Below are 55,419 nucleotides of genomic sequence, written 5' to 3'. Positions count from 1 at the left end.
TTTGACGTTGGCGGTCTCGACAAACACGTTTTTCATGCTATTTTCCTTCCTCTTCTTGTGGGTGTCAGGCAGCGGTCGCACGGAGGAGGTTTCGAAGCGCCTCCAGATCGATGCCTGACATTCTCAGAACTTCACGTGCCGCCGGGCGTTCAAGGCACCTGCGCAGGACGCGAAGCTGATTTTCTGATAGTTTTTCCGGGTTTTCGATTGCCCAGGCAGCCAGTTCCTCATCCGTGCGAATGAGGTTGCGTTTTGGTTTTGCAGCCGCTGGCTTTTCCTTGTTGTCGACAACAAGATGCGGTGCGGCTTCCGGTGCGCTGAGCGGCTCCATGGGAATGGCGTTGGACTGATCGAGCAATGCTGCCGGAACGAATTCTTCCTCGATTTCCTGACGCTTTTTGTCGACCCTGTTGAGACGTCCCTTGAAGCGTTTCTCTTCCGCCGCACGCTGGGCCGTTAAAGGCACATAATCGCGGCGATTGCCGTGGAAGTCCGCAACACAGATCAGACGACCAGGCTGGCCTTCTTCACGGTCGATTTCACGCACCCACACCTTGGATGCATCAGCAAAGTCATAGCCGACCATGACCTCTTCGTCGTGGTAAGCCTCAAGGGCTTGGTGGAAGTACTCGTTGTTGTTCCAGAAGACCTGAGACCGGCGGGCAACGCGGATTTCATAAGGACGGAACAGGTCGTCGACCTCGTCCTCACTGACCGCGACCGGTTCAAAGCCGTCGCGAACGTGCAGCTGCCAGAATTCATCTGGTGAGTAATGCCGATACTTTCCGGTTGTTTCATCGCGGTAGCGTGGCAGGCCGTCATGGGGCGTGGCGTTGTATTCAGCTATCGCTTCTTCGCACAGGGCGCGAAACTCATCCCATGACGGCAGTAACCGAGATGTGCCGAGTTCCTTAATGTCGGATCTGGTCTGTTTGTGAACAAATTGGGCAGCTTCCTTGTCCATCTCCTTGCCGAGATAGGTCGGTAGCTTACGCGCCAGACGGTTCCAGGCCGTCCGGTTGAAGCGCTCGATGATACCCTTCGCCTGCGAATTATAAGGTAGCGCGTGCATCTTCGTGATCGAGAGCCGCCCCATCAGACCGTTAACATCGGCATCAAAGGTTTTATTTTTGTAGCCAGGGCCTCGGTCAACGTAGAAGATTGCGGGAATGCCGTGACCACAACAAGAATTGCGCAGTGCCTCGGTAACAGCAATCACGTTTTCCTTGAAGGAAACCGCGTAGCCAACACAACGACGTGTTGCGATGTCCAGAATGGACGTGATTTCCGGTTTGACAGCTCTGTGGCTGACTGGATGCTCGATCTCTGCGTCGAAGGTTTTGCCATCGGCTGTGTAGATCGTTGTCGGAAGCAAGTTTTCGGTCGAACGCGTGATGTAGGCCATACGTGACCGCAGTGTCAGAAGCCCTTCGCGACCGACATTACGCTCGATATCGTTGAGCTTGCGTTTCAGCGTATAACGTACCTGATCGATCGTCAGAGAGGTTTCAGGATTGGCTTTTTTGAAAGCCGAGAGCGCTTCTGTCGCCGTTGGTTTCGAGGGCTTGGCGTAGAAGGTGAGGAAGGCCCTGAATTCTTCAGAGACCGGCTCGTCTTCCTTCGTCAGAGCAGGAGCAAGAGCCGTAATGCCGCCTTTGTCCCTCATTTTGAACCACTCATAGACAGTCGCACGCGAAATTTTGGTGCGCGCGCCACACCGATCATTGGCAATAGCCAGTGTTTCCGGAACCAGGTCGAAGCCGTTGGGGTCGGAAAGCAAAGACGGACGCTCAATAAGCAGGCGCTCACGATCGTTTAACGGTTCTCCGGCATTAGCCTTTGCGAGCGCTTCTGTGCGCTCGACATGTTCGTCCTGAGCACGCACAAACATCAGAATAGCTTCTCTGCGCGCGGCCATGCCATTCATGGCAACATAGCGGTCGATCGCGACCAGGATTTCCCCGCGTGCTTCCATCGCGTTGCGTTGACGGAATCTCAGAGAGGTGACCGGGATCAGAGAGGCACGCTTCTGGGCGATTTGATTATGCTGGTTCTGAACGGCAAGCTGCGTTTCCTTCGTTTCGATCCCGTGAAGCGTCGCTGACATAACGTCGGGCAGAAGCGAGCGGTGATAGATCTTCCCACCACCAACACCCTTCCTTTTGCGGCACAGATTGTCGGGCAGGTCATTCCAGCCGTTTTCCGCAGCGTGACGCCGGACATGGCGTTCTGAATTAGGGAAACTTTTCAGTCCGCGTTCTTTCGCGATGTCGGCCAGCTCTCGGGCCGTGAACCATTCCTTGATCATGACTGCGCCTCCGCATCACGGCGGCAGCGCTCTCGCTCTCTGCGGGCAATCCCGTAGAATTCGTTCCAGGCGATATTGGCACACTGGCGTAGCTCATCACTGACAGGCTTTCCGGCACGGCGATTGCGGTCATACGTATTCAATGATCTTCTTAAGTTGCAATGACGTGAGCGCTCATCGCAATCAGGTAAAGTGCAGGAAAAGCAGGGGTGTTTGAAAGTCATCTCAACGGCGTCCTTTCCTTCTGGCAGCCAGCACTTGGCGGCGCGCTTGCATTTCTTCAATGTGATCCTCGAGGAGCCGCTCCTCGATCAGGTCGGCATATTCCGCCTCGATCACGGTCAGCCCGAACTCACCGGGGACGAATCCGAGCAGGTCTTTTGCATCGGTGGCCCGGACAAGAGCGATAAAGGCATCAAGCGGAATGCGATGACCTTCCGAACTTTCTGATGTCCATTTGTAGAGCGTGGTTGCGCTGATATCCCGTCCGAGAAAGGTGCTCATCTCAGCCGCGATTTCTTCACGCCCCATGCCGTCCTCGCGCGCATCGCGCAGAGCCTGCCCGACAAGCCGTGCGATCTTGCCGTCCAGCCGTCCGCGACCGATCACGTCTTCGCTGTAACCAACCGAGATCTTCGGTGGCTCCCACGAAAACAGGTCTTTGGTGAGCGGGTCGCGGCGGCGGGCCATGATCAGATGCGCCCCCGGCGCTTCAGTGAGGCCAGTACGCGGTCCTCATTCGCCAGCACCAGCCGGTCGAACGTTTCGTCTGGCAACGCAGAGATCGTCCTTGATATGGTGAGGAACTTCTTCTCGATCGGCGCGACGGCCACACCGTTATTGAGATAGTCAAGAGCCTCCTGGACGCTCTTCGCTCCATTATCTTCCGAGAGAATATGGTCGAGAATCTTCTTCTGCAGCGGTCCTGCCTGCGCCGACAAAAGCTTCAGTTCTGACTGCTTTTCCGCGATTGCCGTTCCGGCCAGCCTGATCCGACTGGCCTGTGTCAGATCCTTCCAGATTTTGACAGCGATCTGGATGGCACGGGTCGATAGGCCTATTTTTTCTGCAACATCGGTAGCAAACGAAAAGATTTCGTTTGCTGATCCGTGCCGGGCGAGCGCACCAGCCGTTCCGGCTTTGGTTTCCGGATACAGTCTCTCATAGGCCTGTTTCAGTTCATAAAGATGATGGCAGCGGTCGAGCGCGTTCAGCTCGTTGCGGCCGAGGTTCTCCATGACTTCTTCAAGTCTGGCCTCGTCATCGTTGGTAGCGTCAGAAAGGCGCGCCCGGATATTGGCAAGTCCGATCAGCCTATGCGCGTCAACGCGATGCAGGCCGGTGACAAGACGGTAGCCGTCATCCGTTTTGCGTACTGTGATGGCATTGGTCAGGCCGGAGGTGGCGATCAACTGACCGAGCGCTCTGGACCAGTCTTCATCGAGATTGCGAGCGCGGTCATCAGGGATTTCAATTTGATCGATTGGAAGTTCAAATTCACCGATTTGCATTGTCATACGTCTTCTCCGGCGTCGCGGTAGTAAGGGTTATCTTCTTCATTTTTGGATATGCGACGTTTCTGCTCAGCATGAGCTTTCCGCCAGGCTGCAGTCGTCACCCACCAGATCAGCAGGAGAGCTGTCAGGATCATCCAAAAAGCGATACCTGGTGCGACGGGTGCAGAAAGGGCGGAAAGCAACGATCTGATCACTTTCAACTCTCAGGTTTTTTGTCGATGTATTTGGTGCCGCAAAATGGACAGTAGCTCGCAAGCATGGAAACTGCCTTGGCCTTGCCACGCCCGGTCTCAATCTGACGGGTTTGAATATGCGGGCGGACGCCATCGACATAATGGAAGATGATGTCTGTCTGAATTTCGGTATTGCGCTCCGCAAGCTTGGCTTCGATGTCTTCCAGGCAATTGCATGTCATGCTGCACCGCCTTCCGGAGCCATAAGCGCTCGCAATTGCGTGTCGACAATCTGCTCCGCGGTTTTCTGGATATCCCGGCTAAGCGCGTTTGCGGTATCCCGGATCAGCTGTTCACGCACATTTTTGAGAGAGGCAGCCACATCGGTTTCGACATTGGAATACAAAGGCGTCAGCGGAGGCAGGCGTCCTTCTTCAGTGACAAACGGGTCGGCTGATGGTGTGGGAATAGGATGCGGAGCTTCGCCCCGTTCTTTCTCTGCCTGCCGGGGTCTATTGTTCTTTCCGGACCTGACGGCTGCGGCGGCTTCATCTGCTCCGCCTGGTCGTTTAACGTCACCGGCTGCGATACCCTTCACCCACGCGTAAAACACCTCACGCGTCGGGGGCTTTTCGCCAATGCCTTCAAATTCTTTGGTAAGGCTGCGGAAGACAGCAGCGTCAGAGAAATGACCACTGGCGATATTATCATAAGCCGCTTGCAGGCCCGGAATGCACCATTTTGGCAGCTTGTCGAAGTAAGAGAGGGATGTCTTGGTCATGATACTGACCTCCAAAACTCGATGATCGTGGATGCAGCGCTTGCCCACTTGCAAACTGCAATGACAAAAGCGGTGATGGCGACAAAAGCGAGCAGCTCACGTGCAAGGTCGCCGATGGTTACAGCGCATTCGCTCATGCTGCCGCCCTCACGCCGCGAAAACGCAAAGCGATGGAGCGCATCAGTTCAAATTCAAACTGATTGATAAGCGCTACAATGACGGCCTGATCGGCATTCAACTTCGCGAAACTTTCCTCAATATCGAAACTTGGAACGACAGCATCGGGACCGAAACCAAAGACACCGGGGCCGTATTCCGCCCCTGCATTCAGGATTGTATGAACCGCACGGCGTTGAAGAGCGCTTGGCTCAAATGTTTCCGGATTGGTGTCGACGTGTGATCCGAGGATGATTGCCTTCGCCTGATCAAGCGTCATCAGTGGCGCAGGCGTGTCAGAAAAAGACACCGGTTCTGACATAAAGGCGGTCATGCTGCCCTCCTGCTGTCAGAAACGTCATCTGATTTTTGACTTTCTAACGGTCCCCATTTTCGGCTATCGTAGATGCGGGACTTCGTTTGGGGGTACCGGTCGGGCCACAGCTCTTTGGCATCCGTGCCGATAAAATCGGCAATGATCTGCTGATCGATGCTGTTCTTCTGGCGTGAGACTTTGCGGAATGAATTCGGATTGCGGCCATTGCGAAGGGCGAGCTGTTCGAGCGTCATGCCGCGCTCATGGATTTGCCAGAGGATACGTTTCCAGGTCCAGTTGGTCGGTTTACTCATACGGAACTCCTGCCTGAAAGCGGGCGGTGCAACGCCCGCTTTCTTTAGGTTGGTTTGGAACAACAGCACCCCGCAGCTATGGGGTGCTATAGATAAGGAATAGACTATTATTGCACTTTAGTAAAGTGCATAGCTGGTCTTTTAGTGTTTGGTATTGGCAAAGCCAGAGAGTGATCCAAAAACGCCGCTTGGCGCTAGAATTAGGAGTATTCGGAAGCACTTAGGCGATCCGGATAGGGAGAGCTTTGCAAAAATGATAGGGATTAGTAAAAACACAATTGCATTTTATGAGCGCGGAGAGCGCACGCCAGATGCCACGGTGCTGGCAGCTTATCGTGAGCGATTCGGTGTCGACACAAACTGGCTGATCACTGGAGAAGGCGACCCTTTCGGAGACACAAGTAAAAACACCGAGGCAGGGCCATCCGAAGGTGCAGACATTGTCAATGTAAGATTTCAGGATTTGCGGGTATCAGCTGGTCCAGGACTCACTGTCCTTGATGAGCGAAATGCAGAAATGATTGGCTTAAGCCGCCGCATACTACATGAACTTGGGCTATCACCACTACAGACATTGATTATGATGGTTGATGGAGACTCTATGTCGCCCACCATAACTGACGGTGCCGTTATATTCGTAAATAGGAATGAGCGACAATTGCGGGAAGGGAAGGTCTACGTTTTGTCGTTGGCTGGGGATTTGGTGGTCAAACGCATCCAACTCAATTTCGATGGAGGAATAACGTTGCTTTCTGACGCGGATGGACCGGCTTTCCCTCCAAGGAAAATCGATCCGGTTGATATCGAACACGTAAACGTGGTGGGGCGCGTCGTATGCGCCATGTCACCGGTATAGACGAAGGGCAAACAATGAAACGGATATCTTTTTTGGTTGCGGCTCTACTGCTCCTGCCAAACGCGGGGTTGGCAGATTATCGCCCTACTGCAGAAGAAACCGTCGCCTTTATCATTTACGGTGTTGAAGATGGCAGTTTACTTCAATCGGGTAGCTATATAGACAATACCTACAGAAGCGGAACTGTTGTTCAGTCGCGGGATATTCCTGCCCGGTTCGAGTTCCCGGAGGGATTGAGCGATATCCGCAATGTGACGGTCGAACAGTCGAAGCCGTGCGTCTTTGCTGTTAGAGAGACCAGCGGCGAAGGTCAGACTTCGACAATCGAATACGATTTCAATCTTTTCTCGACCTTAGACATTAGTGGCGACTACCGAATTCTTCGCTTTGCCGGAAGCTGCCCTGTGGACGCTGGTCAAGATTGTTTGAAAAGTAAGCTTCTGAGTATGGATCATCATGCTACGATTGACCGACTAAAGATGGCCGCCGATTTCATGAAGCGCGAGTATTGTGACGGTGCGCCGTTTTGAGCTGCGCGGGGTATCTCGCCATGTCCGACTTCATTTTTCTGGTCAATTTTTGATATCTTGTGTGTTTATCTTTAATTTCAGTATCTTGGTATAAGTCGGACAGACAGGCGTGAACTCGGACGGAATGTCCGAGTTCTGTAACGAAAGTTGAAAATGCCTTCTGGACATATGCGCCTGTTTTGGCCGCGATCACCACTTCTAGGAAGCGGGCCGCATTAGGCGCTCCCTTTGATTTTCGGCTGTGCAGCGTTTTTGATGGTCTATTTCGCAAAATGAGCGGCTTCCGGCGCTTTCTGATAGTGTTCTGATCGAGAATGCGATGATTTTCGTCGTTTTCGAACCGCCTTTTGCATTTTGCTTTCCGCTGAAATCCTGTCCGTTAGCGTATATTCTCCTTTAATTTCAGCACCATCCAAGCATCAACCCGTCACTATCCCTGTGTCCAGAAGGTACTACCCCCCTACAGGATGATAAATTTCCATAAGGAATCTGGGAGGAAACCAATGGCAAGTGCATCGAACCGCGGCGTTATATTTCAGGGCGCCGGCAAGGTTACGGTCGAGACGATCGATTTTCCGAAACTGGCTCTTGGTGATCGCAAATGTGATCACGGCGTTATTCTGAAGATACTCACCACAAATATATGTGGTTCGGATCAGCATATGGTGCGCGGACGCACGACGGCCCCGAAAGGGCTTGTTCTTGGTCATGAAATCACAGGGCAGGTGATCGAGTGCGGGCGCGACGTTGAGTTCATCTGCGAAGGTGATGTCGTATCTGTGCCTTTCAATATAGCTTGTGGCCGGTGCCGCAACTGCAAGGAAGGCAAGACCGGTATCTGCCTGAACGTCAATCCCGCGCGACCAGGGGCAGCATATGGCTATGTTGATATGGGCGGCTGGGTCGGCGGGCAGGCCGAATATGTCATGGTGCCCTATGCCGATTTCAATCTGCTGAAATTTCCGGACCGGGAACAGGCGGTGGAGAAGATTACGGATCTGACGCTTCTCTCGGATATTTTTCCCACCGGTTATCATGGTTGTGTGACGGCGGGTGTCGGGCCGGGCTCGATTGTCTATATTGCCGGAGCCGGACCTGTCGGCTTGGCGGCTGCCGCCTCAGCGCGGCTTTTAGGCGCGGCCTGCGTTATCGTCGGTGATATGATCCCGGAACGGCTCAGGCAAGCCAGAAGCTTCGGCTGTGAAGTTGTGGACCTGAGAATGGATGTAAAACTCAGCGATATGGTGGCGGAGATTACCGGTTCGCCGGAGGTGGATGCCTTTGTGGATTGTGTCGGCTTCGAAGCGCATGGCTGCGGCCATGATCATGGCCACGAACAACCTGCCACGGTGTTGAATTCGGCGATGGACCTGACCCGTGCGGGTGGCGAAATCGGTATTCCCGGGCTCTATGTGACCGAAGACCCCGGCGCACAGGACAACGCGGCCAAAATGGGCTCGCTCAGTCTGCGCTTTGGTCTTGGATGGGCCAAGTCCCATTCCTTCCACACCGGTCAGTGCCCGGTCATGCGATATAACCGGGCGTTAATGCAGGCGATCCTTTTCAATCGGGTCGAGATTGCAAAGGCCGTCAATGTGCAGGTGATCAGCCTTGATGATGCACCGAAGGGCTATGCCGACTTCGATGGTGGTGCCGCGAAGAAATTTGTGATCGATCCGCATGGCCTGGTTGCAGCGTAATTTGAAAAAAATGAGCCTTGCGGGCTATTCACCGCAAGGCTTTTGCTGTTCCGGCAGAAGAACGGCATCTTTGTTGCCTGGTCAGGTATTGGTACGCGATCAGACTTTGCGAACGAATTCTGACTTCAGTTTCATGGCACCGATGCCATCGACCTTGCAGTCAATGTCGTGGTCTCCCTCAACAAGGTGAATATTTTTGACCTTGGTGCCAACTTTGATGACCTGCGATGAACCCTTGATTTTCAGGTCTTTGATCAGGGTGACAGTATCACCATCATTCAGGGTATTCCCGTTGGCATCGACATAGGCAGGTGCGCCCTCCTCAGCCATTTCTGCCGACCACTCATGGCCGCATTCGGGACAGATCAGAAGCGCGCCATCTTCGTAGGTATAGGGTGACTGGCATTGAGGGCAGGGTGGTAATTCGCTCATCATGGTTCCTTTGCGAAAGGAGGATTGTTCATTCAGACACTTGTGAGCGGAATGAAACTGCCTGTCTGTTCCGGTGTTTTGGGTCAAGCCGGCGCTGCTGTTTTCACTGTAGCGTTTAAGCTTTGCAACTTAGAGCACCGTGCATCCATTCGTCTGCACGATGCTGTAGTAGTGACCCCGCGTTTTGGTGTCGAGAGAAAACACGGTTTTCAGGAAGTGAGAAAAAGCTGGTATTTCTCCCACTGCCCGCTGTGTCGGTCTCTCTATTCGTTCTGATCTGGAGCATTTCGCAGTCAGGTGGAAACATCTGATGTCCGCGAAAATGCGTCAAAACAAAGAGATAGAGCGGTTGCGCGTTTCCATGAAAGGCGGAACCGCTCTAAATAAGTCCGCGGCCCTTCAGCATAGCCTCCGGTCCCGGCATTTTACCACGGAAAGCGCGATAAGCCTCTTCCGCATCAACCGAGCCACCCTTGGTCAGTATGTGGGTTTTGAGCTTTTCAGCGATTTCAGAATTGAAAGCATCGCCGGTTTCCTCAAAAGCCTCAAACGCATCGGCATCAAGGACTTCCGACCACATATAGGAATAGTATCCTGCCGCATAACCATCCCCTGAAAAGATATGCAGGAAGTGCGGAATGGCGTGACGCATAACGATCGCGTTTGGCATGTTCAGCGCTTCGAGCGTTTTGCCCTGGAAGGCAACGGGGTCTTCCGGCGGCGCTGCTTCCGTGTGCAGCCGCATATCGACGATAGCCGAAGCAGTATATTCAATCGTCGCGAACGCCTGATTGAAGGTTGCCGCATCCAGCACCTTGTTCATCAGGGCTTCCGGCATTGCCTCGCCGGTTTTGTAGTGCAGAGCGTATTTTTGCAGAACAGACGGCACGGTCAGCCAGTGTTCATTAAGCTGCGAGGGCAGCTCCACGAAATCGCGGTCGACGCCGGTTCCAGAAACCGAAGGATAGGTCACATCGGACAGCATGCCGTGCAGCGCATGACCGAACTCGTGAAACAGGGTGCGGGCATCGTCCAGTGACAGAAGTGCCGGCTTTCCCTCTGCCGGTTTGGCGAAGTTGCACACGTTATAGATGATCGGCAATTCGCCTTTACGGCCATTCTTAAGCGTTAGCTTGTGCTGGCTTTGGAACGCACTCATCCATGCGCCGGAACGCTTCGATGCGCGGTTGAAATAATCGCCGAGAAAAATCGCTTTCAGCATGTCGTTTTCATCGCGGATTTCAAAAACACGCACATCGGGATGATAGGCCTTTTCATCCGGCCGGGCGACGGCGCGAATGCCGTATAGCTTTTCAGCAACGGCAAAGCAGGCATCCAGTATGTTTTCCAGCTGGAGATAAGGTTTTACCTCGCTTTCGGAAAAGTCAAATTTCTTGCCTTTCAGCTTTTCTGCATAATAGCGCCAGTCCCACGCCTCGATATCGTGATTGGCGCCCTCTTCCTGCACCAGTGCCTGCAGCTCAGCCTGATCCGATTGGGCTGCTTTGACAGCCTTTTCCCAGACATTGAGCAGGAGGTCATCGACACGTTCGGCTTTCTTGGCCATGGTGTTGTCCAGCTTCAAAGCGGCGAAGTTTTCATAACCGAGCAACTTTGCCTTCTCATCACGCAGTGCCAGCGTTTCACGCATGATACCGGTATTGTCGTGCTCACCACCGGAAATTCCGCGTGCCGTCCAGGCTTTGAAGGCTTTCTCCCTGAGATCGCGTCTCGCCGAAAAGGTTAAAAAGGGTTCAATGATAGAGCGTGAAAGCGTGACGGCGTAAGCGCCTTCCCGGTCGCGCTCGCTGGCAGCCGCGGCCATCGCATCGATCAGAAAATCCGGAAGACCTTCAAGGTCGGCCTCATCGCTCAGAAACATCGCCCAGCCGCTTTCATCGGCTAGAACGTTCTGGCCGAAACTGGTTCCCAGCTCCGCTAGCCGCTGATTGATTGCGGCCAGCCGATCCTGCTCTTTTGCCTGGAGTCTGGCACCGGATTTGACGAGGCCTTTCCAGTGGCGTTCCAGAACGCGTGTCTGCTCACCTGTCAGATTGAGTTCGGTGCGGGCCTGCCACAAGGTGTCAATGCGCTGGAATAGCGACTTGTTGGCCGCGATTTTTGAATAGTGAGCCGAAAGTCTGGGTGCGATTTCACGCTCCAGATTCTGGATCACAGGATTGGTATCTGCGCCTGCTTTGTTGAAGAAGACCGAGGTCACACGTGAGAGCGGATCACCGGAGATTTCCAGCGCATCGATGGTGTTTTCAAAGGTCGGTGCATCAGGATTTTCCGCGATCTCGGAAATTTCCCTGTTGTGATCTTCAAGAGCCCATTCAAAGGCAGGTGCGAAGTCGTCATCCCGGATCGCGTCAAAGCGCGGCAGGCCGCAAAAGCCATCCCACGCAACCAGTGCTTGATTGAAATTTTCGGTCATAGGCGCGTGATCCTTCCTGTGCCTGGTTTGGTTTCTTGTCGCATGTGTTTGACGCATAGCAGGTCTTCGCACAAGACCGCTTGAAGATTGTCAGATGTGATAATAAGTTTTGCTTATTATAAGGGAAGTTAATACAATGACGAATAAAACAGATATCAATCGCCTGGGCTTCCTGTTGACTGATGTGACCCGCCTTTTCCGACAGTCCTTTGAGCGCGAAATTACGCGGGCGGGTCTGGAAATCACCCCCGGTGAAGCCCGCACACTGGCTCGTGTTTCAGCTCTTCAGGGCGCAAGGCAAAGCGAGATTGCCGAGCAGCTCGGCATTGAGCCTATGACACTGTGCCGCTACCTCGACAAGCTTGAGACAGCGGGATTGGTTGTGCGCGAAGGTGACCCTGCTGACAGGCGGGCAAAGCGTGTGATTACGACAGATGAAGCCGGACCGGTTCTCAGAGCCATTCGTGAATGCTCGGACCGTGTGACCCGAAAAATGCAAACCGGCCTTAACGCGCAGCAATGCGATACGATGCGCGCCGCGTTAAAGATCATGCGGGAAAATGTTTCCCGGCGTGAAGCTGATGCAGATATGCTTGAAGCCGTCTGAAGGCACATTTCAGAGCGCCGTGCATCCATTCGGATACAAAAAGCACGATGCTGTAGAGTTGGACGATTATGGCTTGTCGCGGTTTGGTCGCCGCGGCAGGTCTTCATTGTATTTCAGGAACTGAATTTATGGATACTCAAACGCCGATCACCAAGACCCCGATGAGCGAGGGGCTGACCAGTCTGATCGGTGCTTTGCTGACGATGCTGGGACCAGTATCGCTGGCGCTTTATACCCCGGCAATGCCCGCACTGGCTGAAGCCTTTGAGACATCGGATGCGGCGATCAAGATGTCACTATCCTTGTTCTTCGGTGGTTTTGCCTTCGCAATGCTGGTTTCCGGCCCGCTTTCAGATGCAATTGGCCGCAAGCGTGCGGTCCTGATTTTCATGGTGATTTATCTGATCGGTTCTCTGGCCTGCGCGCTGGCGCCGAATGTCAATTTCCTGCTGGCCGGCCGGCTTGTGCAGGGCATTGGCGCTTCTGTCGGGCTGACCGTCGGACGCGCGATTGTGCGTGATCAGTTTACGGGAGAACCAGCTGCAAGGATCATGAATATGATCGGCATTATGCTGACTGTCGGACCGGCGATCGCACCGACCATCGGTGGGCTCATTCTCGCTGTTTCGGGTTGGTATGCGATTTTTCTGGCGATGGTTGCCTTCGGTGTTTTCATGATGTCGCTGGTTTTGATGCTGATGTCGGAAACGATAACGCCGGACCCTGGAAAGGCTGAACCGCGTGCGCTGGCGGTTGCCTATGCCTCGATCATCTCCAGCCCCCGCTTCATGGCTGCGTCCATGGTAATCGCGTCCTCGGTGGGCACGCTTTACGCACTGGCCTCGATCCTGCCTTTCGTGCTGATCAAGGTGGCTGGAATGACGCCCTCAGAATATGGCATCGGCATGCTGATGCAGACCGGGCTTTATTTTTCCGGCTCTGTTGTCTTTCGCCTGTCGTTGCGCTGGTTTTCTTCCGAGCGCCTTGTGCTTGTCGGTTTGTTTTTCATTGGCTGCGCAGCAACGGCGATGGCTGTTTCAACCGAAGTTCTTCCGGTCTCCTATCTTTCCGTCATGCTGCCTGTGGGCTGTTTCGCCTTCGGGATCGCTTTCGTTATGCCTTATATGACCAATGCGGCACTGCTGCCATTTCCGGATATTGCCGGTTCGGCTTCTGCGATGATGGGGTTCATGCAAATGGGTTCCGGCCTTCTGACCGGCGCCATAGCTGCCGCACTCGGTTCACCCGTTCTTGCGCTTCAGATCGTTGTACCGTCGATGGGGCTGATTGCTATTCTGTCTTATGTCTGGCTCGCTTTTGCACAACGCCACGTTCCTCAGGCCGCCATTCTGAATAGCGGGGAAGAAACAGTACCCCTGAATATTCGCGAGTGATGCCAATTGTCTTTCGTGGCGCATAAAAAAGCCGGAGCAGCGATGCCCCGGCTTCATTCAACGCGCTATAAGGCAGTGTTTCTTAGCTGTTATCGCGCTTGGCGAGTGTTCTCAGGCGCAGCGCATTCAGCTTGATAAAGCCTGCGGCATCTTTCTGATCGTAAGCGCCATGGTCGTCTTCAAAGGTCACGAGCGATTCCGAATAAAGCGACTTGTCGCTCTCGCGGCCAGTGACGATGACATTGCCCTTGTAGAGCTTCAGGGTCACTTCGCCTTCGACATTTTCCTGGCTCTTGTCGATGGCCGCCTGAAGCATGTAGCGCTCTGGCGAGAACCAGAAGCCATAATAGATCAGCTCTGCATATTTCGGCATCAGCTCGTCTTTAAGGTGAGCTGCGCCGCGGTCAAGCGTGATCGATTCCATTGCACGGTGAGCGGAAAGCAGGATCGTGCCGCCGGGCGTTTCGTAAATACCGCGCGACTTCATGCCTACGAAGCGGTTTTCCACGAGATCAAGGCGACCAATGCCATTGTCGCGCCCCAGATCGTTCAGCTTGGCCAGAAGCGTTGCCGGGCTCATGCGCTCACCGTTGATGGAAACGGCATCGCCCTTTTCAAAACCAATCTTGATAGTCGTAGGTTTGTCCGGTGCTGCCTCCGGAGAAACCGTGCGCATGTGTACATATTCCGGTGCTTCAATCGCCGGATCTTCAAGAACACGGCCTTCCGATGAAGAATGCAGCAGGTTGGCGTCAACCGAGAAAGGGGCTTCGCCGCGCTTGTTCTTGGAAATCTGGATCTGGTGGCTTTCAGCGAATTCGAGAAGGTCGGTACGGCTCTTGAACGACCAGTCGCGCCATGGCGCAATGATCTTGATATCGGGGTTCAGCGCATAGGCCGAAAGCTCAAAGCGGACCTGATCATTGCCCTTGCCTGTTGCGCCATGAGCGATGGCATCAGCCCCGGTTTCCCTGGCAATTTCAATCAGACGCTTGGAAATCAGCGGACGTGCAATGGATGTGCCGAGCAGATAGACGCCTTCATAGACGGCATTGGCGCGGAACATCGGAAAGACGAAGTCACGAACGAATTCTTCGCGCACATCCTCGATGTAGATTTCCTTCACACCAGCCTGTTCGGCTTTCAGACGGGCTGGTTCCAGCTCTTCGCCCTGTCCGAGGTCAGCTGTGAAAGTCACGACTTCCGCACCAAGTTCGGTCTGCAGCCATTTCAGAATAATCGAGGTATCGAGACCGCCGGAATAGGCGAGCACGACTTTTTTGACGTCTTTATGCGTTGCCATTTGTCATCCAAGTTCAGTTTATTGTTGCCCCCTCGGGGCCTTCCTGTGGCCTCGTTTTAGCGCCTTTGCCATAACACGCAAGCAAAACTGCGCAGCAAAGCACAATCAAAGACTTGACTTATGTGCGTGCGCGTCAAAATCTCATGAACTGAACAAAACGTTCGCTGTGGTCCGGGCCGTTTGTGGCGGGAGCTGCGGGAGGAGAACGCGTGGCTGGGCGCCGGCTTGCACTTTTGCATTTCCGTTCCCACATGATGCTACAACTAAAAATGGAGGTTTTCCATGAACATCAATCATCCAGCGATAAAGCCCGGAAAGACCGCAGTGATAACCGGCGGGGCTTCCGGCATCGGTTATGCGGCAGCAAAGCGCTTTGCAGAGCTTGGAATGAATGTGGTGATTGCCGATCTTAAAGGCGAGAAGCTCAACCGCGCCGAGCAGTCGCTCCAGTCTGTCGCCAACGAGAAAGACGGATTGATTGTTGCCTGCCCAACCGATGTTTCAGACCTTTCCTCTCTTGAGGAACTGGAGCGCATGGCATCGCAGACATTTGGAAACGTTCATGTTCTGATGAACAATGCCGGTGTTCAGCCCGGCAGTTCCGTGTTTGGCAAGCAATTCAACTGGCAGCGCATCATTGATGTAAACCTTTGGGGGATTATCAATGGAACGCGTCTGTTCGGTCCGGAAATGATTGCCCACGGCGAACCGGCGGTGATCATCAATACCGGCTCAAAACAGGGGATTACCACCCCGCCCGGCGATCCGGCTTACAATGTTTCCAAGGCTGGAGTGAAGGCGTTCACCGAAGCGTTGCAGCACGATTTGCGGAACCGTGAAAAATGCCAGGTCAGCGCTCATCTTTTCGTTCCGGGTTTTGTGTTCACGCCGCTGACGTCCGGTGACCGGACGGAAAAACCGGACGGCGCCTGGACGCCGGAACAGACTGTCGACTTCATGCTTGAGCGGCTTGATGCAGGCGATTTTTATATTCTTTGCCCGGATGGAGAGGTTGACCGCGCAACCGATGAAAAGCGCATCGCATGGGCCGCCGGTGATATCGTGGAAAACCGGCCACCGCTTTCGCGCTGGCATCCGGATTATTATCATGCTTTCACACGTTTTCTGGCAGGCACACCGGAATTTCCTGAAAAGGAAGCGGAGAAGGCAGACGAGAAGAAAGCGAAAAAGAGTTGACGAGGCGACTGCGTTTTCATGGCCATTGATGAAGAGCTTGCCCATCGTCTTCGGATACGCCTTGAAGGGCTGGAAGGCCTTAGCGAAAAGAAGATGTTTGGTGGCATATGTTTCATGGTGAATGGCCATATGGTGGGTGCTGCCAGTCGTACGAAAACCGGTATCCGCCACTACCTTTTCCGCGTTGGCAAGGGACGTGAAGACGCTGCCGCCCGGCTTGGTGCCCTGCAACCAATGGAGCAGGGCGGGCGAAAAATGACTGGGTTCTATCATGTCGATGCCGATGACTGCACGGATGAGCAGTTGAGCGGCTGGCTGTCGTTGGCGCTTGAGAACGCCTTCTCTCTGCCGCTCAAGAGGTCGGCATAGCGCAATCCGCGTTGCCCTTGAAACTGATCCGCTCTATGCCTTCTTAAAAGAGGTTTCAGGAGTTATTTCGAATGTATACAGGAATTGTGCAGGCTGTCCGGCCTCTGGTTGCCGTCGAGGTATATCCCGGTGGCAGGACCTTTACGATTGAATTTACGCCTGAGCTTCTCACCGACCTGAAGATTGGTGCCAGCGTCAATGTGGAGGGCGTGTGTCTCAGCGTTACCGGCATGGAGGGCCAGAAAGTAACTTTTGATGCCATGAACGCCACGCTGGAGCGCACCAACCTTCGTCGCTTTTCTGAAGGCGATGGCGTCAATGTCGAACGTTCAGCGAAAATGACTGACGAAAACGGTGGTCATGTCATTGCCGGTCACATCGCCACGACGGCGGTGCTTGAGGAGGTTCATATTGCTGACGATGGTGCGCTGATCCGCTTTCGTGTTCCCGAAGACTGGGCAAAGTACATTTTTCCGCGTGGGTATCTGGCGGTAAACGGCTGCAGCCTCACCGTGGCCGAGGTCGAAGACAACCTCTTCACCATCAATCTTATCCCCGAGACCCTGCGTCAGACAACCTTTTCGCACTACGCAGCCGGGGACCCGATCAATATCGAAGTCGATCACCAGACCATGGTGCTGGTCGATGTGATTGAGCGGACGGTAAGCCGGGTTCTTCCCGGGCTTGTTCACGCGCGCGACTGAATGCGAACGTCTGGGCCATCCGTTTCAGATGTGTGCAAGCCAATGGCGAACTGCGAAGGTGAGGTCGCATGCGTGCGAAACTGCGTGAAAAGATTATAGCCGTTTGCGAAGAGAAGATCGCCAGAAAAGGCGAGGCGGTCGGTCTTTCTTTTTATGCCTTCTTTGCCAACAAAAATGACGATCCTGAGCTTCTGATGGAAGCGGCAGAATGGTGGATTAAAACCCATAAACTTGATCATTTCGAAAAGGCTGTGAAGATCCGCGATATGATCAGGTCTGGTGTTTGAAACGCGGTGCTCTGATCGCATGGCCGCAGGATCAAACAAAAAAGCCCGGCGCTGTGGCCGGGCTTTTTCTGAAAATCGAGAACGAAGACTTACTTCGTTGCAGCTTCGTAAAGCTCTGCGACATAGTCCCAGTTGATAAGGTTGTCGACAAAAGCTTCAAGATATTTCGGGCGCGCATTGCGGTAGTCGATGTAATAGGAGTGTTCCCAGACGTCGACGCCGAGGATCGGCTTGGCGCCGTGAACAACCGGGTTTTCGCCGTTTGGTGTCTTCATGATTTCAAGCTTGCCATCCTTGACAGCAACCCATGCCCAGCCCGAACCGAACTGGCCGACGCCGGCCGCGGTAAAGTCAGCCTTGAACTTGTCGAACCCGCCGAGGTCAGAAGCAAATGCGCTTTCCAGAGCACCCGGAAGCTTGTTGCCGCCGCCGTCTTTCTTCATCCACTTCCAGAAGTGCATGTGATTGAAGTGCTGGGCAGCATTGTTGAAGAGTGCCTGATTGGAACCGTATGCCTTGACCATGACATCTTCGACGGGAAGGTCTCCCAGACCAGCTTCTTCAGCCAGCTTGTTTCCGGTCGTCACATAGGTGTTGTGATGCTTGTCGTGGTGAAACTCCAGGGTCTCAGCCGACATGTATGGTGCGAGTGCATCATATGCATAGGGCAGTTCAGGAAGTTCAAAAGCCATCTTCAATACTCCTTTTGGCAGCCTAACTTTGTGATTTGGCGCTTGCCAAATACATAGGTGCCAAGGCCATTTTCGGCAACCTGAAAAATGTCAAAATACCTTTGCGCCGGGCGGGAACAAAAGCCGCGTCCGGCGCGTTACGGGCTTTATTGGTGTTCCGGGTGTGCCATTGGGTGCACTTTTTCGCGCCCGAAGCTGGTCAGTGCCACCAGTGCAGCCATGATCGCGAAGCCTGACATGATTGCGAAAAGTGGAACTGCCGTGCCGTTTGCAAATGCGCTCACAAGGCCCGTGCCGATTGCGCCGAAACCAAAGCCAAGCGCACCGGCAAGCGCCGCTGCGACACCGGCAATCTGTCCGTGCGCTTCCATCGCCAGCATGTTGCAGTTCGTCAGGATTGCGCCCATGGCGATCATGGCAACGAAGAACAAAGTCATCATCATCCAGAGCTCAGTGCCAACCGTCAGTTCAAGCGCCAGAAGCGACGTCAGAGAAATCGCGTAGGTGCAGGTGGCAATGCGTGCCACAGTGCGCGCACCGAGCGGACCGATCAGCCGTGCGCCGCCCTGAGCGCCAACGGCCATGCCGATGGCATTAAATCCGAAAGCAAGCGAGAACATCTGGGGTGACAGACCTTTCATGTTGATGAAGACAGCTGATGAGCCGCCGATATAGGCGAAGAATGCACCCTGCGCCAAAGCCAGTGTTCCGGCAAAGGGGATGAAATGCGAACTGGTCAGAAGGCGCGCATAGTGGATAACAGCATGGCCGGGCCGAGAATTCTGCCTCAGTTCTTCCATGCGCGTTTCCGGCAGAATAAAGCGGATATAAAGCAGAGAGAAAATACCGAAAGCGACGAAAAATGCGAAGATCGAGCGCCACCCTGCGACAAGCAGGATCAGGCTGCCGACCATAGGCGCGACAATAGGAGCAAGACCGGTGATCATCATAATGATCGCAAGCAGTTTGGCGGCTGTCTGGCCCGTATAGAGATCGCGCACCATGGCCATGGATGTCACCATGCCAACAGAACCTCCAAGGCCCTGAATAAAACGCCAGATGAGCATCGTTTCGATGGACTGCGACAGCATCGTACCGAGTGAGCCGAGGATGAACAGGCCGAGCGCAAAATAGACTACAGGCTTGCGTCCAACGCGGTCCGAGATCGGGCCGTAGAAGAGCTGTCCGACCGTAAATCCTGCAAAAAAGGTCATGGCCGAGTAGGAGACAGCGCCATCTGTTGTGTTGAGGGCATCTGCAATCAGCGGAAGGGCTGGCAAATACATATCGGTCGCGAGAGGAGCAAGCGCCGTGATGCAGGCCAGCCCAATCGCCATAGTCAGCGTATTAACGTATTTCATAGAATAGACTTTTGATGAACTACGGGACCAGTCGTCCGCTTGATATGTAAAGCGCGGGCGCATTGCGGGCTGGCGGGTTCTAAGTGCCTTAAATACTCTATTGTGATGATAGTCAACAATCATCACTTTCTGGGCGCACCGGAAACCAGTGAACACTCCGTTCGATATCTGCACGAAAAAAGCGCCGCTCGAAGGCGACGCCTGTATTGTTGACGAGGAAAGATCAGCTTTCCGGCAGTTTATAGGCCATGATGTAATCACCGCTTTCAGTGCCGACGGAGCCATGCCCGCCAGCCACGATAACCACATATTGTGTGCCGTCACTGGTTTCATAGGTCATCGGCGTTGCCTGCCCCCCAGCAGGAAGGCGCGCTTCCCAGAGTTGCTCACCGGTCGTGACACTGTAACCGCGCAGATAGTTGTCCATGGCTGCGCCGAGGAAGGCGACGCCGCCCTTGGTGACAATCGGACCACCAATGCCGGGAACGCCCATTTTGATCTTGAGACCCAGCGGGTTCATGTCCTGAATGGTCCCGTTCTTATGTTTCCACACGATGTCACCCGTGGTCAGATCTGCGCCTGCGACATAGCCCCATGGTGGCGCCTGGCAAGGAACACCCAGAGGGCCGAGCAGTGTGGAGAAGGCAACGGCATAGGGTGCGCCATTATTGGAGTTGATACCTTCAGTTGGAGCGCTCGGATCGCTCTTCGGGATCAGGGTTGATGTATAGGCCATGTAGACCGGCATACCGAACATGATCTGGCGCTCCGGATCTATTGCGACAGATCCCCAGTTAAACGTACCGAAATTGCCCGGATAGACGATTGTTCCGCTGGTGGACGGCGGCGTATATCGGCCTTCATAGTTGTACTGCTTCAGTTTGATACGGCATGCGAGCTGATCGAGCGGTGTCGCGCCCCACATGTCCTTGCCCGTCAGCTTCGGCGGCTTGAAGGACAGCGCAGAAACCGGTTGCGTCGGGGAAAGCGCCTTTTCCTCCGGAATTGCGCCTTCCTGTGGCGCCGGAACCTCTTCCACCGGCAGTACAGGTTCGCCGGTCTGACGATTCAACACGAAAATCTCGCCCTGTTTCGTCGCCGCGACCAGGGCAGGAATGTTCTCGCCATCAATGGTCAGGTTAAGAAGAGCAGGCTGGGCAGGGGCATCCATATCCCAAAGGTCATGGTGAACACCCTGGAAGAACCAGGTGGGCTCTCCGGTTTCTGCATCAAGTGCCAGAATGCCGGATGAATACTTCTCCTCAGAGGGAGAACGGTTCATGCCAAGCTGATCCGGTGTGCGATTGCCCATCGGTGCGTAGATGAGACCAAGATCGCTGTCGCCCGACATCACCGACCAGCTGTTCGGCGAATTCTTGGTGTAGGTTTCGTCAGGGCCGATCGGCTCTGTCTGGGTCGGGTTGCCGCTATCGAAGTTCCACAGCAGTTCGCCGGTATCAATGTCGTAGGCCCTGATCACGCCCGAGGGACTATCGGTTGAATAATTGTCATTCACTGATCCGCCGACGACGATCTTGCCGTTGATCGCCAGAGGCGCCGAAGTTGAATAATAATACCCTTGCGTTTTGTAGGGCATGTTCTGCTCAAGGTGCAGAGTTCCGTTATCCGCGAAACTTTCGCAGACAGTGCCATCGGCGGCATTGAGCGCAATCAGCCTTGCATCCGAAGTCGGCAGATAAATGCGCTGCTTGCAGCGTTGGCCTTCGGCAATGTCGGGGTCGTCGTAATAGGTGACACCGCGGCAGGTCTGATGCTGGCGGTTGCCGTCGACCGGTATCTTCGGATCAAATTTCCACTTCTGCTCGCCGGTTTTGGCGTCAAACGCCATCGCCCAGCTATGCGGCGTGCACACATAGAGCGTATCATTCACCATCAGTGGGGTGTTTTCATAGGTGGTCTCGACCACATCATTGGGCACTTTCATGTCGCCGGTGCGGGCCTGCCAGGCAAGCTCGAGATTGGCAACGTTATCGGTGTTGATCTGGTCTAGTGGCGAATAGCGCTGGCCTTTTTCCGAGCGGCCATAAGCATGCCATTCGCCAGCGGGAACTGTCTCCGCAGGAGCGGCACCGGAATTGCGTGCGCCCGGAAGCTCTCCGGAAATGGCGTGAGGGTCTGTCGTCAGGGAAACCCCGGCAACAACGATTGCAACGGCTGCTGCGATGGCCGTCGGCCAGGCTGCTCCTTTGGCGACTGTTTCATCTCTCGCGTTTGCAACAAGCGGTTTACGCACCCATGGCAGTAACATCCAGAGGCCAAGAAGCACGATCAGCCCGCCACGTGTGCCAAGCTGCCACCAGTCGAAGCCGACTTCCCAGAGCGCCCATACGAGCGAAGCGAGGATCGTCAGGCCGTAGACCCAGAACGCAAGCGGATTTCGGAGAAAGATTAAAATGGCGGTCGCAAGAAATGCGATGCCTGCAAGAAGGTAATACCAGCTGCCACCCAATGTGATCAGCCAGACGCCGCCACCGCCGAGAAACAGGCCGATGAGCGCAAAAACAAAACTTGTGAAAATGATCATGGTTCACCATCTCCTGACGCAGGATCAAGGCGAGCGGAACGACATCACCTTAATGGATGCGCTGTTTGAATGTACCGGAACGCAGGGTTACATCCGCAGACGCAAAGCGTTCCGAACGCGGAGTGTGCAATCCGGGAGCGTATCGAAGATATCGTCAGGAAATCGACTGCGTGATCTCGACTTTTCGCTCGCCGGAAAGAAAGTCTGGACGCGACAAATCGCGCCCGCGACCCTCATTCATTTAACGAGAATATGGATTATTTGTTCCGCTGAAGAATATGACGGGCTGTGTTGTGTCCCTGAACAAGGCTGTCCAGCCTCTCGATATCGCTCCGGAAGGCAAGTGTCTCACGGGCGCGCTCAAGCGCAACAGACGAAAATGCATCCGCAGCCTCTTCGTAGCCCTCCAGCGGAACAACCTTCAGCGCATGAAAAGCATGCTGCAGATGAATGCCAACCTCTGCCATTCCTGCACCATCCCGGGAAATCGCAGTGAAGGCGGCATCGAAGAAATCAACAGCTTCAATCTCCCGGACATGAATGCGCGGGTGGCTGGGCTCGTCTTGCGGCTCCAGCTTTTTGCCTTCCACCATAACTCTGATGAGGTGTCCCAGAACATCAATGGCGGTGCCGGGGTCATTGACGGCAGGCGACAGAGCCCTGACGGCGACCTGCGAAAGGACTGTCAGCCCGTAAAGCGGGTCTTGTGTATAGGAGCGCTCATTGCCGACGGTGAATGCATGATGGAGGGTTTCAAGCGTTTCCTCGTCGGGAAGTGACTGGCCTTCTTTCAGCAGCAGGCCGGCCACATATCGTCCCGGGGCCACCATTGCGCCTGCACGCTCCAGAATATAAATGTCGGCATCGAGCTGTTCTGCGACAGTGTCAAGCGTCGAGATATCGACAAACCGTAAGTAGCCGATCTTATCCAGCTCGATCATATGTAAACCGGCTGGCAGCTTCCCATCAAAGGGCTTACCACCAAGATAGGGATTCCTGCGGTAGTTGTGCATCGATGTGGAAGCAGAGCCTTCGACCTGTTCAATGGTGCGACTGATCTTACCGAGCCTGCCCAGATAATTAATCCAGCGCAGCAGGATGATCACAATCAGCACGATCACTGCCAGCGTTGCGATGAACAGGACGAGACGTCCACCATCGCCGTAAAGATTGGTATTCAGAGCAACAAGGCCAACGAGGCTGAAAATGAAAGACCCCAGGAAGGTTGAAAGCGCCGACTGGGCTGTACGGTCTTCCAGAAGCGTGCCAACGGCGCGTGGCGTGGCGCTGCTGGCGGCAGCAGATGTTGCCTGAACCACGGTATTGAGCGAGAAAATCAGCACAGTCAGCATACTGCTGGCAATGATCGTCAGCAATGAACTGACTGAATTGGCGCCAATGGTTCTGCCTATGCCCGGAGGAATATATGGATTCAGCATAATGCCGATGAGGGCAGTCACGATACCCGCAACACAGTAAATCGCCGCAACGAACCAGATCTGCCGCATGGTTTGCGAAATCACCCACAGACGGCGGGACATCTCAAGTTTCATGCGGCAGGCACTCCTTCGTGTTCAACGGCGTCAGACTGCCTGTTTTTGATCAGACGTCCATCTTTTCCGCAACCTTGATAGCAAATGCATATTCCAGCGCAATTTCATTCAGGCGCTCAAACCGGCCGGAAGCGCCACCATGTCCGGCGTCCATATTGGTTTTCAGCAATATAGGCTCTTTTCCGGTGGTATGCTCTCGCAATTTTGCGACCCATTTTGCCGGTTCCCAATATGTAACCCGCGGATCTGTCAGTCCGGCAAGCGCAAGAATGGCCGGGTAGGACTTGTCTGCAACATTATCATATGGGCTGTAGCTGGCCATATAATCGTATGATGCTTCCGATTTGATCGGGTTGCCCCATTCCGGCCATTCCGGCGGGGTCAGTGGCAAAGTGTCATCCAGCATCGTTGTCAGAACGTCAACGAACGGTACTGCTGCGATAATGCCTGAGAACTTTTCCGGTGCCATATTGGCGATTGCGCCCATCAGCATACCGCCAGCCGAGCCACCTTCTGCCACAATATTTCCGTGGGCGGTGAAACCTTCTGCCACCAGTGCATCTGCTGCCGCGATGAAATCGGAAAACGTATTCTTCTTGTGAAACATCTTGCCGTTTTCATACCAGGCAAAACCCTTGTCCTTGCCGCCGCGTATATGGGCGATGGCATAAACAAAGCCGCGATCTGCCAGTGACAGGCAGTTGGTTGAAAATGAAGCGGGAACCGCGATGCCATAAGCGCCGTAGCCATAGAGCAGGCAGGGGGCTGATCCATCAAGCGGTGTATCTTTGCGATAAACCAAGCTGACCGGGACCAGTGCGCCGTCTTCGGCTTTCGCGAAAATCCGGCGGGTGATGTAATCATCCGGATTATGGCCTGAGGGCACTTCCTGCGTTTTCAGCAAAGTGCGTTCCCGCGTCACCATATTGTAGTCGAAGAGCTGGCTTGGTGTCGTCATGGAGGAGTAGGAGAAGCGAATGACATCCGTGTCATATTCGGCCCAGCCCTGAAGGCCGAGTGAATAGGCTTCCTCATCGAAAGCAATCGCGTGTTCTTCGCCGGTGGCCCGTTCGCGGATCATGATCCGCGGCAGGCCGTTATAGCGCTCAAGCCAGATCAGGTGGCGTTTATACGCGACATGGCTGAGGATCAGGCGGCCCGGCTGATGCGGCACGACTTCTTTCCAGTTTACCTTGCCCGGCGCATTCACAGGTGCTTCCATGATTTTGAAGTCTTTGGCGCCATCAGCATTGGTCAGGATGTAAAAAACATCCCCGCCTTCGGTAATGTCATATTCAACCATGGTTTCGCGCTCGGCCACAGCCTCAGGCGTGCGCGTCAGATCACTGGTCGGGATCAGCCTGACTTCCGATGTCTGATGATCGTGAATATCGATATAGATGAAATCATCAATCAGCGATCCGTCAATGCCAACGAAGAAGCCGGGATCCTGTTCTTCATAAACAAGACGGTCTTCGCTCTGCTCTGTTCCGATGATATGGTGAAACACCTTCGACGGGCGGTGGTTTTCATCGACTTCAGTGTAAAAAAGGCTTTTGCCATCCGGAGCCCAGACGGCATCGCCGCCGGTGTTCTCAAGCTTGTCCTCAAGGTCTTCACCTGAGGTGAGGTCACGAATGCGGATCGTGTAAAATTCAGACCCTTTGTCGTCATAGCTCCAGCTGGCGCGGCTGTGATCTGTGGTGCAATCAAAGTCGCCGATATCGAAATAGGCCTTGCCCGATGCTTCCTTGTCGCCGTCGAGCAGGATTTCTCGCGCTGAAGTGTCCGCGATATCGCCATCACGCGGGATGCGGAAGAAGTATGGTTGTTCCCCGCCTGTGCGAAACGCTGTGCCGTATGCAAATGGCCCATCCTTCATCGGCACGGAACTGTCATCCTCTTTGATCCTGCCGCGCATTTCTGCGAACAAGGTCTTCTGCAAGGCTTCCGTATCGGCCATTGCCGCTTTCATATAGTCGTTTTCCGCTTCAAGATGCTGACGGATTGCCGGATCAAGAATGGCCGGATCCTTGAACATCGCCTGCCAGTTCTCAGCCCGTAACCATGCGTAATCGTCAACGCGCGTTTTGCCGTGATGCGTATCCGATGTGGGGTGCTTTGCGGCTTTAGGTGGCTGTGGAAGATTGGAAAAGCGTGTCACGATATGAACCGACCTCTGGTTTGAATGGAGGCTGGAAGATAGGCGTTGGGGCGGGCTTCATCAAGGCGAAAGCGCCTTGCCATGTTCCTGACATGATGCGGGGGCAAAGGATGATTTTGTTAGAATGTTATTATATTACGATAGATGTCAGTCAGAGGAATTCGGAATGAAGGTATGGCTTGCAGTTGGGCTGGTTCTGATCGCGGGATGTGGTTCGCAGGCATTTGCGCTGAATAAGCGTGTGACCAATGAGCTGGAGCGTCTTTCGCCTGAGGAAGAGCTGGAGCAGCGTTGCGACATTGAAGCCCTGAACCGGATTGACGATGCACGCTCTGATCTCTCACCGAACAAGGTGATCGCTTACACATTCGGCCCGCCAAAGATTGTTGGAACGACGATCGACGCAAAAGGGGCGGTCTTTCGCTCCCGCGAAACCTGGTACCACCTATCTTATCATTGCGAAGCCGACTCGACCGAGCTGAAGGTGAAGAATTTCAGTTTCAAGATCGGCAAGGTCATCCCGCGATCCGACTGGGAACGGCTGTATCTTTACCCGTGATCCGGTTTTGAGCGCAAAGGCGCGATATTCACCGCCACCGTAAGATTCCGCAAGCCTGAGCCTGGCACGGGATCCCGGCAAATCTTGATCTTAGTCAATGCGGGTTGCTGCGCCAGGTATCAGGGTTCATTCATTCCGGGCGTGTCGGTATTCACCTTGTATGCCAGCGCATAACGGTTTTAACTGACGGGTGTCGGAGATGCGTTTTAAGCGCATGAATTTCGGCCTGGGAGGAAGACATGTTCAAGAAGATCGTTGTTCCTGTCGATGTGGCAGTGCTCGACAAAGGAATGGACATACTGAAAAAAGCTGCTGAGTTGTGCGATCCTGATGGTGAGATCATTCTCATGCATATCGTGGAGGAGGTGCCGTCTTATCTCTCCATCGATGTCCCGGTAGACCTTGTCGACAAGGCCGTGACAGATGCCAAAGACAAGTTGCATGAGCTTAAAGCCCGCACGAAAATCGATGCCGCTATCGAAATTCGGATTGGCCCTCCGGCGCGCGAGATTCTTGCCTGTGCCAAAGAGAAGAAGGCAGATCTGATCATCGTCGCTTCGCACCGGCCGGACATTTCCAATTATCTCATTGGCTCAACGGCTGATCGCGTGGTCCGTCATGCCCCTTGCTCTGTTCTGGTTCGTCGCTGAGGCGGAGACGTTCTGGCTGATGAGAGAAAGGGAGGAAATGATGGTTGATCAGGCCCACTTCAGAGCCGTTCTGCTTGACCGGAAAAACGAGATACTGGCGCGGCTTCAAAAGGTTGATAAGGACCTTGGGCGCACAAAGCTTGCCGACAGTGCCGAAAGGGCTGCAGAAGCTGAAAACGATGAAGTTCTTGAGGAATTCGGCCATGTTGGTGCTGATGAAATCAAGGCGATTGATGCTGCACTGAAGCGGATTGACGAAGATCGCTTCGGCCTGTGTGTCAAATGCGGCGATGAAATTTCACCGGAGAGGTTGGAAGCCGTGCCTTACACACCGTTTTGCAAAAAATGCGCGTCAGCTATGAATTAGCAAACGCGCGGTTGTCGTGAGGCCGTTATTGATTATCCTGTTGTCAGCGCTCGGAACCGGATTTTGAACGCATGTGTTTGTGATCGCACCAAAAGTGCCTGAATGATATTTTACGGTCAGACACGATATGGTGGTGGTGCTGCGTTGCTGGTTCCAGGGTGAGCAGACAACAGGTTTGGTGCATGAAGATAATGGCACGGCGCGGAACGCCGTATGAACTTGGCGAGCTTGTGGCTGATGGTGTTGTGCACGGCATCGGCATTGTGATGGCGCTCATCGGGGCGACTGTGCTGATTTTCTATGCGACCGTCTGGGCTGATGGTGGCGAGATCGCTGCCGCCTGGATCTACTCTGCGGGGCTCGTTCTGGCGCTGGCGATTTCCTGTTCTTACAATCTCTGGCCCGCATCTTCGGCGCGTGCCAAGGGCTTTTTGAAGCGACTGGATCACAGTGCGATTTTTGTGCTGATCGCCGCAACCTACACGCCCTTTCTGCAGCGCGGTACAGCTGACCCCGTAATTTTCGGGTTGCTGATCGCAATATGGGCGATTGCTCTTTTGGGTATTGCCCTTAAAGTCATCTGGTCCGGCCGGTTCGAGCGCGTTGCCATTCTGCTTTATCTGGCGATGGGTTGGAGTGGTGTTCTCGTGGCCAGACCGCTTTTTCCGCTCCTGCCCATGGCAACGAGTATTCTGATCGTGATCGGTGGCGTTATCTACACCGCCGGTGTGATCTTTCACGTCTGGGAAAAACTGAAATACCAGAATGCGATCTGGCATGCATTTGTGGTTGCTGCCGCAGCGGTACACTACGCTGCGGTGCTCACATGTTTCAGCCTCGCGGTTCCCGCCGGCTGAAAGCGAAAAAGAAAGAGGGAGGGTGACATGCGTTTCTTTATCGGAGTGCTTTTGCTGCTGGCGGGCTTGCCCCTTGCAGGAGCGGCTGCAGCGGACGAGCAGGTGATATACTCTGACAAGCTGACGGCTGACTGTGTAAAGGCTGCGACCACCGCCAGTGACGAGCGGGCCTGCGTCGGTCTTTCTGCCAATGCCTGTCAGGAAGCTTCAGATTATGGCTCGACGACAATCGGTATGATCTCATGCCTCAGCAAGGAGGCGGATTTCTGGGATGCGCGATTGAATGCGACTTACAAGCAGCTGATGGAGCGTGCGAAGGAAGCTGACAAGGCCGCGGCAGACGATCCGCACGCAATTGAAAAGGTTGCTGAAAAACTGCGTGATATGCAGCGTTCATGGATTGCCTATCGCGATAACCGTTGTGCCTACGAATACAGCCAGTGGCAAGGTGGAACAATTGCCGGGCCGGTGAGTGCATCCTGCGCGCTGGAGGTGACGGCCGAGCAGGCAATCTATCTTGAGGGGTCCTGGCCGACAAATTAGTGCACATCAGGCAATGTGGCTTGCGTTGCAATATCGCACTTGCCTAAAATCCTGATTGTAAACACGTAGCAATCAGGACCTAAAATGCTCATTCGCGATGCCGTAGAGGCCGATCTTCCGGCCATTCTTGATATCTATAATCATGCAGTCGTCAACTCGACCGCGATCTGGAACGAAATCATTGTCGATCTTGAGAACCGCAAGGGGTGGCTAGCGGCGCGACATGACAAAGGCTTCCCGGTTCTGGTTGCGGAAAACGACGAAGGTGTCGTGATCGGCTATGCCAGCTATGGCGACTGGCGGGCTTTTGATGGCTATCGCCATTCGGTTGAGCATTCGGTTTATGTCCATGCTGAAAAGCGCGGCGGCGGAGCTGGCAAAAAGCTGATGCAGGCTCTTCTGGAGCGCGCCCGCGAGAATGGCGTGCATGTGATGATTGCCGCGATTGAGGCAGAGAACGCCGTGTCTATCAAACTGCATGAACGTTTGGGATTTGAGCACACCGGACGGTACTCAGAGGTTGGCACCAAGTTCGGGCGCTGGCTGGATCTGGTGACGATGCAGTACCTTTTAAAAAACTGATGCGCAGAGGAGCGGCATGAGTAAAGCGCTGATCGTCTGGGGCGGGTGGCCGGGACACGAGCCGGAAACCTGCGCCTGCGAAACCGCCGCCATCCTTCGAGAGGCCGGTGTGACCAGCGATGTCAGCGATGACCTGAATATCTTTGCTGATGCGCAGTTTGATGATTATGACCTGCTGGTGCCTATCGTCACGGGGGAACACATCAGTGATCATGCTGCAAACCGGATACAAGCGGCGGTGCGCAACGGGCTTGGGCTCGGCGGCTTTCACTGCGCGCTGGCAACGAGTTTCAAGGAAAGCGCTCCGTTTCGCTTTCTGGTGGGCGTTACCTGGGTCGCACATCCCGGCGATATCATAGATTTTACAGTGAAGATTGAAGATGCAGGCGATCCTTTGATGGAAGGACTTGCAAACTTTTCCTACCGGTCAGAGCAGTATTATCTGCATTATGATCCATCGGTGCATATCCTGGCATCAACGACGTTCGGCGGCGCATACGATCCGGTTGTTGAGAATGTCACCATGCCCGTTGCGTTTAAACGCGCGTTTGGCAGTGGCCGGATTTTTTATTCTGCACTTGGCCACGCGGCCAGAGAACTAAAGCATCCGGAAGGCCGCACAATCCTGAAGCGCGGCCTGTTATGGGCCATGCGGGAGCGCTAGCGGTTTCAGCCAATCGCACCGAGTGTGCGGGAAACGGCATCCTTCCAGCCGCCATAAAGCTTTTCACGCACCTCCGCCTCCATGTTTGGCTTGAACTGCATATCGACTGCCCAGGCCTCGGAAAACTCCGTCAGGCCGGGATAAAGGCCGGCACGGCTTCCGGCCAGCCAGGCGACACCGAGAGCGGTGGTTTCAACCACTTTGGGGCGATCGACGGGAAGGCCCAGGATGTCGGCCAGGAACTGCATCGTCCAGTCATTGGCGCTCATGCCGCCATCGACGCGCAGAATATTGGCGCTGTCCTGACTGCCCCAGTCGGCATGCATCGCATCAAGAAGATCACGGGTCTGATAGCCGACACTTTGAAGAGCAGCGCGTGCAAATTCCGCCGGGCCGGAATTGCGCGTAAGGCCATAGATTGCGCCGCGGCTTTCCGCGTCCCAGTAAGGTGCGCCAAGGCCGGTGAAGGCGGGAACGAGGTAAAGGGTCTGCTCCTTGTCGGCAGTATTGGCCAGCGCATTGGTTTCACTGGCATGGCGGATGACTTTCAATCCGTCCCGAAGCCATTGCACGACCGCGCCTGCAATGAAAATAGAGCCTTCCAGAGCATAGGTGGGCGTGCCGTTCAACTGATAGGCGATGGTCGAAAGCATTCTGTGCTGGCTCTGTACCAGCTTGTCGCCCGTGTTCAAAAGAGCAAAGCAACCGGTGCCATATGTCGATTTGATCATGCCAGGCTCGAAACAGGCCTGTCCCACCGTCGCGGCCTGCTGATCTCCGGCGACGCCGAAAATCGGAATTTCACGACTGAAAAGATCGGCACGGGTCATGCCGAAATCGTCCGCGCAGTCCTTCACCTCAGGTAAGAGTGAAACCGGGATATCAAGAAGCGCACAAATGTCTTCGTCCCACTCACCCTTCCGGATGTTGTAGAGCATTGTTCTGGCCGCATTTGTGGCGTCTGTGACATGCGCGCGTCCGCCGGTCAGCCGCCAGATCAGATAGGTGTCGACTGTGCCGAAAGCGAGATGACCGGCGTTTGCCTTTTCGCGCGCGCCTTCCACATGGTCCAGAAGCCAGGCGATTTTGGTCGCCGAAAAATAAGGATCGAGGATCAGGCCGGTGTTGGATGATATGAAGCCCTCATGGCCTTCATCGCGCAGTCTCGCACAGGTGTCTGCTGTGCGCCGGTCCTGCCAGACAATGGCATTGTGGATCGGCCGACCGGTGCGGCGATCCCAGATGATGGCGGTTTCGCGCTGATTTGCAATGCCAATCGCTGCCACTTCAGACGCAGATATTTCAGCGCGCTCAATCGCCTCACGGCAGGTACCGGCGACAGTTGACCAGATGTCAGCCGGATCGTGCTCAACAAGACCGGAAGCCGGATAGATTTGCCTGAACTCTTCCTGCGCTGTGGAAATAATCCTCATCTTTTCGTTGAACAGAATGGCCCGGCTCGAAGTCGTGCCCTGATCAATCGCCAGAATATATCCCATTTTTCCTCCTCCTCGCCCGGTTATCAGGCCTGGGACGAAGCTTGTCCGTCCAGCCACTGATCAAGCCGTTCGATTTCCTCACGCTGCATTTTCAGGCCGAGCTTTGTGCGACGCCATACAATATCCTCAGCCGTCTTAGCGAATTCCTTGTCAGTCAGCCAGCGCACTTCTGCTTCATAAAGGTTGGCGCCGAAGTGTTGTCCGAGATCTGATGTTGATCTTGCAGCACCCAGCAACTCCCAGCAATCCGCGCCGTAGCAGCGGAAAAGGCGGGTTGCCCATGCCGCATCAAGAAACGCAAAATCTCTTTGCAGGCGGCTGATGAGTTTATCCACAGCGTCAACCTTGAACGCGCCTCCGGGCAGTGTAGAGCGGGCGGTCCAGTCACCGCCAGCCTGTGGAAAAAATGGGGAAAGTTTGTGTAGTGCTGCTTCTGCCAGCTTTCGGTGCGTGGTGATCTTGCCGCCAAAAACGCTCAGAAGCGGAGCGCCTTCTTCACGCAGAGACAGGACATAATCGCGCGTTGCTGCGGTCGCAGATGAAGCACCATCGTCATACAGGGGGCGAACGCCGGAATAGGTCCAGACAATGTCGTCCTGTGTGAGTGGTTTTTCGAAATATTCGGACGCAAAACGGCAGAGGTATTCGGCTTCTTCCGGGGTGCACTCGGCTTTTGCTGCTGCGTCTTTATGGTCCTTGTCCGTGGTTCCGATCAGCGTGTAATCCTGCTCATAAGGGATCGCAAAGATAATCCGCCCATCATTGCCCTGAAAGAAATAGCTGCGGTCATGGTCGAACAGCTTTTTCGTGACGATATGGCTGCCACGCACGAGACGCACGCTTTCGGAACTGTTGAGGCGCAAAGTGCCGGTGATGACGTCCGCAGCCCATGGGCCTCCTGCGTTGACCAGCGCGCGTGCGAAGACCGGGGCAAGCGGACCGTCGGCGTTTCCCAGCGAAATCTTCCAGATCATCTTGCCGTCTGAACCGGAAATCTGTTCTGCACCCGTGACCTTCGTGCGGGTCATGATCCTTACACCCCGCTCGGCAGAATCGCGGGCCATCAGGGTGACAAGCCTTGCGTCCTGCACCCAGCAGTCGGAATACTCGAATGCCTTGCGATACTGGCTCTTCAGTGCCTTTCCTGCAGGGTCTTTCGTCAGATCCAGCGTGCGTGTTGCCGGCAGGATTTTACGGCCGCCGAGGTGGTCGTAAAGAAACAGGCCAATCCGGATCAGCCACCATGGCCTCAACCCCTTGTGGTGCGGCAGCACAAAGCGCATCGGCCATGAAATGTGCGGCATTGCGTTCAGCAGAACTTCGCGTTCGATCAAAGCCTCGCGGACCAGCCGGAACTCGTAATATTCCAGATAGCGCAACCCACCATGGAAAAGCTTGGTCGAGGCTGACGAGGTGGCCCAGGCCAGATCGTTCATTTCTGCGAGCGCCACAGACAAGCCACGGCCAACCGCATCCCGTGCGATCCCGACACCGTTTACGCCACCGCCAATGACAAAGATATCAACCGGTTTTTTGCTGGAAGCCGCACCTGGCATCACGGTCCCTCCCTTGTGCCATTGTTTGCGAATGCCGGACGTTTGATCACCGCGCAAAGCGTGTGAAAAGCCGGCATTCTGATAATTATCAAGGAATAAATGCGCGTTTATTTTCGAAATGTCAAATTTTATGATCGCAAATTTTCGTTTCGAGCTTGCTTCTCTGGCGACACAACGATGATCGGTCGCGGTGGCGGTCGGAGATAAGCCGATAATGGTCTTGAAAATCTTCGAAGACAGGACGACAACAAAAGCACCGTCGGTTTTATCCGGTCATCTGAACGTGTCATGGGGAAGGGAGCGAGTGCATGTCTGGGGCAGGGCTTCGTGATGAACAGGTTATTCCGCTCTGGCATGGAACGCCGGAGGGCACGCCCGATCATCTGCAAATGGTCGTAACCGAGCGCAGCCCTTCGCTGTTTCGCACTGACCGCGTGATCACAGGCATCAGCGCGCCATCCTTAACTGCGATTGTTCCTCAGTACCCCAATGGTGTTTCGCTGATTGCTGCCCCCGGTGGCGGCTATCAGCGTATAGCTGCCGATGCGGAAGGCTACCGGCTTGGCCAGCATCTTGCTTCCCTCGGGGTGACAACCTTCATCATGACCTATCGTTTGCCGGGGGAGGGGCACGAAAATGCAAGCGACGTTCCACTGGCCGATGCGCAGCGGGCGATGCGGCAGGTGCGCGGCAATGCACTGAGCTGGGGGCTCGATCCGCACAAAATCCTGTTTATGGGCTATTCGGCGGCGGGGCACATGGCTGCTTCGCTTGCAACAGCTTTTGATCGGGAAGTCTATCGTCAGGTTGACCACCTTGATGAGATCTCCGCCAGACCCGATTTCCTGGCGCTGGTCTATCCGGTGATCACGATGTTTGATCCCTTCGTCCACGAAGGTTCGCGGCAGGCGCTTTTGGGCAATACGCCGGATGATGAAACGAAAGCGGCTTACACGCCGGATCGCCATGTCGGGCCGGATACGCCACAGACCTTTATGGTTCTGGCCGATGACGACACTTCGGTTCCGGCAGAAAACGCTCTCGGTTTTTACGCGGCTTTGCGTCGCCATCGGGTTCCGGCGGAGCTGCACATCTATCGCGATGGTGGTCACGGGTTCAAAGCTGCCGGAAAGGATGCCCCGGCGCTGGAGTGGCACCGGCTGCTTATCGGCTGGATGCGTATGACGGGATTGCTGAAAGCGTGAGCAAACCTGCGATAACATCCAGCTCTTTAAGCCCTCTTGTCTCGGCGGGCTGATCTGTGTGCGTTGCAGCTTCTTATCCGCGCTATCAACGTGGTGGACGCGGCGGAGGTGCAGATTCTGCCGCAGTTCCGCGTGGCGGAAGTGGCGGTGCTGATGTTGCCGTAGCGTGATTGCGTGGTGGGCGCGGCGGCGGCGCGGATTCTGTGGCAGTTCCGCGTGGCGGCAACGGTGGCTTTGGAGGATTTCTACGGGGCTCCATGGTTGTGGGCAAATGCCTTGGGGTTGGCATTGCAGCTTCATAAACACGGCTCGATGAAGGTTGAGTTGCAGAAGAAGCGGAGGACGTTGTCGCAGCTGACGGCAGTTCACTATAAATATTTGGCTCTGTGCGCCTGCCTCTGGCTTCAAGTGCGGGAAAGCGCGTATCCGATGGTCTGCTCGCCGAGCGGAAAGGCACGCGCGGTGGATCCGGTTGTTCGCGGTCTGCCCTTGCCGACGCTCTGCCGGCGGTTCCTGAGGCTGAAACATTGTTTCCCATGATGCGCTCCTGTCTTGCAAAACACGAGACTAGAAGTGCGGCCCTGCTATCTGGAAATCGCTTTTTCTGATGTCGGGCAGAACGCCTTTTCGGGCGATTACTGCCTGTGACCTGAGACCTCTGATCCCGCATCGGCTTTCAGGCTGAGCAGGGGGAGCACGGAAGCAAGACCCACAATCGCGACCACCAGAAAGGCAATATGGAAGTGCGCGACTGTCAGTTCGCCATCGGTGAAGTGGTTGGCAAATTCCAGAATGACTGCGGCGAAGGCAACGCCCAGCGCAAAACTCGCCTGCTGAAACATTGCGCTCATGGCTGTGGCCTGACTGGCCTGCGACTTGTCGATATCGGCATAGGCCAGCGCATTGACACCGGTGAAAAAGAATGACCGTCCAAGGCCAAGGAAGAACAGGATTCCCAGCATAATCAGATGGGGTGTGTTGGCCTCGAAAAATGCCAGTGTTATCGTGAGCATTGCAACGACAGCAGAGGCGGTCAGCAGCACATTTTTAAAACCCAGAAGCGCAAAAATGCGCGGTGCGACAAATTTGGTCGCCAGCGCTCCGGCAGCACCAACAAAGGTGATCATGCCGGATTCAAACGGGCTCATACCGAATCCCAGCTGCAGCATCAAAGGCATCAAAAATGGAAAGGCGCCCGTTGCCATACGGAAGAAGGTTGCCGCCGCGGTGGCGACTCTGAAGGACGTGTCGGAAAATATAGCCAGGTTGAGAAGCGGCTTTTCGACAGCGACGGCATGCCGGACATAGAGAAATGCTGCCAGTATGCCGAACAGTGTTGCGATGAAGCCGGTTGCCGGTGGAAGCGCAGGCAGGCTGATCACAGACATGCCGAACACGATGCCGGACGCTGCGGTCGCCAGAAGAAAGAAACCCTTCCAGTCCAGCTTGGAGGGCGGCTCATCGTCGATCTCGGGCAGAAAAATTGCCGACATGACGAGTCCGATCAGTCCGATCGGAACGTTGATCAGAAAAATCCAGTGCCAGGAAAAGTAGGTCGTCAGAAAGCCGCCAAGCGGAGGCCCTGCCATGGGGCCAATCAGTGCGGGAATGGTCAAAAGCGCCATGGCGCGCACGAGTTCCTTGCGCTCAGTTGTGCGCAGGATCACCAGCCTGCCGACCGGCGTCATCATGGCACCGCCCATGCCCTGCAAAAAGCGCGATGCGACAAATTCAAGCAGGTTTCCGGACACTGCACAAAACACAGAACCGATCAGAAAAACGATGATCGCCAGACGGAACACCCGCTTGGCACCGAAGCGGTCTGCTGCCCAACCTGAAACCGGAATGAAGATCGCCAGCGCCACCATATAGGTTGTCAGTGCCAGTTTCAGTGTGATCGGTCCGACACCCAGATCATCGGCGATAGCGGGCAGTGCTGTCGAGATCACAGTGGAATCCATCTGCTCCATGAAAAGAGCAACGGCCATGATGAGAGGAACAACTGGATTCATGAGAGCACATTCTGAAAATGGAAATATGACAAAGGCAGGCTTTAACTACCCGCAGAGGACGTGAATTCCAATGGCGGGACAAGATTTCATTTTCACGCAAACGTGAGACCTGAAAAGCCCGTTCATGCACGAAGGCACATTGAAATCCGCTACTGATGTTCAAATTCAGATGAGAGATCGCAATTCAGCAACCGCCCTGAACGGGGTGGTGCCATAAACTTGACGTTTAGCAGGAGGATATGGTGATGAAGAATGACAATGGAATTCAAAGGCGCAGTCTGATGCTTGGGGCAGGGCTTTCTGCCTTTGCCGCGCCAGCTGTGCTGACAGGTCTGTCTTCAGGCGCTGCGCGGGCTCAGGAAAGTGAGGCGATGCCGGTGTCCGACGGTCCAAAATCCGAGAGCTTCAGTCTCGGCAATTTTAAGATTCTCGTCGTGGAAGACGGTTCCCGGGTGATGGATAATCCCGGTGAGACCTTTGGGACAGGACAAGACCCTGAAACTGTATCTGCTCTGCTGGAGAAGAACTTTCTTCCTGCAGATCGCATGGTCAACGGTTTTGCACCTGTTCTGGTCGATACCGGTGATGCGACCATTCTGTTTGATACAGGCATGGGGGCGGCCGGTCGCTCCTGGGGCGCCGGGCGTCTCGTCGAAGGTCTGAGGGCCAATGGTTATCAGCCGGAAGATATCGATGTTGTGGTGATCACTCACATGCATGGTGATCACATCATGGGGCTTATGGAAGATGGTGCGCCGACCTATCCCAATGCCCGCTATGTCTTCGGCGATAAGGAATATGCGTTCTGGAGCGATGAAGCCCGAATGGGAACGCCCGCTGAAGGTGGACATGAGAGTGTGAAAAAGCTGATCACGCCGCTGGCTGAAAAGGCAACCTTCATCAATGGCGGTGACAGCGTGGCTCCGGGTATCGAAGCCATGGAGGCCTTCGGCCATACGCCCGGGCATCTGATTTTCATGCTGGAATCAAACGGTGAGCAGCTGGTTCTGACGGCGGACACTGCGAATCACTACGTGCTTTCGTTGCAGCGGCCGGACTGGCATGTCCGTTTCGATATGGATCCTGAGGCAGCGGCAAAAAGTCGCCGGGCCGTTTTTGACATGATTGCTGCCGAGCGACTGCCCTTCATTGGCTATCACATGCCGTTCCCATCGGTCGGCTATGTCGAGAAAAGCGGTGATGGCTATGTGTTTATGCCGAAAACCTATCAGTTCCGTCTTTAGAAGACACTGGCACAGGCGTTGAAATCCTTGCCAATCCGAATTCCTGATTTCGGATTGGCAAATCTTCATCTTCGTGTTACGAGCACTCGCCAACTTCCAGAATTATCTGCAAGGGACCGGACGGGATGTTAACCGCCCGGCCATTTCGTATTTTTTAAAAAGGAAATTGGCCATGGCTCAGATTATTCAGGCCGCAACCGGCATGCAGGCGCTCACCTTTGATGATGTGCTTCTGCAACCGGGTCACTCGGACGTTATGCCGGGGCAAGTCGATATTGCGACAACGATCGCGAAGGACATCGACCTCAACCTTCCCATCCTTTCTTCCGCAATGGACACTGTGACCGAGGCTCGCCTTGCCATCGCCATGGCTCAGGCTGGTGGAATTGGTGTTATTCACCGGAACCTGACCCCGCATGAGCAAGCCGAGCAGGTTCGGCAGGTCAAGAAGTTTGAAAGCGGCATGGTCGTCAATCCTGTCACCATCGGACCGGATGCGACGCTGGCTGAAGCTCTGGCTTTGATGAAAGCGAACAAAATCTCCGGCATTCCGGTGGTTGAGCAGGGAACGAGCGATGGCACAACGGCTGGTCTTCTTGTCGGTATTCTGACGAACCGCGATGTGCGTTTTGCGTCCAATCCAGAACAGCATATTCATGAACTCATGACACGCGATAACCTGATTACTGTTCGTGAGACGGTGGATCAGCAGGAAGCCAAGCGTTTGCTTCATCATCATCGCATCGAAAAGCTTCTGGTCGTTAACGACGATGGCCACTGCGTCGGGCTGATCACGGTGAAGGACATCGAAAAATCGCAGCTTAATCCCAATGCCTCGAAAGATGCGCAGGGCCGGCTTCGGGCAGCCGCTGCCATTTCGGTGGGTGACGATGGTTTCCAGCGTGCCGAAATGCTGGTTGATGCCGGCGTTGATCTGATCGTTGTCGACACCGCTCATGGGCATTCCCAGAAGGTTCTGGATGCCGTTGGTCGTGTTAAAAAACTCTCCAGTGCCGTCCGTGTCATGGCTGGCAATGTTGCCACTGCCGAAGGTACGCAGGCGTTGATTGATGCCGGTGCTGACGCCGTCAAGGTCGGGATCGGGCCAGGTTCCATCTGCACGACACGTATTGTTGCAGGCGTTGGCGTGCCACAGCTTGCTGCCGTCATGGCTGCCTCCGAAACCGCCAAGGCTGCCGGAATTCCGGTGATCGCGGATGGCGGTATCAAGTTCTCCGGCGATGTTGCCAAGGCGATCGCAGCCGGTGCAGACGCTGTTATGATCGGCTCGCTACTGGCCGGTACCGACGAAAGCCCGGGCGAAGTTTTTCTTTATCAGGGACGTTCGTTCAAGGCTTATCGCGGTATGGGATCCGTTGGCGCCATGGCGCGTGGTTCTGCCGACCGTTACTTCCAGGCGGAGGTGCGCGATACCCTGAAGCTCGTGCCTGAAGGTATTGAAGGTCAGGTGCCTTACAAGGGGCCGACCAGCGCTGTGCTGCACCAGCTGCAGGGTGGTCTGCGCGCTGCTATGGGCTATGTCGGTGGCCGGGACATCAAGCACTATCAGGAAAAGGCCACTTTCGTGCAGATTTCCAACGCTGGACTTCGCGAAAGCCATGCACACGATGTCACGATCACGCGTGAAAGCCCGAACTATCCGGGTGGTGCGTAATTGCCCGCGCTTTCAACTTTTGTAAATTAAAAGAAAAGGCGGCGCTTCGTGGGCCGCCTTTTTCACTGAAATCACCAGCTGACCTATGTTCAGGTCAGCTCTGGCTTTGAGACTGGCTTTGGCTTGCGACCTGAAGATTGACGGCGAGGCTCTCCGAACCACCACCAATCGTCATCCCGGAGATGGGGGCGGCCTCGGTATAGTCCAGCCCGCAGGCAAGGCGCACGTAGCGTTCATCCGGGCAAACCTTGTTGGCTGCATCAAAGCCAACCCAGCCCAGGCCTTCCAGATAACATTCCGCCCAGGCGTGACTGGCCGTCTGGTGGGTCGTTTCAGACATGAAAAGATAACCTGAGACATATCGGGCCGGTATCTTCATCTGACGTGCGCAGGTGACAACGATATGCGCGTAATCCTGACAGACGCCGGACTGGGCTTTCAGCGCTTCCTCGGCTGTCGTCTGCACCGTGGTCGTCCCGGGCTTGAAGGTCATTGCGTTGTAGAGACGCGCCATCAGGTCGTGAAGGCGTGCAAGATCCGTCTCGCCTTGGAGGCTTTCAACAAGCGATTGAACGTGTTCGCCGTTTCCGGTCAGCGGTGTTTGCCTCAGATAAAGCCAGAGTGGAACATCTCCCGCCGCGGGGCCGAAAATGCCATCAGTATCGCGCGTTTCAACAATGCCCGAAGCAACAAGGCGAACGCTTTTCTGTTCACCATCCGCAGAAACAAGCCGGACATGATTGCCATACTGGTCTGTATAGGCGGCTTCACTGGTTGCGCCTTCAATGGCGACAGACCAGTCCTGAACGGTCTGGCTGGCTGAGCTGACCGGTGTCAGCCTGATGCGTTGCAATGAAAACTGCACCGGCTCGTCATAGCTGTACTCAGTTACATGATTAATGTTCAAAAGCATGGCGTTTTCCTAGTCATCGCTTTTCCGCCTGTCTTCAAGCGTAAAAGCGGTACCCCTCACTGATCTGCATGCTCAACTGGTTGTTCCGTCCTACAAAATCTTCCAGAAACTGGTGAAGGCCATTGTCCATGATTGTCTTGATTTTATGGCTGCGCAAGGTGTTTCGAATGGCATGGGCTGTGTCGTGGGCTTCCAGCCGTTGTCCGTAGTCGGCAGCCAGGTAGTCCAGATTGGTCACGATCTTTTCGTAGCAATAACCCAGCGAGCGCGGCAATTGCACATCGAGGATCAGAAACTCAGCAATCTGGCTCGGCTTATACTCGCCGCCATGCATCCAGCCATAGGCGCGATGGGCCGAAACCGAACGCAGAATCGACTCCCACTGGAGATTATCCAGCGACGTTCCGACATGATGAACCGAGGGCAGCAGAACATAATATTTCACGTCGAGAATACGGCTGGTGTTGTCGGCGCGCTCGATAAACGTGCCGATATGGGCAAAGTTGTAGATCTCATTTCTGAGCATTGAACCATGAAAGGCACCGCGAATAAGCGCCGTACTGTGCTTGATGGCGTCAATCGCTTTCGGCAGATCCGCTGGTTTCAACCGGGCGGCCAGCATGCTTCTGGCCTCAATCCAGCATTCATTCGTGGCTTCCCATGTTTCACGGGTCAGTGCTGTTCGCACCAGCCGGGCATTGTTTCTGCCCGCGTCTATGCAGGACATCACACTGGAGGGGTTGCGGCGGTCGCGTAACAGAAAATCAATTGCATTTTCAGCTGTCAGCGTGTCGTGGACTTCAAAAAAAGCCTCCTGCACACCGGCGCTTTGCAGCACGCCATCCCAGTCATCTGCACCTTTCGAGCGCGTCAGGGCCACGCGCTGGCCGGCATCAATCAGACGGGCAATGTTTTCGGCACGTTCGATGTAGCGGAACATCCAGTAGAGGCCGTTTGCGGTTTTTCCCAGCATGATCAGTCCTCCAGAACCCAGGTGTCTTTGGTTCCGCCACCCTGGCTGGAATTCACCACCAGAGAGCCTTCTTTCAGCGCCACGCGGGTGAGGCCACCCGGCATGATCCTGACACGGTCAGAAACCAGAACATACGGGCGCAGATCAACATGGCGCGGGGCTATCCCCTTCTTGGCCAGAATTGGCACTGTCGAGAGCGAAAGTGTTGGCTGGGCAATATAATTGGCAGGCCTGGCTTTCAGCTTGGCAGTGAAGTCCGCAAGTTCCTTCCTGCTGGCCGCCGGGCCAACAAGCATGCCATATCCACCGGAGCCATGCACTTCCTTGACGACCAGATCCGCGAGGTTGTCCAGCACGTAGGCAAGGCTTTCAGGCTCGGAACACCGCCAGGTGGGAACGTTCTCCAGAAGTGGCTTCTGGCCGGTATAGAACTCAACGATCTCAGGCATGTAGGAATAAATCGCCTTATCGTCGGCAATGCCGGTGCCCGGTGCGTTGGCAATCGTTACATGTCCTGCGCGGTAGACATCCATAATACCGGGAACGCCCAGAGCCGAATCCGGACGGAATGTCATAGGATCGAGGAAGTCGTCATCCACACGGCGATAGATGACGTCCAGTGCTTCATATCCGCGGGTGGTGCGCATTTTCACCTTGCCATCAATCACGCGCAGATCAGAGCCCTCGACAAGTTCAACGCCCATCATATCGGCAAGGAACGAATGCTCGTAGTAAGCGGAGTTATAGACGCCCGGTGTCAGCACGCCGACGCGCGGTCTCGTACCGGAAAAACCGGGGGGCGCAAGCGTTGAAAGGCTTTGGCGTAAAAGCTGCGGGTAGTCTTCAACCCGGCGAACCCGGTTTTTATAGAATAGCTCCGGGAACATCTGCATCATCGTTTCCCGGTTTTCCAGCATGTAGCTAACGCCCGAAGGTGTGCGGGCATTGTCTTCCAGAACATAAAACTGGTCTTCGCCGGTGCGCACAATGTCTGTGCCGACAATATGCGTATAGACCCCACCTGGTGGTTCAAAACCGATCATCTGGGGCAGATAGGCGTCATTCTCCTCAATAATTCTGCGGGGAATGCGTCCTGCCTTGATGATTTCCTGCTTGTGATAAATGTCCTTGAGGAATGCATTGAGAGCAATCACACGCTGCTCGATCCCGGCGGCAAGCTTGCGCCACTCGCGACCGGCGATCACCCTTGGAACAATATCGAAGGGGATCAGCTTTTCAGACGAGTCAGCATGGCCGTAAACTGCAAATGTGATCCCGGTTTTACGGAAGATATTCTCAGCATCACGGGATTTGGCGATCAGATGGGAAGGGTTCTGCTGGGTGTACCAGTCGTAATAGTCTTTATAGGGTTCGCGCGGGCTGTTTTCCGCGGTCATCATTTCATCGAATGGCAAAGTATTCTTCCCCCGGTTGTTCTGGCAGCATTTGAATACAACATTAGTGTCAATGCAAGCAGCGTGCCTCATTGTGTGCGTCAGGAATTTCGGGATTGGTTAAGGCGCAGCGCGCTGAAAACAGGCACTCGTGAAGCCACCCAGGCTAATAAATGGGCAGAAATTCTATCTCACCGTGTACTATCCGTCATGTTGCAGCAGACGACGATCGGTTTACCGTGCGATTTCCGGCCGCCACCAAGACTGAAGCAATCGCATCGGCTGCGTTTAGGCGCAGCATCGGCAAGATTCACGCGCTTGGCCGCACAGGACGCGCGGAAGAGGTTGCCGCACTGGTGGCTTTTCTGGCCTCCGAAGACGCTGCGTTTATTACCGGTCAGGTGTATCCTGTCGACGACGGGCGCATGACGAAGCTGAGCCTCCCGCAGACATAAAAAAGACGCAGCACAGGGCCGCGTCTTCTTCTGCTATAAGCATTCATGCCGAGGCGGATTAGGCGCTCTGACGATTTTCGCCACGGTGCGGACGCTGGCGGCGCGGCTTCGCACCCTTTGGTGCGCCATCACGGTTGCCGCCACGGGCCTCGCTTTGCCGAGGCCCGCTGCTACGGCGGTTGCCATTGCCAGGCTTGCGCGGTCCACCGCGTCCACGGCCTGCTCCATTGCCGCGTCCACGTGCAGGGCGGTCAGCCATGGCATGCGGTTCTCCGCTGGCGACTGAGATTTCAACGCCGGTCAGGCGCTGAATGTCGCGCAGAAGCTTGGCTTCATCCGGTGCACAGAAGGCAATCGCCTTGCCGTCATTGCCAGCACGTGCCGTACGGCCAATACGGTGAACGTAGGCGTCAGCCACTTCCGGCAGGTCGTAGTTGTAGACGTGTGTGACACCTGGAACGTCAATACCGCGCGCTGCGACGTCGGTTGCCACAAGCACATTGACCTGACCGCTCTTGAACGCCTTGAGCGCACGCTCCCGCTGCCCCTGGCTCTTGTTGCCATGGATGGAAGCGGCTGAAAAACCTTTGGAATCGAGATGTTTCATCAGCTTTTCAGCGCCATGTTTGGTGCGCAGGAAAACGATGGTTCGCCCTTCCGGATGGTCGGTCAGAGATTTCTTCAGAATCTCGGTCTTGTCTGCCTTTCCGGCAACGAAGTGGACCGACTGATCAACCTTGTCCGCTGTTTTGCCGGGTGGGCTGACTTCAACGCGCGCCGGATCGGTCAGGAAGCGTTTCGAAAGATCGGCGATCGATTTCGGCATGGTTGCTGAAAACAGCATGGTCTGGCGCTCATCAGGCACCAGCGATGCAATCTTTTTCAGGTCGTGGATGAAACCCAGATCCAGCATCTGGTCGGCTTCATCCAGTACAAGATGTTCCACACGGTCCAGAAACAGCGCTTTGCGCTCAAGCAGGTCGAGCAGACGGCCCGGCGTGGCGACGAGAATATCTGTACCGCTGGAAAGCTGATGCTGCTGGCGATTGATTGAAGCACCGCCAACCACGATCGAAATCTTCAGCGGCGTCTTGCGTGCGAAAATTTTCAGGTTCTCCGCAATCTGGTTCACAAGCTCACGGGTCGGAGCCAGAATGAGGGAGCGAGCCTTGCGCGGCTGCGGCTTCTGGCCATTGGCCAGCAACATGTCGATCAGCGGCAGGCCAAAGGCTGCAGTCTTGCCGGTGCCGGTCTGTGCCAGCCCCATCAGGTCCTTGCCTTCCAGAACCAGCGGAATGGCTTTTTCCTGAATCGGCGTCGGTGTTTCATAACCTTCGCGGGCAATACGGGCAACGATCTGGCCGCTGAGGCCAAGTTGGTCAAAATTTGTCAAATCTAAAGCGCCTTTCAAGGCATACCAAGACGCATTCCGGCCGGGCGAAAATTCGCCGCCGGTCACGTTTGGTTTCAAGACCCCCGCGTGAAGTGGGAACTTGTCGGGTAAAAAATGCCTTCCCGCGCGTCGAATCCGTGTGACCCGACCTTTTGTGGCGCTTGACCCAAACTTGTCGGAACCTGTGAGTGCAGGTTTATCATCCAACGGGCATGCTCACGCGGCATGCGAAAAGGTGGAAAGCTGTCGGTTAAATGGTCGCTGGGCTGCTAAAAGTCAAGCAAAACCTTTCAGACATTGCCCGATACCGGCCTTATGCCAGCCAGCATTTCCCGCTTTCCGGCAAAGCCCGGGCGCTTTTCTACCTCAAAGCCTGCTGCGATAAGATGACGGCGCACGAAACCGGCAGCGGTGTAGGTGGCAAACGTACCGCCCGTGATTGTGTGATCAAAAACGGCCTGCATCGATGGGCCTGTCCACATATCCGGATTGCGCGATGGCGCGAAGCCATCGAGAAACCATGCGTCACAGGCGCCCGGAAAACTGGAAAGGCGTTCGAAGGCATCGCCGCAGAAAACCTGAAGCCTGATATTCGGGGCAAATGCGATCTCGATCACGTCATCCGGGGTGTCCTGCCAGTTCTTCACCAGCATGTTCGCTTCTTTTTGGATTTCCGGCCAGTGCGACAGGGCTTTTGCAATCTCGCTGCCCTTCATAGGGAAACGCTCGAACGAGATGAACTCAAGTCGCGCATCGGGCAGGCGTGCCAGACGGAACTGTCTTGCTGTTTCGCAGAAGTTCAGCCCGGTTCCAAAACCCAGCTCGCCGATGCGGAAAGTGTCGTTTTTCGGCCAGCGTTCTGGAAGGCGGTTGGCACCGATGAAAACATGATTACATTCAGCGCGGCCATCAGCCTTTGAATAATAATGATCCTGAAACAGGGGCGAAAACGGCATGTCGCCGTCATGCCACTCCAGGGCCGAGCCGCTGCCTTTCCCGGACGTGCCGGTTTTGCTTGCATCCTGATCGTGTTTGTGGTCCGCATCGCACATGGAAAAAGCCGATAGAACGTCACCTTCTGCCCGTCAATCTCCTTGCACCGATATTGCTGCCGATCTCGTCATCGTCGGTGGTGGAATCATGGGGCTCTGGGCTGCCTATTTTGCGGAAAAAGCGGGCATTAATACGCTGCTGCTGGAGCGCGACCTGCTGGGGCAGGGCGGTAGTAATGGTCTTCTTGGCGCCTTGATGGCCTATATGCCGGATCAGTGGGATCAGAAGAAGCAGTTCCAGTTTGAGGCTTTGGCTTCATTGGAGGCGCTGGCTGCAGAGCTTGAGGCTGAAACAGGCCAGAAAACCGGATACCGGCGCTCAGGGCGCATCATGCCGCTTTACAGCGAGCGGCAGGTGAAGACCGCGCTTTTGCGAGAGCAGGCTGCTGCAGAAAACTGGTCTTTAGGGCAGCGGTCATTTCGCTGGTCGGTGGTCAATGAGAGCCCGGCTGATGGCTGGCCAGCGGGACGGGATGATGTCCTGGCCTATGTGGTTGAGGATTTTGCCGCACATGTCTTTCCACGCAGCATGGTCGGTGTTCTTTGCCACTTTTTGAAGCAGGCGCGGCATGTTCGTGTCTGCGAGGGCACCAGTGTTGCCGGAATCAGTGAGAAGAGCAATCATGTCAATCTCGCAGATGGTGGTCGGATTGCCTTTGGCAAACTGATTGTTTCTGCCGGTGTCGAAGCCTTCACTCTGCTGCAGCCGCTTTTTGCCCCGTCTGGAAAGCCGCTCGGACGGCCGGTAAAGGGACAGGCTGCTCTCCTGAAGGCCGAACTTGATCCGGCGCTGCCGGTTCTCTTTGATGACGGTCTTTATGTAATCGCGCATGAAGGCGGTCAGGTGGCCGTCGGCTCGACCAGTGAAGATGAATTCGAAACTGAGCTTGATACAGACGAGAAACTTGAGGCGTTAATCGCGAAGGCTCGCAAAGCCGTGCCCATTCTCGCTGACGCACCGGTCATCGAGCGCTGGGCCGGGCTTCGCCCACGCGGTGTGCATCGTGAGCCGATGATCGGTCAGATTGCCTCTTATCCGGATATCATTGCTCTGGGCGGTGGCTTTAAAACATCGTTCGGTATTGCGCATGTTCTGGCGCAGCACGCTATTGAGCTTGCCTGCTGTAAAGAGGAAGCGACGAAACAGCTTCCGGATATATTTGATATTCAGATTTATTTGAAAAGAGCGCAATAAAATCGCTTGGAATTATAATATTGTAAGATAATTCTGTCGTATCGGTGTCACTAAACACGCGTATATCATGAAATACAGAATAATAATGCTTTCATGTGATGACGATGTGCGCCGAGAAAAAACGTTACGTAATTTCATTTACGCCGCCGCCCTATGATGCTCTTGGCATTGTCGGTGCGAACTGGCTTGGCCGAAATGCGTTTTCAAACGTTTCTTTTGAGCCACAGTTCATCAGGGGCTGTGGCCTGCATGAAATCGCTTATCATACCGCTGTGCCTCGTCGTTATGGTTTTCAGGCGATGCTTAAGTCACCGTTCGTTCTGGCCGAAGGGCTGAGTGAGGCCATGCTGCTCAATGCCCTGATGCGATTTGCGACGCGCTGGGAGCCGTTTTTATTGTCTCCCCTTGCGGTCACCCGATTTCGCGATATGCTCACATTATCCCCTTTGGTCAACGCTCCGGCTATGGATGCGCTGGCTGCGTCCGTCGTCAGTGACCTTGATTATTTTCGTGCGCCGATGAGCGATGCTGAATTTGAACGTCGTGATACGGGTGATCTGACGCCAACGCAGTTTGCCAATCTTTATCGCTGGGGTGAGCCGGATGTCATGTCAGCCTTTCATTTTCATCTCACACTGACAGGCAAGCTTCCCCCTCAGGACGCTGACCGGATTGAACGCCTTGTTCGGGAATTCTTCGGGCCGGTTCTGCTTGAGCCGGTTGAAGTCGGCAGTCTTGCTTTGTTTGTCGAGGAAGAGCCAGGCGCGCCATTCATCGTGCACTCACTGCACCCCATGGGGGCTTTGCCAGCACGGCAGACAGCCTGACGCCTTTTGGCCGCATCGAGCGGGTGCGCTTGCGGCTTTCCACATGTTGTCGACAGTGCTAACGTTTGCGCGATCAATAACATAGGGGAATCAATGTACGCTGATCTGAGCGACTATCCGCGTGATCTCGTTGGCTATGGACGGCAAGGGCCTGACCCGCTCTGGCCGGGCGATGCCCGTATCGCGGTGCAATTTGTCATTAATTATGAAGAGGGTGGAGAATCCTGCATTCTCGATGGTGATCCCGCCTCTGAGTGCCTGTTATCTGAAATCGTCGGGGCAGCCCCGTGGCCTGGGCAGCGAAACCAGAACATGGAATCGCTCTATGAATACGGCTCGCGAGCCGGATTCTGGCGACTGTGGCGGACCTTCACGAAGTTCAGGGTTCCGGCAACGGTTTATGGGGTTTCCGTGGCGATGGCCCGCAACCCGGAAGCTGTCGCGGCGATGAAAGAAGCTGGCTGGGAGATTGCCAGCCATGGGTTGCGCTGGCTGGAGTATAAAGACTTCGACATAGAGACTGAACGCGCTCATATTCTTGAAGCTGTTCGGCTTCATACGGAAGTCACCGGAGAGCGCCCTTACGGTTTCTATCAGGGGAAACCGTCGGATAATACGCTGAAGCTGGTCATGGAAGAGGGCGGGTTTCTCTATTCGTCCGATTGCTATGACGATGACCTGCCCTATTGGGTCAGTACACCGGAGGGCAAGCCGTTCCTGCGCATTCCCTATACTCTGGACAACAACGATATGCGGTTTGCGACACCGCAAGGGTTTAATGCCGGAGATCAGTTTTTCAATTATCTGAAGGATGCCTTCGATACGCTTTATGAAGAAGGGCGCGAAGGGATGCCAAAAATGATGTCGGTTGGTCTGCATTGCCGTCTGGCTGGCAAGCCGGGCCGTGCTGCCGCGCTGAAACGCTTCCTCGATTATGTGCTCAACCATGACAAGGTCTGGTTGCCACGCCGGGTGGATATTGCGCGGCACTGGCATGAAAAACATTATCCGGAAGGAGCCTCTGCATGATTGAGCGTGATGAATTCATTCGCCGTTTTGGTGGTGTGTTCGAGCACTCCCCGTTTATTGCGGAACGCGCTTATGATCAGGGACTCGTTTGCGAGCCGTTGACCGCAAAAGGTGTTCACGCCGCGCTTTGCGAGGTTTTTCGTGCCGCTGGTTCGGATGAGCGGCTTGGAGTTCTTCGGGCGCATCCGGATCTGGCAGGCAAGCTTGCTGTTGCTGGTGATCTGACCGAAGACAGCCGCAAGGAACAGGCGGGTGCTGGTCTTGATCGTTTGTCAGAGGCCGAGCACGCAGAGTTTACGAAACTCAACACTGCCTATATAGATAAGTTCGGTTTTCCTTTCATAATTGCAGTCTCAGGGCTCGATAAGGACGATATTCTTGCCGCTTTTCGGCGCCGGATTGAAAATCCTGCCGATGCGGAGAAGGCTGATGCCTGTCAGCAGGTCGAGAAGATCGCCGAAATAAGATTAAAAGCCCTTCTCTCGGAGTGATGAATGTCTGAACAAGAAAAAAGTGTCGCCCTGCCGGATTTTGCCATTGGCGCAATCAATCTGGCATCGGCACGGCTGGGTGCGCGCGCAATTTATGCAACTGACCAGTTTTTCGCCCCGCTGGCGCGTATGCTGAAGGATGATTCACCGGTGTTTCTGCCGGGTGAATATGATGAACATGGCAAGTGGATGGACGGTTGGGAAAGCCGCCGTAAACGCGAGCCGGGACATGACTGGGCGATTATCCGCCTTGCCATGCCGGGGCGCATTCGGGGCTTCGATATCGATACCACCCACTTTACCGGAAACTATCCGCCGCAGTGCTCGATACAGGGCTGCTTCATGGAAAGCGGAGAACCGGATGCCAACGCCGACTGGCAGGATATTCTGGGTGTGACCGATCTGGGGCCGAGCAGCCATCATTTTGTCGAGCTGGATCAGGAAAAGCGTCAGATGGTGTTTACGCATCTGCGTATCCATATGTATCCCGATGGCGGAATTGCACGTTTGAGAGCCTACGGTTCTGCTTATTTCAACTGGAACAAGGTCGGCGCCAGCGAAGAAGTCGATCTGGCTTATATTTTTGGTGGAACGCATGCGCTGCATTGGTCTGATGCCCATTTCGGTCATCCTGATCGTATGCTGGCCCCCGGTCGGGGTGTCAATATGGGTGATGGCTGGGAAACCGCACGGCGGCGCGGGCCGGGTCATGACTGGGTGATCCTGAAGCTTGGTCATCCTGGGATCATTCGCCGTATGGTCGTGGATACAGCCCATTTCAAAGGGAATTTCCCGCACAGTTGCGCGCTTTTGGGAGCCAACCTGCCAGACCAGCCCGATGTTTTCACCGATGCGCAGATAGCAGACAGTGAAAACTGGACGCCTGTTCTGGATAAGACTCAGCTTCAGGCTGACCATATCCACGAAATCAGCGGCGGTGCTATCAGCGACATTGGGCCGGTGACGCATGTCCGGTTTGCTATCTATCCCGATGGAGGCGTGAGCCGCCTGCGGCTTTACGGGGTGAAGGGCTGATGAGCATCCGGCTTGCAATCGAGCCTCTGACGCCGGAACTGTTCCGCCCGTTTGGTGATGTCGTCTGGCCCGATCCGGAAAAAGTCGTGATGATCAATGGTGGTACGACAGCGCGCTTCAACGCGCTGTCATCGGCCGAGGCGCTTGGAGAAGACGCGACAGTGGCAATCAGTATCTTTCGCGGAGAGCCGCGAAAGTTTCCCTATCATGTCGATATGATGGAGCGGCACCCATTTGGAAGCCAGAGTTTCTCGCCACTGAGCGGGCGCCCGTTTCTGGTAATCGTCGCCGAAGATATGGGCGGGACGCCGGGTAAGCCGCGTGTTTTCAAAGCCGAGCCAGGGCAGGGCGTGAACTATTTCGCGAATGTCTGGCATCATCCACTGATGACACTTGGTGAAACAAGTGATTTTCTGGTTGTGGATCGTGCCGGACCCGGCCACAATCTCGAAGAGTATTTCTACCCAGCTTTGTTTGTGATCGAGGAGAGCCCACTTTGACCGGACTGACAACACACGTACTCGATACCGCAATCGGCCAGCCGGCCGATGACATGAAAATTGACGTCTACCGGGTCGGTCGCGCCGGTCGCGAGTTTATCAAAACCGTTTTCACCAATGATGATGGCCGAATTGATGGCGGGGCCGTTCTGAAGCCGGAAGAGATCGAGGCCGGTCAATATGAGATGGTCTTTCATTCCGGGGACTATCTCAGGCGGACCGGGGCGACGTCTGCTCAGCCCGCTTTTCTGGAAGATATCCCGCTGCGCTTCACGATTGCCGATGAAACGGCGCATTACCATGTGCCGCTGCTTCTTTCCGCATACAGCTACTCAACCTATCGGGGGAGCTGAGTTTTATGAAGATTGCAGCGATTGCGGATATCCACGGCAATGTCGATGCACTGGATGCGGTTCTGGCGGATATCGAGCGCCATCAGCCCGACCTTATCGTCAATCTCGGTGATAGCTTTTCTTCGCCGCTTCTGGCTGGTGAGACCGCCGAACGCCTGATGCCGCTCGATCTGCCGACGGTTCGGGGCAATCATGACCGCGCACTTGTCGATCGGCCGTTTGAGGCAATGGGCGACTGGGAGCAGCCGGCCTATCGCCAGCTGTCTGATGAGCATTTGCAATGGGTTCGCGACATGCCGGCCGCACTTGTGGTCGCAAATGACGTTTATCTCTGTCACGCCACACCGGCAAGCGATCAGGTCATGTGGACGGAAACGCTTCTGGAAACCGGGCAGTTTACACTCAGGCCGCTCGCTGAGATCGAGGCCGAGGCTGAAGGTGTGAACTACCCTCTGATGCTTTGCGGGCATTCTCATATTGCCCGGTCGGTGTGGCTGAGTGATGGTCGTCTGATCGTTAACCCCGGCAGCGTCGGTTGTCCGGGTTTTTCTTACTTTCTGCCATTTGACCATAAGCTTGAAACCGCAACCCCGTTTGCAGCCTATGCGACCATTGAAAAGACCGAACGGGGATGGCAACCGTCCTTCCATCAGGTGCCCTATGATACCCGGCGCTCTGTCGCGCTGGCGCGCGAAAGCGGTATGAAGGACTGGGAAAGTGCTTTATCGACCGGGTGGGTTTGATCTGATAAAACGCAATAAGCAAGGCATGTTGCGATTTTGAGATATGCAACGTTTTCCGCCCGGCATCGGCATGACAGCGCCTTGCGTCAGAATGCCATCCTTTTGCATTCGGGACCGGTTAGAGCTTCGGCTGGTGAAAGAGTGAGAGATCTGTCGGAGACAGAGGCGACATATGAGTGAACCGGTTTTGGCCACCAGTGTTACATCAGACCCGCAGGCTTTTACCCATGTGCGGATTGTTATTGGTGTTGTAACCGGGCTGAGCGTAACGCGCTTGCTCACCGGCCTCTCCCGCTTTGTGCAGCACCCGGCCCGCAATAAGATATATCTCCCGCATCTGGCGTGGGTGTTCTTTATGCTTCTGACTGTCATCCATTTCTGGTGGTTTGAATTTGGTCTTTACCGGGTCACGCGCTGGCATTTCAGCGAGTATGTGTTTGTGCTTGGCTATGCGGCGTTGATTTTCTTCGTTTCGGCTTTACTATTTCCCGATGACCTTAAAGAATATGCTGGCTACCGGGATTATTTTCACTCCCGTCAGCAATGGTTCTACGGACTTCTCGCAGCCATTTTTATGGTCGATATGCTGGATTCCGCGCTGAAAGGCGCAACATATTTTCAGGCCCTCGGAGCCATCTACCCAATACGCCAGACACTTCTTTGCCTCATGTGCATCGCCAGCATTTTTGTCCGGCGAAAAAGCTATCACTTTGGTGTAGCGATTGTTGCCATTTGTGCAGAAGTCTGGTGGATCGCCTCTCAGTTCCGCTTTCTCGATTAGAGCGCCGTGCATCCATTCGGATGCAAAAAGGTCGCTCTAACTTATTGAATTTACGCAGCGTGCTTTCCGAAAATCGATTCCGATTTTCGGAAAGCACGCTGCTGTGGGGATCAAGCGCGGCAGTCTTGTCGCGGAAGTCTCATGTCCACGGTCACAAGACGCACCTTCACTGGTGCTGCTCCTAAAAGGACCGGTTGTAGGGGCAGCCCGATTGTGTAGCGACCGCGCTGCCAACATCTCGTGGGAGCTTCGTTCCGCTAGCACGCCCATCAAGGCAAATTTTCCGATTTTGCAGATTAACCGCAATTTGCCTCTTGCGCTTGATGCGGCGAAAGTCTAGAGGAAACGCACCGTTACGGTAGGTCGGGGCGTAGCGCAGCCCGGTAGCGCACTTGACTGGGGGTCAAGGGGTCGTGGGTTCGAATCCCGCCGCCCCGACCATTTTCTAAGTGATTTCATCTTCTTAGACGTAGCGGAAATCTTGCAAAATCCTGTCCGCTTAAGTGTATAGCCTGCACTGACATCTCGTTTTCTTGCTTCGATCCAGTCAGCCCTTGCGGTAACAATCGAGCGGAATCTTGCGTCGTGACCGGCTGCGAGCCTGCTTGGTTTTGACCGCGCCTATCACGTCAGACAGCCCGCCAGAATTTAGACCACGGCAGACTGCCTTGCCCCCGATGGATCGTCAGGGCAGGATCAGGCGAATGGGCCACGGCGTGCGCCGCGTCCGAAGCGTCGCCGACGCTTTTTGAAAAACGTTTTAACAGGCTTGCGCGCATCGCTTTCGAGGTGTCCGGCCAAAAAGCCAAGTCCGAAGGCCACCAGGCTGACAGCTGCGAGCGTGGATCCACTTGCGGCGGGGTGCTTGCGCGCCACGTTGCTCAGTGCATTCACTTCACCGCGAAGGGTATCGGTAAAATGGTGAGAATGCTCGGAAGGACGAACTTTCTCAAGAATTTCATTGGCCGATATGCCGCGTTCAAACATTTCGATACCTCCGGTTCTGTGAATTTCTCTGGCTCATACGTGACGCCTGCCTGAAGCGCTTGAACAAGGCGCGCCAATTTCGGCAGATCTGCGGCTGAGACAGATTTTTTCTTCTATTGCTCGCAGTAACGAAACGCAGAAATGCCTTGTCCGGTTCCCGCAGGAACCGGATAAATATCGATGTCTTTGCAGGTTTGTATCAGGGCCGCTTAAACGAACAACATAAACGCAATGAATGCGAAGGCGGCGCCGATCAATATAGTATGCAGGGACCGTGATAAACTCATGTCGTCTCCTCCATCGTGTTGTGTATCGATCATATGACAGATCACGCCATGTTCAAAGAAAAATCGTTGTTGCGGTGCAGCTGAACCAGCACCAATCTTTATCATTCTTGTCCTGAACGGTGGAAAAACTGAGCCGAAGACTACTCTGTGCCAGTTTTGCGATCATGCGGCACATATCAGGTGTGGTCTCAGGGTGGGGGATAGTGCCGTTAGTTTGATTTTTAAGGTTTGTGATTAGACCGGATGTTTGACGCCTGATGTCACTGGTTGAGTTTCCTGCAGCGGCATCGGTTCTTGAAACCGGCCAGACGGAGTAATATTCAGATGGAAACAGCGGTCCATGAAGCAGTGAACCAGGCGGGAGCGCATGGCGGTGCGTTTGTGCCGATAGCACTTGTGATTGCGGTCGCAGCGCTGGCAGGGCTTGGCTTTCTCTGGTTGCGGCAACCGCCCCTCGTGGGTTTCATTCTGGCCGGGATTCTTCTTGGGCCGACGGGGTTCGGCCTGATCTCCGAGGATGCCGATATCGCTTTTCTGGGTGAGATGGGCGTTGTGGTTCTGCTGTTCTTCATCGGCATGGAATTGTCGATTCGTGCCTTTGTTCTCTCACTGAAGCAGGCGCTTCTTGTGGTGCTGGGGCAATTGGCAACGGCGGCCATACTGGCAGGCATTATAGGCTTTGCGCTGGAGGCGACGACGCGTGAGGTCGTGATCCTGTCCTTTGTGTTTGCAATCTCTTCGACCGTTGTTGCGATGAAGATGCTCGATGAAATGGGAGCTTTGCGCGGCGATGCAGGTAAAATCGCGGTCGGCGTGCTGATTGCGCAGGATATTGCCGTTGTTCCGATGTTGATTTTTGTATCGAGCTTTGGCGGTGACGGCTTTGATGTCACCCAGACGCTGATAAAGGTTGTCGTGGCCGTTGGCATCATGGCCGGTCTGCTCTGGTATTTCAGTCGGTTTGGCAAGTTGAAAGTGCCGTTTTCCGACAAGGTCGAGGATAAGGTGGAGCTGCTTGCGCTCGGCGCGCTGGCGTTATGCTTTTCTGCCGCCGCCATCTCCGGCGTTGCCGGTATGTCACCCGCCTATGGTGCATTTCTGGCTGGTATCTGTGTGGGCAATTCAACGTTGCGCAGCCGTATCATTCCTGTGGTTGAGCCAATCCAGAGCGTTCTTCTGGTCATCTTTTTCCTCTCTATCGGATTGCTGATCGATCTGCAGTTCATCTGGGATCAGCTGTTCAGCGTTTTGCTTGTGGCTTTTGGTGTTGTCGCTGCCAAGTCGGTGCTGAATGTCATGTTCTTGCGCTGGACCGGGTCTTCTGCCCAGACAGCGCTGATTGCCGGACTTTCTATGGCGCAGATTGGTGAGTTTTCTTTTGTGCTGGCTGCTGCCGGGCTTTCAGCAGCTGCGCTCAATCAGGATCTCTACAGGCTCGTGATCGCTGTGACGGCTATTTCGCTTCTTGTTTCGCCGGTCTGGGTTTCGGTCATGCGCCGTGTCGAAGCAAGCCTGAGCGAGGGATTGGAAAGCTACCGAAATGCACTGGCGCTTGCCTATGCGCAGGAACTGCGTGAGGTGGACCGTGGACGCGCATTTGTTGGTACGCTTTATAGTGGCGTTCGCACGCGCCTTAAAGCGCTGTCACATGCACGGCATGAGCGCAGGCGCCGTAAGGCAGAAGCCAGCTCCTCGGAAGCGAAAACAACTGAGGCCAATGATACATAAAAGGCAGATCCGAACGTTTGAGGCCGTTTTGCCGTCCTGCTTCCGGTTCAGCTCATTCGATTTCTTTCCTCAGGGGCCATTAGAGCGTCAGGCGCGATGAATGAATCGTATGGGATTCCGTTTTTGTGTGATTTGTGATTCCTTGTGTCAAAGGAGATTTCCGATGACCCGAGC

The 55,419-nt window shown here is 54.8% G+C and carries 57 protein-coding genes, 1 tRNA gene and 1 pseudogene (1 of these 59 only partly in view); 32 read left to right on the top strand and 27 right to left on the bottom strand.

The genetic code is table 11. The features are described from left to right. The 10 genes from EDC90_RS11970 to EDC90_RS11930 all read right to left on the bottom strand — a co-directional run. A protein-coding gene (locus tag EDC90_RS11970; protein ID WP_132311860.1) for an AAA family ATPase crosses the window boundary here: on the bottom strand, positions 1–36 show its 5' portion. The gene continues 732 nt to the left of window position 1, outside the view; 36 of the gene's 768 nt are visible here — the first part of the coding sequence; the start codon lies at positions 34–36; its stop codon lies off the left edge, out of view. A gap of 28 nt (positions 37–64) precedes the next feature. Continuing rightward, positions 65–2,308, bottom strand: coding sequence for a Mu transposase C-terminal domain-containing protein (locus tag EDC90_RS11965; protein ID WP_132311858.1), 2,244 nt, complete (start codon positions 2,306–2,308; stop codon positions 65–67). Then, entirely contained in the window at positions 2,305–2,451 is a 147-nt protein-coding gene (locus EDC90_RS20880; protein ID WP_165972818.1) for a hypothetical protein, read from the bottom strand. Before EDC90_RS20880 ends, EDC90_RS11965 begins: the two co-directional genes overlap by 4 nt. Positions 2,452–2,533: 82 nt before the next feature. Then, entirely contained in the window at positions 2,534–2,998 is a 465-nt protein-coding gene (locus EDC90_RS11960; RefSeq protein ID WP_165972817.1) for a hypothetical protein, read from the bottom strand. A gap of 2 nt (positions 2,999–3,000) precedes the next feature. Beyond that, entirely contained in the window at positions 3,001–3,825 is an 825-nt protein-coding gene (locus tag EDC90_RS11955) for a ParB/RepB/Spo0J family partition protein (protein ID WP_132311855.1), read from the bottom strand. Beyond that, positions 3,822–4,019, bottom strand: coding sequence for a hypothetical protein (locus EDC90_RS11950; protein ID WP_132311853.1), 198 nt, complete (start codon positions 4,017–4,019; stop codon positions 3,822–3,824). The genes EDC90_RS11955 and EDC90_RS11950 overlap by 4 nt, the downstream gene beginning before the upstream one ends. Before the next feature lie 2 nt (positions 4,020–4,021). Then, positions 4,022–4,240: a hypothetical protein gene (locus EDC90_RS11945; protein ID WP_132311851.1), complete on the bottom strand. Its 219-nt coding sequence runs from the start codon at positions 4,238–4,240 to the stop codon at positions 4,022–4,024. Further along, positions 4,237–4,779, bottom strand: coding sequence for a hypothetical protein (locus EDC90_RS11940; RefSeq protein ID WP_132311849.1), 543 nt, complete (start codon positions 4,777–4,779; stop codon positions 4,237–4,239). Before EDC90_RS11940 ends, EDC90_RS11945 begins: the two co-directional genes overlap by 4 nt. 133 nt (positions 4,780–4,912) lie before the next feature. Next, positions 4,913–5,269 carry a hypothetical protein gene (locus tag EDC90_RS11935; RefSeq protein ID WP_132311847.1) on the bottom strand — a complete coding sequence of 119 codons (357 nt, stop codon included), beginning with the start codon at positions 5,267–5,269 and terminating at the stop codon, positions 4,913–4,915. Continuing rightward, positions 5,266–5,565 carry a helix-turn-helix domain-containing protein gene (locus EDC90_RS11930; protein WP_132311845.1) on the bottom strand — a complete coding sequence of 100 codons (300 nt, stop codon included), beginning with the start codon at positions 5,563–5,565 and terminating at the stop codon, positions 5,266–5,268. The genes EDC90_RS11935 and EDC90_RS11930 overlap by 4 nt, the downstream gene beginning before the upstream one ends. 148 nt (positions 5,566–5,713) lie before the next feature. Here EDC90_RS11930 and EDC90_RS11925 point away from each other — a divergent pair, with 148 nt between their 5' ends. The 3 genes from EDC90_RS11925 (at position 5,714) to fdhA (ending at position 8,651) form a co-directional block, all read left to right on the top strand. Continuing rightward, positions 5,714–6,421, top strand: a complete 708-nt coding sequence (locus tag EDC90_RS11925) for a S24 family peptidase (protein ID WP_132311843.1) — start codon at positions 5,714–5,716, stop codon at positions 6,419–6,421. Next, the gene (locus tag EDC90_RS11920) at positions 6,400–6,951 is read left to right on the top strand and encodes a hypothetical protein (protein WP_132311841.1); all 552 of its coding nucleotides are present in this window, start codon (positions 6,400–6,402) and stop codon (positions 6,949–6,951) included. Before EDC90_RS11925 ends, EDC90_RS11920 begins: the two co-directional genes overlap by 22 nt. 503 nt (positions 6,952–7,454) lie before the next feature. Beyond that, positions 7,455–8,651, top strand: a complete 1,197-nt coding sequence (fdhA, locus tag EDC90_RS11915) for a formaldehyde dehydrogenase, glutathione-independent (RefSeq protein ID WP_132311839.1) — start codon at positions 7,455–7,457, stop codon at positions 8,649–8,651. Between the two features lie 99 nt (positions 8,652–8,750). Here fdhA and EDC90_RS11910 read toward each other — a convergent pair whose 3' ends face one another. Further along, positions 8,751–9,083, bottom strand: coding sequence for a zinc ribbon domain-containing protein YjdM (locus EDC90_RS11910; protein ID WP_132311837.1), 333 nt, complete (start codon positions 9,081–9,083; stop codon positions 8,751–8,753). 379 nt (positions 9,084–9,462) lie between these two features. Further along, complete coding sequence (locus tag EDC90_RS11905) at positions 9,463–11,520, bottom strand: M3 family metallopeptidase (RefSeq protein WP_132311835.1); 2,058 nt, start codon at positions 11,518–11,520, stop codon at positions 9,463–9,465. Between the two features lie 136 nt (positions 11,521–11,656). Here EDC90_RS11905 and EDC90_RS11900 point away from each other — a divergent pair, with 136 nt between their 5' ends. Beyond that, complete coding sequence (locus EDC90_RS11900; protein ID WP_132311833.1) at positions 11,657–12,127, top strand: MarR family winged helix-turn-helix transcriptional regulator; 471 nt, start codon at positions 11,657–11,659, stop codon at positions 12,125–12,127. Between the two features lie 128 nt (positions 12,128–12,255). Continuing rightward, positions 12,256–13,521: a multidrug effflux MFS transporter gene (locus tag EDC90_RS11895; RefSeq protein ID WP_245511035.1), complete on the top strand. Its 1,266-nt coding sequence runs from the start codon at positions 12,256–12,258 to the stop codon at positions 13,519–13,521. Between the two features lie 82 nt (positions 13,522–13,603). Here the strand turns inward: EDC90_RS11895 and EDC90_RS11890 are convergent, their stop codons facing one another. Next, positions 13,604–14,824: an argininosuccinate synthase gene (locus tag EDC90_RS11890; RefSeq protein WP_132311831.1), complete on the bottom strand. Its 1,221-nt coding sequence runs from the start codon at positions 14,822–14,824 to the stop codon at positions 13,604–13,606. A 282-nt stretch (positions 14,825–15,106) separates the two neighbouring features. On the opposite strand from EDC90_RS11890, the gene EDC90_RS11885 reads away from it, so the two are divergent. The 4 genes from EDC90_RS11885 (at position 15,107) to EDC90_RS11870 (ending at position 17,381) form a co-directional block, all read left to right on the top strand. After that, positions 15,107–16,021: an SDR family NAD(P)-dependent oxidoreductase gene (locus EDC90_RS11885; RefSeq protein ID WP_132311829.1), complete on the top strand. Its 915-nt coding sequence runs from the start codon at positions 15,107–15,109 to the stop codon at positions 16,019–16,021. An 18-nt stretch (positions 16,022–16,039) separates the two neighbouring features. Continuing rightward, entirely contained in the window at positions 16,040–16,390 is a 351-nt protein-coding gene (locus EDC90_RS11880; RefSeq protein WP_132311827.1) for a TfoX/Sxy family protein, read from the top strand. Between the two features lie 71 nt (positions 16,391–16,461). Continuing rightward, the gene (locus tag EDC90_RS11875; RefSeq protein ID WP_132311825.1) at positions 16,462–17,094 is read left to right on the top strand and encodes a riboflavin synthase subunit alpha; all 633 of its coding nucleotides are present in this window, start codon (positions 16,462–16,464) and stop codon (positions 17,092–17,094) included. A gap of 68 nt (positions 17,095–17,162) precedes the next feature. Beyond that, positions 17,163–17,381, top strand: a complete 219-nt coding sequence (locus EDC90_RS11870; protein WP_132311822.1) for a DUF6500 family protein — start codon at positions 17,163–17,165, stop codon at positions 17,379–17,381. An 89-nt stretch (positions 17,382–17,470) separates the two neighbouring features. Here EDC90_RS11870 and EDC90_RS11865 read toward each other — a convergent pair whose 3' ends face one another. The 5 genes from EDC90_RS11865 to EDC90_RS11845 all read right to left on the bottom strand — a co-directional run bounded on the left by EDC90_RS11865 (position 17,471) and on the right by EDC90_RS11845 (position 25,696). After that, positions 17,471–18,073 (bottom strand): superoxide dismutase, encoded by a 603-nt coding sequence (locus EDC90_RS11865; protein WP_132311820.1) that lies wholly within the window; start codon positions 18,071–18,073, stop codon positions 17,471–17,473. Between the two features lie 146 nt (positions 18,074–18,219). Further along, positions 18,220–19,434, bottom strand: coding sequence for a multidrug effflux MFS transporter (locus EDC90_RS11860; RefSeq protein ID WP_132311818.1), 1,215 nt, complete (start codon positions 19,432–19,434; stop codon positions 18,220–18,222). 223 nt (positions 19,435–19,657) lie between these two features. Next, complete coding sequence (locus EDC90_RS11855; RefSeq protein ID WP_132311816.1) at positions 19,658–21,979, bottom strand: glucose/quinate/shikimate family membrane-bound PQQ-dependent dehydrogenase; 2,322 nt, start codon at positions 21,977–21,979, stop codon at positions 19,658–19,660. Between the two features lie 257 nt (positions 21,980–22,236). Then, the gene (locus EDC90_RS11850) at positions 22,237–23,532 is read right to left on the bottom strand and encodes a DUF2254 domain-containing protein (RefSeq protein ID WP_132311814.1); all 1,296 of its coding nucleotides are present in this window, start codon (positions 23,530–23,532) and stop codon (positions 22,237–22,239) included. A gap of 49 nt (positions 23,533–23,581) precedes the next feature. Then, complete coding sequence (locus tag EDC90_RS11845) at positions 23,582–25,696, bottom strand: S9 family peptidase (protein ID WP_132311812.1); 2,115 nt, start codon at positions 25,694–25,696, stop codon at positions 23,582–23,584. Positions 25,697–25,862: 166 nt separating this feature from the next. Between EDC90_RS11845 and EDC90_RS11840 the strand changes: the two genes are divergently transcribed. From EDC90_RS11840 to EDC90_RS11810, 7 genes are all read left to right on the top strand, one after another. Next, positions 25,863–26,255 (top strand): DUF930 domain-containing protein, encoded by a 393-nt coding sequence (locus EDC90_RS11840; RefSeq protein ID WP_132311810.1) that lies wholly within the window; start codon positions 25,863–25,865, stop codon positions 26,253–26,255. 239 nt (positions 26,256–26,494) lie between these two features. After that, complete coding sequence (locus tag EDC90_RS11835) at positions 26,495–26,905, top strand: universal stress protein (protein ID WP_132311808.1); 411 nt, start codon at positions 26,495–26,497, stop codon at positions 26,903–26,905. 19 nt (positions 26,906–26,924) lie between these two features. After that, the gene (locus EDC90_RS11830) at positions 26,925–27,272 is read left to right on the top strand and encodes a TraR/DksA family transcriptional regulator (RefSeq protein ID WP_245511034.1); all 348 of its coding nucleotides are present in this window, start codon (positions 26,925–26,927) and stop codon (positions 27,270–27,272) included. A gap of 182 nt (positions 27,273–27,454) precedes the next feature. Continuing rightward, positions 27,455–28,129 carry a PAQR family membrane homeostasis protein TrhA gene (gene trhA / locus EDC90_RS11825; RefSeq protein ID WP_132311804.1) on the top strand — a complete coding sequence of 225 codons (675 nt, stop codon included), beginning with the start codon at positions 27,455–27,457 and terminating at the stop codon, positions 28,127–28,129. 27 nt (positions 28,130–28,156) lie between these two features. After that, entirely contained in the window at positions 28,157–28,672 is a 516-nt protein-coding gene (locus tag EDC90_RS11820) for a lysozyme inhibitor LprI family protein (protein ID WP_132311802.1), read from the top strand. An 84-nt stretch (positions 28,673–28,756) separates the two neighbouring features. Then, positions 28,757–29,254 (top strand): GNAT family N-acetyltransferase, encoded by a 498-nt coding sequence (locus tag EDC90_RS11815; protein ID WP_132311800.1) that lies wholly within the window; start codon positions 28,757–28,759, stop codon positions 29,252–29,254. 16 nt (positions 29,255–29,270) lie between these two features. After that, a complete protein-coding gene (locus tag EDC90_RS11810) occupies positions 29,271–29,918 on the top strand; it encodes a ThuA domain-containing protein (protein ID WP_132311798.1) in 648 nt (215 codons plus the stop codon). A 5-nt stretch (positions 29,919–29,923) separates the two neighbouring features. Here EDC90_RS11810 and glpK read toward each other — a convergent pair whose 3' ends face one another. Together glpK and glpD are read right to left on the bottom strand one after the other, a co-directional pair. Further along, positions 29,924–31,417 carry a glycerol kinase GlpK gene (gene glpK / locus EDC90_RS11805; RefSeq protein ID WP_132311796.1) on the bottom strand — a complete coding sequence of 498 codons (1,494 nt, stop codon included), beginning with the start codon at positions 31,415–31,417 and terminating at the stop codon, positions 29,924–29,926. Positions 31,418–31,440: 23 nt separating this feature from the next. Further along, a complete protein-coding gene (gene glpD / locus EDC90_RS11800) occupies positions 31,441–32,973 on the bottom strand; it encodes a glycerol-3-phosphate dehydrogenase (protein ID WP_132311794.1) in 1,533 nt (510 codons plus the stop codon). Between the two features lie 308 nt (positions 32,974–33,281). Here glpD and EDC90_RS11795 point away from each other — a divergent pair, with 308 nt between their 5' ends. Both EDC90_RS11795 and EDC90_RS11790 read left to right on the top strand, forming a co-directional pair. Beyond that, entirely contained in the window at positions 33,282–34,178 is an 897-nt protein-coding gene (locus EDC90_RS11795; protein WP_132311792.1) for an alpha/beta hydrolase, read from the top strand. A 177-nt stretch (positions 34,179–34,355) separates the two neighbouring features. Continuing rightward, positions 34,356–34,718 (top strand): hypothetical protein, encoded by a 363-nt coding sequence (locus tag EDC90_RS11790; RefSeq protein WP_132311790.1) that lies wholly within the window; start codon positions 34,356–34,358, stop codon positions 34,716–34,718. Between the two features lie 95 nt (positions 34,719–34,813). Here EDC90_RS11790 and EDC90_RS11785 read toward each other — a convergent pair whose 3' ends face one another. Further along, entirely contained in the window at positions 34,814–36,190 is a 1,377-nt protein-coding gene (locus EDC90_RS11785) for an MFS transporter (RefSeq protein WP_132311788.1), read from the bottom strand. A gap of 245 nt (positions 36,191–36,435) precedes the next feature. Between EDC90_RS11785 and EDC90_RS11780 the strand changes: the two genes are divergently transcribed. Continuing rightward, positions 36,436–37,434, top strand: a complete 999-nt coding sequence (locus EDC90_RS11780) for an MBL fold metallo-hydrolase (protein ID WP_132311786.1) — start codon at positions 36,436–36,438, stop codon at positions 37,432–37,434. 172 nt (positions 37,435–37,606) lie between these two features. Beyond that, entirely contained in the window at positions 37,607–39,109 is a 1,503-nt protein-coding gene (guaB, locus tag EDC90_RS11775; RefSeq protein ID WP_132311784.1) for an IMP dehydrogenase, read from the top strand. 94 nt (positions 39,110–39,203) lie between these two features. Here guaB and EDC90_RS11770 read toward each other — a convergent pair whose 3' ends face one another. From EDC90_RS11770 to EDC90_RS11760, 3 genes are read right to left on the bottom strand one after another with little or no spacing between them, the layout of a single operon-like run. Next, positions 39,204–40,022 carry a transglutaminase family protein gene (locus tag EDC90_RS11770; RefSeq protein WP_132311782.1) on the bottom strand — a complete coding sequence of 273 codons (819 nt, stop codon included), beginning with the start codon at positions 40,020–40,022 and terminating at the stop codon, positions 39,204–39,206. 34 nt (positions 40,023–40,056) lie between these two features. Continuing rightward, complete coding sequence (locus EDC90_RS11765) at positions 40,057–40,995, bottom strand: alpha-E domain-containing protein (protein WP_132311780.1); 939 nt, start codon at positions 40,993–40,995, stop codon at positions 40,057–40,059. Positions 40,996–40,997: 2 nt separating this feature from the next. Further along, a complete protein-coding gene (locus EDC90_RS11760) occupies positions 40,998–42,410 on the bottom strand; it encodes a circularly permuted type 2 ATP-grasp protein (RefSeq protein WP_165972815.1) in 1,413 nt (470 codons plus the stop codon). A 152-nt stretch (positions 42,411–42,562) separates the two neighbouring features. On the opposite strand from EDC90_RS11760, the gene EDC90_RS21430 reads away from it, so the two are divergent. Beyond that, on the top strand, positions 42,563–42,844 hold the full coding sequence (locus tag EDC90_RS21430; RefSeq protein ID WP_132311778.1) for an SDR family oxidoreductase: 282 nt from the start codon (positions 42,563–42,565) through the stop codon (positions 42,842–42,844). A 70-nt stretch (positions 42,845–42,914) separates the two neighbouring features. Here the strand turns inward: EDC90_RS21430 and EDC90_RS11750 are convergent. Together EDC90_RS11750 and mnmD are read right to left on the bottom strand one after the other, a co-directional pair. Continuing rightward, a pseudogene (locus EDC90_RS11750) lies at positions 42,915–44,201 on the bottom strand (DEAD/DEAH box helicase); the annotation flags it as partial. Positions 44,202–44,527: 326 nt separating this feature from the next. Beyond that, a complete protein-coding gene (gene mnmD / locus EDC90_RS11745) occupies positions 44,528–45,289 on the bottom strand; it encodes a tRNA (5-methylaminomethyl-2-thiouridine)(34)-methyltransferase MnmD (protein ID WP_165972814.1) in 762 nt (253 codons plus the stop codon). On the opposite strand from mnmD, the gene EDC90_RS11740 reads away from it, so the two are divergent. The 10 genes from EDC90_RS11740 to EDC90_RS11695 all read left to right on the top strand — a co-directional run bounded on the left by EDC90_RS11740 (position 45,288) and on the right by EDC90_RS11695 (position 52,684). Beyond that, positions 45,288–46,484 (top strand): NAD(P)/FAD-dependent oxidoreductase, encoded by a 1,197-nt coding sequence (locus EDC90_RS11740; RefSeq protein WP_132311774.1) that lies wholly within the window; start codon positions 45,288–45,290, stop codon positions 46,482–46,484. The genes mnmD and EDC90_RS11740 overlap by 2 nt on opposite strands. A gap of 104 nt (positions 46,485–46,588) precedes the next feature. Further along, the gene (locus tag EDC90_RS11735; protein ID WP_132311772.1) at positions 46,589–47,311 is read left to right on the top strand and encodes a DUF1045 domain-containing protein; all 723 of its coding nucleotides are present in this window, start codon (positions 46,589–46,591) and stop codon (positions 47,309–47,311) included. 93 nt (positions 47,312–47,404) lie between these two features. Beyond that, entirely contained in the window at positions 47,405–48,340 is a 936-nt protein-coding gene (gene puuE / locus EDC90_RS11730) for an allantoinase PuuE (RefSeq protein WP_132311770.1), read from the top strand. Further along, on the top strand, positions 48,337–48,831 hold the full coding sequence (gene uraD, locus EDC90_RS11725; protein ID WP_132311768.1) for a 2-oxo-4-hydroxy-4-carboxy-5-ureidoimidazoline decarboxylase: 495 nt from the start codon (positions 48,337–48,339) through the stop codon (positions 48,829–48,831). The genes puuE and uraD overlap by 4 nt, the downstream gene beginning before the upstream one ends. A 3-nt stretch (positions 48,832–48,834) precedes the next feature. Further along, entirely contained in the window at positions 48,835–49,866 is a 1,032-nt protein-coding gene (gene alc / locus EDC90_RS11720; protein ID WP_132311766.1) for an allantoicase, read from the top strand. Continuing rightward, a complete protein-coding gene (locus EDC90_RS11715) occupies positions 49,866–50,366 on the top strand; it encodes an ureidoglycolate lyase (protein ID WP_132311764.1) in 501 nt (166 codons plus the stop codon). Before alc ends, EDC90_RS11715 begins: the two co-directional genes overlap by 1 nt. Next, a complete protein-coding gene (gene uraH / locus EDC90_RS11710; protein WP_132311762.1) occupies positions 50,363–50,719 on the top strand; it encodes a hydroxyisourate hydrolase in 357 nt (118 codons plus the stop codon). Before EDC90_RS11715 ends, uraH begins: the two co-directional genes overlap by 4 nt. A gap of 5 nt (positions 50,720–50,724) precedes the next feature. Then, on the top strand, positions 50,725–51,462 hold the full coding sequence (locus EDC90_RS11705) for a metallophosphoesterase family protein (RefSeq protein ID WP_132311760.1): 738 nt from the start codon (positions 50,725–50,727) through the stop codon (positions 51,460–51,462). A 172-nt stretch (positions 51,463–51,634) separates the two neighbouring features. Next, entirely contained in the window at positions 51,635–52,243 is a 609-nt protein-coding gene (locus EDC90_RS11700; protein ID WP_132311758.1) for a hypothetical protein, read from the top strand. 364 nt (positions 52,244–52,607) lie between these two features. Continuing rightward, a tRNA-Pro gene (locus EDC90_RS11695) sits at positions 52,608–52,684 on the top strand. A 255-nt stretch (positions 52,685–52,939) separates the two neighbouring features. Here the strand turns inward: EDC90_RS11695 and EDC90_RS11690 are convergent. Next, the gene (locus tag EDC90_RS11690) at positions 52,940–53,230 is read right to left on the bottom strand and encodes a hypothetical protein (protein WP_132311756.1); all 291 of its coding nucleotides are present in this window, start codon (positions 53,228–53,230) and stop codon (positions 52,940–52,942) included. 611 nt (positions 53,231–53,841) lie between these two features. On the opposite strand from EDC90_RS11690, the gene EDC90_RS11685 reads away from it, so the two are divergent. After that, the gene (locus EDC90_RS11685) at positions 53,842–55,245 is read left to right on the top strand and encodes a cation:proton antiporter (protein WP_132311754.1); all 1,404 of its coding nucleotides are present in this window, start codon (positions 53,842–53,844) and stop codon (positions 55,243–55,245) included. The last annotated feature ends 174 nt before the right edge of the window (positions 55,246–55,419 follow it).

Origin of the sequence: Martelella mediterranea (assembly GCF_004342225.1) — a bacterium.
GTDB lineage: Bacteria > Pseudomonadota > Alphaproteobacteria > Rhizobiales > Rhizobiaceae > Martelella > Martelella mediterranea_B.
Note: the sequence above shows the minus strand (reverse complement) of the source record. Positions and strands in the feature narration are given on the sequence as shown.

Excerpts from the sequence above, each read along its gene's own strand:
- EDC90_RS11965 (WP_132311858.1), bottom strand. The coding sequence starts at position 2,308 with ATGATCAAGGAATGGTTCACGGCCCGAGAGCTGGCCGACATCGCGAAA.
- EDC90_RS11960 (WP_165972817.1), bottom strand. The coding sequence starts at position 2,998 with ATGGCCCGCCGCCGCGACCCGCTCACCAAAGACCTGTTTTCGTGGGAG.
- EDC90_RS11955 (WP_132311855.1), bottom strand. The coding sequence starts at position 3,825 with ATGACAATGCAAATCGGTGAATTTGAACTTCCAATCGATCAAATTGAA.
- EDC90_RS11945 (WP_132311851.1), bottom strand. The coding sequence starts at position 4,240 with ATGACATGCAATTGCCTGGAAGACATCGAAGCCAAGCTTGCGGAGCGC.
- EDC90_RS11940 (WP_132311849.1), bottom strand. The coding sequence starts at position 4,779 with ATGACCAAGACATCCCTCTCTTACTTCGACAAGCTGCCAAAATGGTGC.
- EDC90_RS11935 (WP_132311847.1), bottom strand. The coding sequence starts at position 5,269 with ATGACCGCCTTTATGTCAGAACCGGTGTCTTTTTCTGACACGCCTGCG.
- EDC90_RS11930 (WP_132311845.1), bottom strand. The coding sequence starts at position 5,565 with ATGAGTAAACCGACCAACTGGACCTGGAAACGTATCCTCTGGCAAATC.
- EDC90_RS11920 (WP_132311841.1), top strand. The coding sequence starts at position 6,400 with ATGCGCCATGTCACCGGTATAGACGAAGGGCAAACAATGAAACGGATA.
- fdhA (WP_132311839.1), top strand. The coding sequence starts at position 7,455 with ATGGCAAGTGCATCGAACCGCGGCGTTATATTTCAGGGCGCCGGCAAG.
- EDC90_RS11910 (WP_132311837.1), bottom strand. The coding sequence starts at position 9,083 with ATGAGCGAATTACCACCCTGCCCTCAATGCCAGTCACCCTATACCTAC.
- EDC90_RS11905 (WP_132311835.1), bottom strand. The coding sequence starts at position 11,520 with ATGACCGAAAATTTCAATCAAGCACTGGTTGCGTGGGATGGCTTTTGC.
- EDC90_RS11900 (WP_132311833.1), top strand. The coding sequence starts at position 11,657 with ATGACGAATAAAACAGATATCAATCGCCTGGGCTTCCTGTTGACTGAT.
- EDC90_RS11895 (WP_245511035.1), top strand. The coding sequence starts at position 12,256 with ATGGATACTCAAACGCCGATCACCAAGACCCCGATGAGCGAGGGGCTG.
- EDC90_RS11890 (WP_132311831.1), bottom strand. The coding sequence starts at position 14,824 with ATGGCAACGCATAAAGACGTCAAAAAAGTCGTGCTCGCCTATTCCGGC.
- EDC90_RS11885 (WP_132311829.1), top strand. The coding sequence starts at position 15,107 with ATGAACATCAATCATCCAGCGATAAAGCCCGGAAAGACCGCAGTGATA.
- EDC90_RS11880 (WP_132311827.1), top strand. The coding sequence starts at position 16,040 with ATGGCCATTGATGAAGAGCTTGCCCATCGTCTTCGGATACGCCTTGAA.
- EDC90_RS11875 (WP_132311825.1), top strand. The coding sequence starts at position 16,462 with ATGTATACAGGAATTGTGCAGGCTGTCCGGCCTCTGGTTGCCGTCGAG.
- EDC90_RS11870 (WP_132311822.1), top strand. The coding sequence starts at position 17,163 with ATGCGTGCGAAACTGCGTGAAAAGATTATAGCCGTTTGCGAAGAGAAG.
- EDC90_RS11865 (WP_132311820.1), bottom strand. The coding sequence starts at position 18,073 with ATGGCTTTTGAACTTCCTGAACTGCCCTATGCATATGATGCACTCGCA.
- EDC90_RS11860 (WP_132311818.1), bottom strand. The coding sequence starts at position 19,434 with ATGAAATACGTTAATACGCTGACTATGGCGATTGGGCTGGCCTGCATC.
- EDC90_RS11855 (WP_132311816.1), bottom strand. The coding sequence starts at position 21,979 with ATGATCATTTTCACAAGTTTTGTTTTTGCGCTCATCGGCCTGTTTCTC.
- EDC90_RS11850 (WP_132311814.1), bottom strand. The coding sequence starts at position 23,532 with ATGAAACTTGAGATGTCCCGCCGTCTGTGGGTGATTTCGCAAACCATG.
- EDC90_RS11840 (WP_132311810.1), top strand. The coding sequence starts at position 25,863 with ATGAAGGTATGGCTTGCAGTTGGGCTGGTTCTGATCGCGGGATGTGGT.
- EDC90_RS11835 (WP_132311808.1), top strand. The coding sequence starts at position 26,495 with ATGTTCAAGAAGATCGTTGTTCCTGTCGATGTGGCAGTGCTCGACAAA.
- EDC90_RS11830 (WP_245511034.1), top strand. The coding sequence starts at position 26,925 with ATGAGAGAAAGGGAGGAAATGATGGTTGATCAGGCCCACTTCAGAGCC.
- trhA (WP_132311804.1), top strand. The coding sequence starts at position 27,455 with ATGAAGATAATGGCACGGCGCGGAACGCCGTATGAACTTGGCGAGCTT.
- EDC90_RS11820 (WP_132311802.1), top strand. The coding sequence starts at position 28,157 with ATGCGTTTCTTTATCGGAGTGCTTTTGCTGCTGGCGGGCTTGCCCCTT.
- EDC90_RS11815 (WP_132311800.1), top strand. The coding sequence starts at position 28,757 with ATGCTCATTCGCGATGCCGTAGAGGCCGATCTTCCGGCCATTCTTGAT.
- EDC90_RS11810 (WP_132311798.1), top strand. The coding sequence starts at position 29,271 with ATGAGTAAAGCGCTGATCGTCTGGGGCGGGTGGCCGGGACACGAGCCG.
- glpK (WP_132311796.1), bottom strand. The coding sequence starts at position 31,417 with ATGGGATATATTCTGGCGATTGATCAGGGCACGACTTCGAGCCGGGCC.
- glpD (WP_132311794.1), bottom strand. The coding sequence starts at position 32,973 with ATGCCAGGTGCGGCTTCCAGCAAAAAACCGGTTGATATCTTTGTCATT.
- EDC90_RS11795 (WP_132311792.1), top strand. The coding sequence starts at position 33,282 with ATGTCTGGGGCAGGGCTTCGTGATGAACAGGTTATTCCGCTCTGGCAT.
- EDC90_RS11785 (WP_132311788.1), bottom strand. The coding sequence starts at position 36,190 with ATGAATCCAGTTGTTCCTCTCATCATGGCCGTTGCTCTTTTCATGGAG.
- EDC90_RS11780 (WP_132311786.1), top strand. The coding sequence starts at position 36,436 with ATGAAGAATGACAATGGAATTCAAAGGCGCAGTCTGATGCTTGGGGCA.
- guaB (WP_132311784.1), top strand. The coding sequence starts at position 37,607 with ATGGCTCAGATTATTCAGGCCGCAACCGGCATGCAGGCGCTCACCTTT.
- EDC90_RS11770 (WP_132311782.1), bottom strand. The coding sequence starts at position 40,022 with ATGCTTTTGAACATTAATCATGTAACTGAGTACAGCTATGACGAGCCG.
- EDC90_RS11765 (WP_132311780.1), bottom strand. The coding sequence starts at position 40,995 with ATGCTGGGAAAAACCGCAAACGGCCTCTACTGGATGTTCCGCTACATC.
- EDC90_RS21430 (WP_132311778.1), top strand. The coding sequence starts at position 42,563 with ATGGGCAGAAATTCTATCTCACCGTGTACTATCCGTCATGTTGCAGCA.
- EDC90_RS11740 (WP_132311774.1), top strand. The coding sequence starts at position 45,288 with ATGGAAAAAGCCGATAGAACGTCACCTTCTGCCCGTCAATCTCCTTGC.
- mnmD (WP_165972814.1), bottom strand. The coding sequence starts at position 45,289 with ATGTGCGATGCGGACCACAAACACGATCAGGATGCAAGCAAAACCGGC.
- EDC90_RS11735 (WP_132311772.1), top strand. The coding sequence starts at position 46,589 with ATGTGCGCCGAGAAAAAACGTTACGTAATTTCATTTACGCCGCCGCCC.
- puuE (WP_132311770.1), top strand. The coding sequence starts at position 47,405 with ATGTACGCTGATCTGAGCGACTATCCGCGTGATCTCGTTGGCTATGGA.
- uraD (WP_132311768.1), top strand. The coding sequence starts at position 48,337 with ATGATTGAGCGTGATGAATTCATTCGCCGTTTTGGTGGTGTGTTCGAG.
- alc (WP_132311766.1), top strand. The coding sequence starts at position 48,835 with ATGTCTGAACAAGAAAAAAGTGTCGCCCTGCCGGATTTTGCCATTGGC.
- EDC90_RS11715 (WP_132311764.1), top strand. The coding sequence starts at position 49,866 with ATGAGCATCCGGCTTGCAATCGAGCCTCTGACGCCGGAACTGTTCCGC.
- EDC90_RS11705 (WP_132311760.1), top strand. The coding sequence starts at position 50,725 with ATGAAGATTGCAGCGATTGCGGATATCCACGGCAATGTCGATGCACTG.
- EDC90_RS11700 (WP_132311758.1), top strand. The coding sequence starts at position 51,635 with ATGAGTGAACCGGTTTTGGCCACCAGTGTTACATCAGACCCGCAGGCT.
- EDC90_RS11690 (WP_132311756.1), bottom strand. The coding sequence starts at position 53,230 with ATGTTTGAACGCGGCATATCGGCCAATGAAATTCTTGAGAAAGTTCGT.
- EDC90_RS11685 (WP_132311754.1), top strand. The coding sequence starts at position 53,842 with ATGGAAACAGCGGTCCATGAAGCAGTGAACCAGGCGGGAGCGCATGGC.